This is a genomic window from Streptomyces sp. NPDC090994 (genome assembly GCF_044768905.1).
Classification (GTDB): Bacteria; Actinomycetota; Actinomycetes; order Streptomycetales; family Streptomycetaceae; genus Streptomyces.
The window spans coordinates 282,020-339,158 of record NZ_JBIVWS010000004.1 but is presented as its reverse complement, the minus strand read 5'-3'; the positions used below and the strand labels follow the sequence as shown (position 1 = coordinate 339,158).

Sequence of the window (57,139 nt, the reverse complement as noted above, 5' to 3'; positions counted from 1 at the left end):
GGTCGATGCGCAGCTCGCCGCCGAGCAGCCGGGCCTCGTAGGCCACCTCCAGGCGGGTGCGGAAGCCGCTGTTCAGCATGACCAGCCGGCCCGCCTCCACATCGAGGCCGGTCTCCTCCTTGACCTCGCGGACCACGGTCCGCCGGAAGTCCTCGCCCTTGTGCGCGAAACCGCTCGGCAGGCCCCACTGCCGGCCGGGCGGCCACATCCGGTGCCGGAGCAGCAGCACCCGCCCTTCGCCGTCCCGCACGACGCCGGTCACACCGACCACGAACTTAGGGTTCAGCAACCACATCAGGCGGCTCTGCACAGGGCGCAGCGCGCGCCAGAGTCGGGCGAGGAGTCGGCTCACGGGGCCTCCGGTACGGACGGGAACGGAAGAGGGTCGGACAGGCCGGGACCGCCGCCCTCGCGGACGCTACCCGGCGCGGGCGGGCGGTCCGCGCGCCGGGCGCGCGTTGACAGCCGCGTACCCGGCCCAGGACAGTTGCATGGCAGGGCTATGCGGCTGACCGGGTCCAGCGCCCTGCACTGCGCAGTACAGTGAGATGGACGCGAGTCTGTCCGTCGCCTTCACCGGTCGCCGTCACCACGTCACCCGCCATTACTCACCACCCGCCACCACCCGCCCCATCACCCGCCATCCCCGCCACCACCGTCCCCGGAGCCCCCGTGAACACCCCCAGCGCCGAGCCCGGCATACCGACCCAGGCCGCCCCCGCGACAAGCGGCGCGGCCTCGACCGGGGGAGCCCCCGGGGCGGGCCGCCGGGGCGCCCTCGGGCCGGTCGGCCTGGTCCTCGCCGGCGGGCTGTCGGTGCAGTTCGGCGGCGCGCTGGCGGTGACCCTGATGCCGAGGGCCGGCGCGCTCGGCATCGTCACGCTGCGGCTGGCCGTCGCCGCCGTGGTGCTGCTCCTGGTCTGCCGGCCCCGGCTGCGCGGACACTCCCGCGCCGACTGGGGCACGGTGATCGTCTTCGGGGCCACGATGGCCGGCATGAACGGCCTCTTCTACCAGGCGGTCGCCCGTATCCCGCTCGGCCCGGCCGTCACCCTGGAGGTCCTCGGCCCGCTCGCCCTCTCCGTGCTGGCCTCGCGCCGGGCGGTCAACCTGCTCTGGGCCGGGCTGGCCCTCGCCGGGGTGTTCCTGCTCGGCGGCGGGGGCTTCGACGGCCTCGACCCGGCGGGGGCGGCGTTCGCGCTGGGAGCGGGCGTCATGTGGGCGGCGTACATCGTGTTCAGCGCCCGTACCGGCCGCCGCTTCCCGCAGGCCGACGGGCTGGCGCTGGCGATGGCGGTGGGCGCGCTGCTCTTCCTGCCGATGGGCATCGCCGAGTCGGGCGCGAAACTGGTCGACCCGGTGACGCTGAGCCTGGGCGCGGCGGTCGCGCTGCTCTCTTCCGTCCTCCCCTACACCCTGGAACTGCTCGCCCTGCGCCGCCTGCCCGCCTCCACCTTCGCGATCCTCATGAGCCTGGAGCCCGCCCTCGCGGCCGGGGCCGGTTTCCTCGTCCTCGGCCAGGCCCTGTCCGCGATGGAGGCGGCCGCGATCGCCCTCGTCATCGCCGCGAGCCTGGGAGCGGTACGGACCCAGGTGAGCCGGGGCGGCAAACCCCCGGTCCCGGAGGCCTGAGGCCGCCCGGCACCTCGAGGCCGGGGCCCGACCGGTTCCTGGCGGCGGGCCGGCCCACCTCGGGGTGAACCGGTTCCGTGGAACGCTCGTTTCAGCGCGTATACCGGCCGTTCCACCGCCGCGGCTCACGCGGGGGTGGTGGCGACCCACGAAATTGCCGACCTCGAAGGTTGCGATGCGCGTCCCCGAGACCACCACCCGCCGCGACGGCGCCGGCCCGTCCGCCGCCCGCATGCCCGTCAGGACGCCGGCTCCCGGCGTCGCGACGCCCGCACGGGCCCTGCTGGCCCAGCAGGGCACCGCGGGCAACGCGGCGGTCGTCCAGATGCTCCGGCGGACGGGGCACTCCTGGGCCCAGCACCAGCACCAGCAGCCCCAGCACCGACACCAGCCACAGCCCCAGCCCCGGCGCGGCGCCGGTACGCCGTCGGTACAGCGCATGCTGCGCTACGACCCGGTCAAGATGAACGCCGGGTACGACGCCGACCTGTCCGACCTGTCCGACCAGTCCGGTTCCGAGCGGGGCCGCAGCCGCCCGCCGGGCCCGCGGGCCGCCCGGCCGGCATCGACGCCCCGGCCCGCCTCGCCGCCCCGGCAGGCGTCGCCGCCCGCGCCGTCACCCGCCCAGACGGCCCACGCGGCCGCGTGGCACATCGCCCTCCGTATCTGCGGGCCGCAACCGGGGGCGACGGCCCAGGAAGTGGCCGCCGTCACGGAGTTCGTGCATTCCGCGGCGGCCTGGGCCGCTCACGAGGCGAGCACCGTCGAGGTCGCGCCGCGGTCGAGGGAAGCGGCGGAGTTCGAGCACACGTTCCGCTCCACGTACGCGAGGGTGTTCGAGGAGCAGTTCGCCACCAAGGGCTGGGAGACCGAGACGGTCACGGAGTCCGCGCGCGAGGCGGCCCGGGACGCGCGTGCCGCCGTGGGGCTCGAAAGGCGGATCTCCGGCGGCCGCGGCGTGCCCGGCGTCCCCGACCTGCCCATGAACGAACTGATCGCCCCGCTGCGCACCTTCCTCAGGAAGAGCGTGGCTGACGGCGAGGCGGACGCGTACAAGGTGACGGTCAAGGCCGACCGCGGCCAGCCCTGGACCAGTCCGGGGTTCTACCGCGAGTTCGAGGTGGGGCACGTCTGGATCCAGGTGGAGACCGGCAGCGGGAGGCGCACGTCGTTCGGGTTCTACCCGGAGGCCGGCGCCGGGCCGGTGCAGAGCGTGCCCGGCATGATCCGCTGCCCCGAACCGCACGTCAGGTACACCGACAAGATCTCGGAACGCGTTCCGCTGGAGGACGTCGTCCGCGGCTACCTGGTCGCCCACCGGCGGTCCAGGGAGCCGTACAACTTCCTGCGCTACAACTGCACCAGCTTCGCGGCCGAGGTGTGGCACGCCGTGACCGGGCAGGGGCTGCCCCGGGGGATGGTGGTCTCCAACCCCGCCTCCGCGGGCAGCGGCATCTACGACGCCCACCAGCGGGCGGGCCGGCGCAGGGCGGGAGGCGCCGCCGCCGGGCCGTTCCCGTACAGCGACTCCGAGGCGAACCGCGACTGACCCCGCCCGCCCGGGGGCGTGGGTCCGTCGGCAGGTCCGCCCGGGGTGTGGGTCCGTCGGCGGGACCGCCCGGGTGGCGCGGGCCCGTCGGCAGGTCCGCCCGGCTGGCGCGGGCCCGTCGGCAGCTCCGCCCGGGGGCGCGGGTCCGCCGGAAATCAAAGCAAGCATGCTTGCTTGTTTGTGGTGCCGCTGCCATGCTCCTCTGCCATGGCCGACCCGACGCCCGTCCTCGACGACCTACGCGCCGAAAGTGCCGAACTCGACTGCCTGGTAGCCGAGTCGACCTCCGCGCAGTGGGCCCGCGCCACCCCCGCCCCCGGCTGGACCGTCGCCCACCAGATCGCCCACCTCGCCTGGACGGACCACTCCGCCCACCTCGCGGTGACCGACCCGGAGGCGTTCCGGCCCCTGGTCGAGAAGGCGCTCGCCGCACCCGGCTCCTTCGTGGACGACGGCGCGGCGGACGGCGCCCGCCTCCCGCCCGCCGAACTGCTCACCCGCTGGCGCGCGGGACGTACCGCCCTCGACCGCGCCCTGCGCGCGGCCCCGCCCGGCGCCCGGTTCCCCTGGTACGGGCCGCCCATGTCGGCCGCCTCCCTGGCCACCGCCCGCCTGATGGAGACCTGGGCGCACGGCCTGGACGTCCGCGACGCGCTCGGCGTCCCGTACACCCCCACCGACCGGATCCGGCACATCGCCTTCCTCGGGGTCCGCACCCGCGACTTCGCCCACGGCGTCCACGGGCTCCCCGCCCCCGCCGAAGCGTTCCGCGTCGAGCTGCGGGCCCCCTCCGGCGAGTGGTGGACCTACGGCCCCGAGGACGCCGCCCAGCGCGTCACCGGCCCCGCCCTCGACTTCTGCCTGCTGGTCACCCAGCGCGCCCACCGTGCCGACCTCGCCCTGCGCGCCGAGGGCCCGGACGCCGACCGCTGGCTGGACCTCGCCCAGGCGTTCGCCGGACCGCCGGGAGCGGGACGCCCCTCGAAGGGGGACGCCCGGTGACCGTCCTGCGGATCGGCAACGCCTCCGGCTTCTACGGCGACCGCTTCGACGCGATGCGGGAGATGCTCACCGACGGCCCGCTGGACGTCCTCACCGGCGACTACCTCGCCGAGCTGACCATGCTCATCCTGGCCCGGGACCGGCTGAAGGACCCCGGCGCCGGATACGCCCGCACCTTCCCGCGGCAGCTGGAGGAGTGCCTCGGCCTCGCCCACGAACGGGGCGTCAAGATCGTCACCAACGCCGGCGGGCTCGACCCGGCCGGACTCGCCGGTGCCGTACGGGAGCTGGCCGGCCGGCTCGGCATCCCGGTCCGGGTCGCGCACGTCGAGGGCGACGACCTCACCGCCGGCCACCCCGGCGCGCTGGCCGCCCACGCCTACCTGGGCGGCTTCGGCATCGCCGCCTGCCTGCGGGCGGGCGCCGACGTGGTCGTCACCGGCCGGGTCACCGACGCCGCCCTGGTCACCGGGCCCGCCGCCGCGCACTTCGGCTGGGGACCGGCCGAGTACGACCGGCTCGCGGGGGCGGTCGTCGCCGGGCACGTACTGGAGTGCGGGGCGCAGGCGACCGGCGGCAACTACGCCTTCTTCCGGGACGGCGACGTCCGCCGCCCCGGCTTCCCGCTCGCCGAACTCCACGCCGACGGCTCCTCCGTCATCACCAAGCACCCCGGCACCGGCGGCTTCGTCGACACCGGCACGGTCACCGCCCAGCTCCTGTACGAGACGGGCGGCGCCCGGTACGCCGGGCCGGACGTCACCGCCCGCCTGGACACCGTGACCCTCACGCCGGACGGCCCCGACCGGGTCCGGATCACGGGCGTACGCGGCGAGCCCCCGCCGCCCACCCTCAAGGTCGGCGTCAACCGCCTCGGCGGCTTCCGAAGCGAGGTCGTCTTCGTCCTCACCGGCCTCGACATCGAGGCCAAGGCGGCCCTCGTCCGGGAACAGCTGGAACCCGCCCTCGGCAAGGTCGCCGACGCCCGCTGGGAACTGGTGCGCACCGACCGGCCCGACGCCCCGACCGAGGAGACGGCCAGCGCCCTGCTGCGGCTCGTCGCCCGCGACGCCGACCAGCGCGCCGTCGGACGGGCGCTCAGCGGGGCGGCGGTGGAGCTGGCCCTCGCCGGCTACCCCGGCTTCCACCTCCTGGCACCCCCCGGGAAGGGCGACCCGTACGGCGTCTTCGAGGAGGCGTACGTCCCCCAGGGCGCCGTCGGCCACGTCGCCGTCCTCCCCGACGGACGCCGCGTCCCCGTACCGCCGCCCCCGCACACCGCCGCCCTCACCGGCGTACCGGAGCCGCCGCGGCCCGACCTCCCGCTGCCCGGCCATCCGCTGCCCGGCCCTCCGCTGCCCGACCTCCCGCTGCCCGGCCCGCCGCTGCCCGAACCCCTGCCGCCCGGCCCGGTCAGGAACGCGCCGCTCGGCAAGGTCGCCGGCGCCCGCAGCGGCGACAAGGGCGGTGACGCCAACGTCGGCGTCTGGGTCCGCTCCGACGACGCCTGGCGGTGGCTCGCGCACGAGCTGACCGCCGACCGGTTCCGCGAGCTGATCCCCGAGGCCCGCGACCTGCCGGTCACCCGGCACGTACTGCCCCGCCTGCGCGCCCTGAACTTCGTCGTCGAGGGCATCCTCGGCGAGGGCGCCGCCGCGCGGGCCCGCTTCGACCCGCAGGCCAAGGCGCTCGGCGAATGGCTGCGCGCCCGCCACCTGGACATCCCGGAGGTCCTGCTGTGACCGTCCTCGCCTCCGCCCTCGACCCCACCGCCCCCGACCACCGCGCCAACCGCGAGACCATGCTCGCCAAGCTCGCCGAACTGGACGCCGAGCACGCCAAGGCCCTCGCGGGCGGCGGCGAGAAGTACGTCGCACGGCACCGCGCACGCGGCAGACTCCTCGCCCGCGAACGCGTCGAACTCCTCCTCGACCCCGACACCCCCTTCCTGGAACTGTCCCCGCTGGCCGCCTGGGGCAGTGAGTACACGGTCGGCGCCTCCCTCGTCACCGGCATCGGCACGGTCGAGGGCGTCGAGTGCCTGATCACCGCCAACGACCCGACCGTGCGCGGCGGCGCCTCCAACCCCTGGTCGCTGAAGAAGGCCCTGCGCGCCCACGACATCGCCCTCGCCAACCGGCTGCCCTGCGTCAGCCTGGTCGAGTCGGGCGGCGCCGACCTCCCCGCCCAGAAGGAGATCTTCATCCCCGGCGGCGCGGTCTTCCGCGACCTCACCCGGCTGTCGGCGGCCGGCATCCCCACCGTCGCCGTCGTGTTCGGCAACTCCACGGCCGGGGGCGCGTACATCCCCGGCATGTCCGACCACGTGATCATGGTCAAGGAGCGGGCCAAGGTCTTCCTCGGCGGCCCGCCCCTGGTCAAGATGGCGACCGGCGAGGAGAGCGACGACGAGTCCCTGGGCGGCGCCGAGATGCACGCCCGCGTCTCCGGTCTCGCCGACCACTTCGCCGTCGACGAACCCGACGCCCTGCGCCAGGCCCGCCGGGTCGTCGCCCGCCTCAACCACCGCAAGGCCCACCCCGACCCGGGACCGGCCGAGCCGCCGAAGTACGACCCGGAGGACCTCCTCGGCATCGTCCCCGCCGACCTGCGCACCCCCTTCGACCCGCGCGAGGTCATCGCCCGGATCGTCGACGCCTCCGACTTCGACGAGTTCAAACCCCTGTACGGCACCAGCCTGACCACCGGCTGGGCCACCCTGCACGGCTACCCGATCGGTATCCTCGCCAACGCCCGAGGCGTCCTCTTCTCCGCCGAGTCTCAGAAGGCCGCCCAGTTCATCCAGCTCGCCGACCAGCGCGACATCCCGCTCCTCTTCCTCCACAACACCACCGGCTACATGGTCGGCAAGGAGTACGAGCAGGGCGGCATCATCAAGCACGGCGCCATGATGATCAACGCGGTCGCCAACTCCCGCGTCCCGCACCTCTCCGTCCTCCTCGGCGCCTCCTACGGCGCCGGCCACTACGGCATGTGCGGCCGCGCCTACGACCCCCGCTTCCTGTTCGCCTGGCCCAGCGCCAAGTCCGCCGTCATGGGCCCGCAGCAGCTCGCCGGCGTGCTCTCCCTCGTCGCCCGCCAGTCGGCCGCCGCGAAGGGCCGGCCGTACGACGACGAGGGCGATGCGGCGCTGCGCGCCCTGGTGGAGCAGCAGATCGAGTCCGAGTCGCTGCCGACGTTCCTGTCCGGGCGGCTCTACGACGACGGGGTCATCGACCCGCGCGACACCCGCACCGTCCTCGGCCTGTGCCTGTCCGCGATCCACACCGCCCCCTACGAGGGCGCGCGCGGCGGCTTCGGCGTCTTCCGGATGTGAGGAGCCCCATGATCACCTCAGTACTGGTCGCCAACCGCGGCGAGATCGCCTGCCGGATCTTCCGCACCTGCCGCGAGGCCGGCATCCGCACGGTCGCCGTCCACTCCGACGCCGACGAGCGGGCCCTGCACACCCGGCTGGCCGACGCGGCGGTACGGCTGCCGGGGACGGCGTCGGCCGACACCTATCTGCGCGGCGACCTGATCGTGAAGGCCGCGCTCGCCGCCGGCGCCGACGCCGTCCACCCCGGCTACGGCTTCCTCTCCGAGAACGCCGCCTTCGCCCGCGCCGTCACCGACGCCGGCCTGACCTGGATCGGCCCGCCCCCCGACGCCGTCGAGGCGATGGCGTCCAAGACCCGCGCCAAGCGACTGATGGGCGTCGAGCCCCTCGGCGAGGTCACCGAGGCCGACCTGCCGGTCCTGGTGAAGGCGGCGGCCGGCGGCGGCGGACGCGGCATGCGGGTCGTCCGGCGCCTGGCCGACCTCGACGCCGCGCTGACCGCCGCCCGCGCCGAGGCGGCGAGCGCCTTCGGGGACGGCGAGGTCTTCGTCGAGCCGTACGTCGAGCAGGGCCGCCACGTCGAGGTGCAGCTCCTCGCCGACACCCACGGCACGGTGTGGACGCTCGGCACCCGTGACTGCTCCCTCCAGCGCCGCCACCAGAAGGTGATCGAGGAGGCCCCGGCGCCGGGCCTCCCCGACGCCCTGACGCGCGAGCTGTACGAGCGGTCGGTGCGCGCCGCCCGCGCCGTCGGCTACGTGGGCGCCGGAACCGTCGAGTTCCTCGTCGCCCCCGACGGCCGGGCGCACTTCCTGGAGATGAACACCCGCCTCCAGGTCGAACACCCCGTCACCGAGGCCGTCTTCGGCCTCGACCTGGTCGCCCTCCAGCTCCGCGTCGCGGAGGGCCACGCCCTCGCCCCCGAACCCCCGCACCCGCGCGGCCACGCCGTCGAGGCCCGCCTGTACGCCGAGGACCCGGCCGCCGGCTGGACCCCGCGCACCGGCCGCCTGCACCGCCTCGCCGTCCCCGACGGCGTCCGCCTGGACACCGGTTACGCCGACGGCGACGACATCGGCGTCCACTACGACCCGCTGCTCGCCAAGGTGATCGCCCACGCCCCCACCCGCGCGGAGGCGGTCCGCCGCCTGGCCGGCGCCCTGGAACGCGCCACGATCCACGGCCCCCTCACCAACCGCGACCTGCTCGCCCGCTCCCTGCGCCACGACGACTTCACCTCCGCCCGCATGACCACGGCCTTCTACGACCGTCACCTCCCCGCCCTCACCACCCCCGCCCCCGACCCCCTGGCCCCCCTCGCCGCCGCCCTCGCCGACGCCGCCGCCCGCTCCCGCTTCGGCGGCGCCTGGCGCAACCTGCCCTCCCAGCCGCAGGTCAAGCGGTACGCCGTCGAGGGCGAGGAACACGAGGTCCGCTACCGCCACACCCGTACCGGCCCGGAAGCCGACGGCGTCCGGATCGTCCACACCGACCCCCGCCTCGTCGTCCTCGAAACGGACGGCGTACGGCGCCGCTTCGAGGTGACGTCCTACGGCGACGAGGTCCACGTCGACACCACCCGCCTCACCGCCCTCCCCCGCTTCCCCGCCCCGGAGCCCGAACACGCCCCCGGCTCCCTCCTGGCCCCCATGCCCGGCACGGTGGTCCGCGTCGCGGACGGCCTGGCCGAAGGCTCCCCGGTCGAGGCGGGCCAGCCCCTCCTCTGGCTGGAGGCCATGAAGATGGAACACCGGATCACCGCCCCGGCCACCGGCACCCTGACCTCGCTGCACGCCGTGACGGGACAACAGGTGACGGTGGGTTCTCTGCTGGCGGTAGTGGAGGCGCCCTGAAGGGGCGCGGGGCTGTATGGAACCTGCGGCTCCGCCGCGTGAGCGCGAGCAACCACCACGAAACCCGCACCCGAAGGAGCACAGATGCCCCCCGTCCTCCTCGAATCCGACGAACACAAGGCCCTCCGCCAAGCCGTGGCAACCCTCGGCGAACGCCACGGCCGCGACCACGACCGCGCGACCCTCTGGCAAGAGGCCGGCAAACTCGGCTACCTCGGCGTCAACCTCCCCGAAACCTACGGAGGAGGCGGCGGCGGCATCACGGAACTGTCGATCGTCCTGGAAGAACTCGGCGCAGCAGGCTGCCCGTTGCTCATGCTGGTCGTCTCCCCGGCCATCTGCGGCACAGTCATCACCCGCTTCGGCACGGACGCCCAGAAACAGCAGTGGCTCCCCGGCCTCGCCGACGGCACCCGCACCATGGCCTTCGGCATCACCGAACCCGACGCCGGTTCCAACAGCCACCGCATCACCACCACGGCCCGCCGCGACCCCGGCACCGGCGACTGGCTCCTCACCGGCCGCAAGGTCTTCGTCTCCGGCGTCGACATCGCCGACGCCACCCTCGTGGTCGGCCGCACCGAGGACGCCCGCACCGGCAAGCTCAAGCCCTGCCTCTTCATCGTCCCCCGGGACACCCCCGGCTTCGAGCGCCGCCGGATAGACATGGAACTGCACGCCGCCGAGAAGCAGTTCGAGCTGACCTTCGACGACGTACGCCTCCCCGCCGACGCGCTCGTCGGCGACGAGGACGCCGGTCTCCTCCAGCTCTTCGCCGGCCTCAACCCCGAACGCGTCATGACCGCCGCGTTCGCCATCGGCATGGGCCGCTACGCCCTGGCCCGCGCCGTCGAGTACGCCCGTCAACGCACCGTCTGGAACGCCCCCATCGGCGCCCACCAGGCCATCGCCCACCCCCTCGCCCAGGCCCACATCGACCTCGAACTGGCCCGCCTGATGATGGGGAAGGCGGCCCACCTCTACGACGCCGGCGACGACACGGGCGCGGGCGAGGCCGCCAACATGGCCAAGTACGCCGCCGGGGAGGCCTGTGCGAGGGCCGTCGACCAGGCCGTGCACACCCTCGGCGGCAACGGCCTCACCCGCGAGTACGGCCTCGCCTCCCTGGTCACCGCCGCCCGCGTCGCCCGGATCGCCCCGGTCAGCCGGGAAATGATCCTCAACTACGTCTCCCACCAGACCCTGGGCCTGCCCAAGTCGTACTGATGCCGGTCGTTCGGACCATGTCGCGGACACGTCGTCCGCTGCCCGGACGCGCCGCACCCGACCGAGAGCGAGGTCCTGATGTACGTCGCCGAACGCGTCGCCCCCTGCACACGCGCCCGCCGCGTCACCTTCCTCGACGGCGTCCCGCGCTCCGCCGGCGGCAGGATCCCGCGCCGAGAGCCGAGGGACCGCCCGTGACCCTGACCGTCCACCCTCGCGCCCGGGGCGTGCGGACCCTCGCCCTGGACTCCCCGGGGACCCGCAACGCCCTGTCCGCCGCCCTGGTCGGCGACCTCACCGCCGCGCTCGCGGAGACGGGTGAGGACGTCGGCGTACGGGCCGTCGTCCTCACCCACACCGGCACCACCTTCAGCGCCGGCGCCGACCTGCGCGACCCGCCCGCCCCCGAGGCGCTGGTCGCGCTGCTCCGGCGGCTCGTGGAGCTGCCCAAACCCGTCGTCGCCCGGGTCACCGGCCACGTCCGCGCGGGCGGCCTCGGGCTGCTCGCCGCCTGCGACATCGCCGCCGGGTCCACCGCGTCGACGTACGCCTTCACCGAGGTACGCGTCGGGGTGGCGCCCGCCGTCATTTCGCTGCCGCTGCTGCCCCGCGCCGACCCGCGCGCCCTGGCCCGCTACTGCCTGACCGGCGAACGCTTCGACGCCGCCGAGGCCGTCCGGACCGGCCTGCTCACGGCGGCGGGCGACGACGTGGACGCCGTACTCGCGCCGGTCCTGGACGGCCTGCGGCGGGCCTCCCCACAGGCCCTGGCCGAGACCAAACGGCTGCTCACGGCTAGGGTGCTGGAGACCTTCGACCGGGACGCGGCCGCGCTGACCGCGCTGACGGCACGGCTGTTCGCCGCCGCCGACGCCCGCGAGGGGATGACCGCCTTCCTCGAACGACGGGATCCCGCATGGGTGCTGTGACCACGACCGGCGCCGACCCCGCCCCCGGACAGAACCGCGCCCCCGCGGCGGACCGCGCCCCCAAGCAGGACCGCAGCCGGGCCACCCGGCAGCGGCTGCTCGCCGCCGCCGTGGCCTGCCTCGCCGAACACGGCTGGGCGGGCTCCACGGTCTCGGTCGTCGCACTGCGCGCCGGGGTCTCCCGCGGCGCCGCCCAGCACCACTTCCCCACCCGCGAGGACCTGTTCACCGCCGCCGTCGAGTACGTCGCCGAGGAACGCTCCCTCGCCCTGCGCGCCCTCTTCCCCGAGGGCGCCGGAGACCGCCGCGCCGTGGTCGCCGCCCTCGTCGGCCTCTACACCGGCCCCCTCTTCCGCGCCGCCCTCCACCTGTGGGTCGCCGCCTCCAACGAGGAGCAACTGCGCGGCCGGGTCACCGAACTGGAGGCGCGCGTCGGCCGCGAGGCCCACCGCATCGCCGTCGGCCTGCTGGCCGCCGACGAGACCCGCCCCGGCGTCCGGGAAACCGTCCAGGGCCTGCTCGACATGGCCCGCGGCCTGGGCCTCGCCAACCTCCTCACCGACGACACGGCCCGCCGGGAGCGGGTGGTCGCGCAGTGGGCGGCCCTGCTGGACGCCGCCCTGGACCCGGAACCCCGCGTCACGGACTGAAGCCCGCGTCACGGACCCAGCCGCTCCACCCGCCAGCCCCCGCCGTCCCCGGCGGCGACGTACCGCAGCCGGTCGTGCAGCCGGTTCTCCCGCCCCTGCCAGAACTCCACCGTCCGCGGCACCACCCGGAACCCGCCCCAGTGCGGCGGCACCGGCACCTGCTCGCCCTCCGGGTACCGGGCGGCCAGCTCGGCGTAGGCGGCGTCGAGCTCGGCCCGGGAGCCGACCACCGCCGACTGCGTACTGGCCCACGCCCCGAGCTGCGAGCCGTGCGGCCGGGTCCGGAAGTACGCGGCCGTCTCGTCCCGCCCGGTCCGCGCCGCCGTACCCGTGACGATCACCTGCCGGGCCATCGGGTGCCAGGGGAAGAGCAGCGAGACGTGCGGGTTGGCCGCCAGGTCACGGGCCTTGCGCGAGCCGTAGTTGGTGTAGAAGACGAAGCCCCGCTCGTCGAAGTGCTTCAGCAGTACCGTGCGCGAGCTGGGCCGCCCCTCCGCGTCGGCGGTCGAGACGACCATGGCGTTCGGCTCGAAGAGGCCGCCGTCCGTCGCCGCCTGCCGGAACCAGCGGGCGAACTGTTCCACGGGCGTGGCGGCCAGCCCGGTCTCCCCGAGCCCCTCGGCCCGGTACTGCTGGCGCATCGAGGCGAGATCCAGCGCGGCGGCGTGTGCGTCGGTCACGTTGTCATCTTGCCGTATCGGTACGGCCGCACGGTGTCCTTCGTCACGCCGTGGCACCCAGTGCCGCAAGCCCTCCCCGAAGGTGGCACTCAGGGATATCGTGCCGCGTACGGGGCATCACAGGGGTGGCCGCCGGGGACCGCGAGCCGGGGACGACGACCGCGGACCGGATCAGATCCACGCGGCGGCGAACGCCCCTCACCCCACCAGGACCACGATCACGAGGAGCCGCCTGATGTCCGACTTCGTACCCGGGCTGGAGGGAATCGTCGCGTTCGAGACGGAGATCGCCGAGCCCGACAAGGAGGGCGGCGCCCTGCGCTACCGCGGCGTCGACATCGAGGACCTGGTCGGGCACGTCTCCTTCGGCAACGTCTGGGGCCTGCTCGTCGACGGCGCCTTCAACCCCGGCCTGCCGCCCGCCGAGCCCTTCCCCATCCCGGTCCACTCCGGCGACATCAGGGTCGACGTCCAGTCCGCCCTCGCCATGCTGGCGCCGGTCTGGGGCCTCAAACCCCTCCTCGACATCGACGCCGAGCAGGCCCGCGCCGACCTCGCCCGCGCCGCCGTGATGGCCCTGTCCTACGTCGCCCAGTCGGCGCGCGGCCAGGGCCTGCCGATGGTCCCGCAGCGCGAGATCGACAAGGCGCGGTCGGTCGTCGAACGCTTCATGATCCGCTGGCGCGGCGAACCCGACCCCAAGCACGTCGCCGCCGTCGACGCCTACTGGACCTCCGCCGCCGAGCACGGCATGAACGCCTCCACCTTCACCGCCCGCGTCATCGCCTCCACCGGCGCCGACGTGGCCGCCGCCCTCTCCGGAGCCGTCGGCGCCATGTCCGGGCCGCTGCACGGCGGCGCCCCCTCCCGGGTCCTCGGCATGATCGAGGAGATCGAGCGCACCGGCGACGCCGAGGCGTACGTCAAGCGCGCCCTGGACCAGGGCGAACGCCTGATGGGCTTCGGCCACCGCGTCTACCGCGCCGAGGACCCCCGCGCCCGCGTCCTGCGCCGCACCGCCCGCGAACTGGGCGCCCCGCGCTTCGAGGTCGCCGAGGCCCTGGAGAAGGCGGCCCTCGCCGAACTCCATGCCCGCCGCCCGGACCGGGTGCTGGCCACCAACGTCGAGTTCTGGGCGGCCATCGTCCTGGACTTCGCCGAGGTCCCGGCGCACATGTTCACGTCCATGTTCACCTGCGCCCGCACGGCCGGCTGGTCGGCCCACATCCTGGAGCAGAAGCGCACCGGCCGCCTGGTCCGCCCCTCCGCCCGCTACACCGGCCCCGGCCCCCGCGATCCCCGCGAGATCGAGGGCTACGAGTCGCTGTAGCACCGGGCGCGGGCCCCGTACACGCAGACGACCCGCGAGTCGGGTTCCTCCGCGGAGGCGGAGGAGCCGGCCGGACGTACCGGCGACTCGCGGGTCGGGTGACTGCTGGAGATCGGGCCGGCCGCGCGCTTCTCTCACGCGCTGGTCCGGCACCGCACTGGGTGTGGTGACGGGCCGCTAGCCCGCAGCCACCTCACGCGTCCGGTTTCCGTACATCTGCCGAACCACCTCCTCTCTCGTGTGCACCACACAGTAGGAAGTGCCCGGCGGGCGCTCAACCCATTTTCCTGTGACCCGGGAGACAGGGCGGGACGGATTTCCGGCGCGCAACGATTCCTGCATTATTGCGAGAACCAGGTGTGCCCTGGGTCACGTTCGAGTTGAATGAAGGCCAGTACCGACTTGAATGAAGGCCAGTACCGACGCAGCCTGCAGGGGGGTTCGGGTGAGTGCTTCCCGGCACAGTGGGGCCACCGACGCGCTGGGGCCGGACGGGCCCCAGCCGCCCGAGCGGGAGGGCGCCGACCTGCTGGCCGCCCTGCTGGACGGGATGGACGCGGCGCTGTGCGCGTTCGACGCGGACGGGGTCGTCACCCACTGGAACCGTGAGGCCGAGCGCATCCTCGGCTGGACGGCGGCCGAGGCGGTGGGCCGCAAGGGCTTCGCCGGCTGGGCCGTGCGCAGCGCGGACGCCGAGGAGACCGAGGGCCGGCTGCTGGCGGCGATGCGCGCCCCGGGCCGCCAGGTGCACGAGTTCGCGCTGCTGACCAAGGACGGCGGACGGGTGCTGGTGCGCACCCAGTCCGCCGCCGTACGCGGCCCGGACGGCGAGCGCGCCGGGCTGTACTGCGCCTTCAGCGAGGTGCACGCCCAGATCGACCTGGAGCGGTCGATCGCGCTGAGCGAGGCCCTGTTCGAGGACGCGAGCTGGGGTGTGGTGCTGGTCGACGCGGACCTGCGGCCGGCCGTCGTCAACGCGCACGCCGCGCGGGCCTTCGGCACGGGGCGTACGTCCGTACTGGGCCGGCCGCTGGGCGATCTGATCGCGCAGGGCGTCGAGGAACTGGAGAGCGCCCTGACCCACGTCCTGGCCCAGGGCGCGCCGCCCGCGCCCGCCGAGCTGTGGGTGAGCGTGCGCACCCCGGACGGGGAGCGGCGGCGGTGCTGGAGCAGCGGGTTCCTGCGGCTGGCGTCGCCGCTGGCGGAGGAGCCGGTTCCGCTCGGCGTGGGCTGGCTGTTCCAGGACGTCACCGAGTCCCGGCAGGCCGAGCAGGAGGCGTCGCTGCTCCGGTTCCGCACCAGCCAGCTGCACCGGGCGGCGCGGGCGGCGGCCGAGTGCGAGGACCCGGCCGAGGCGGCCACCGTCCACCTGGACTTCGCGCTGGCCGGGTTCGCCGACCACGCGCTCGTCGACCGGGTGGCGGGCGCCCCGCTCACCGGCACGGAGCCGGCGGAGCCGGTCCGGCTGGTCCGGTTCGCGGCCACCCCCGCCGGCACGCCGGGACCGAGCGTGCGCGGCGGGGCGGCGGGGCTGCCGGTCCGCTACGACCAGGGGCATCCGGCGGTGCAGTGCGTGGAGCGGGCCGGCACGGTGCGGGCGAGCGCCGGCACGATGTCCGGCGACCGGGCGCGCGCGTGGGCGCGGGCCCGCCAGTGGCCGGAGGGCACGGTGCACGCCCTGTGCGCGGTGCTGCGCAGCCGCGGGCGCACGCTCGGCGTCGTGACGTTCCTGCGGAGCACCGGCCGCGGCCCCTTCGAGCGGTCCGACGTGGCCCACGCGGAGGACGTGTCCCTGCGCATCGCCGCGACGCTGGACCTGGCCGGGGCGGTGGGGGAGCGGGACCGGTAGCCGTAGGCATCGGGGGCCGGGCCCGCCGGTTCAGTGGTGGTAGAAGATGCGGTCCCCGTACTGCTCCAGGACCCGCTTGTTCCAGTCGTGGCCGCCGTCCACGTTGCCCGAGCGCAGCAGCGGCGGTTCGACGCCCCGGTCGGCGAGGACGGCGGCCGTCGTGGCCAGTACGGCCTGCATGAGCGCGGCCGTGACCACCGTGGACGCGGGGGCGAACGGCGCCGGGACGGTGTCCAGGGTCAGCTCCGCGTCCCCGACGGCGATCTTGGAGTCGAGCACGACGTCGCAGTGGTCCTTCAGGAAGGTGCCGGAGCCGTGCCGGGACCGGGTGGCGGTGGCGTACGCGACCGAGGTCACGCCGATGACGCGGATGCCCCGCGCGCGGGCGTGCAGGGCCATCTCCACGGGCAGCGCGTTGCGCCCCGACAGGGAGACGATCACCAGGGCGTCGCCCTCCCGCAGCGGCGAGGAGTCCAGCACGGCCCCGGCGAGGCCGTCCACGCGCTCCAGGGCGGAGCCCAGCGTGGCGGGCCGCACGTCTACACCGACGACCCCCGGCACCGTCAGCAGGTTCATCAGGGCCAGACCGCCGGCCCGGTAGACGACGTCCTGCGCGGCCAGCGACGAGTGCCCCGCGCCGAAGGCGAACAGCCGGCCGCCCCGCTCCACGGTGTCCGCGAGCAGCGTGCCCGCCGCCTCCACCGCCGCTCCCTCCTCGTCCCGGACCCGGTGCAGCAGATCGACCGCCGCGTCGAGGAACTGGCCGGCCGGCTTGCGGTCGCTCATGCGGAGCCCCTTCGGTGTGGCCTTCGGTGTGGCAGTGGCGCGATATGGCAGTGGCGCGACACGGCAGTGGCGCGATGTGGCGCGCGGTGACGTACGGTGCAGCGCCTCACGGTGCGGTCCGGACCAGCGCGGTGTCAACACGGCGGACACGGAGGCAAGGGCCCGGGCGGTACGCTCGATACCCCGTTCGGCCCTTCTCCTCGGCGCGGCACGGTTGTCAGCGGTATGCGTCAGAATTGATGGCAGGGCCAGCGCACGCGCCGGAGAGCCGTCGAGCCTCCGGAAGATCTCATCAAGGGGCACGTATGTCCGGACTGATCGACACCACGGAGATGTATCTCCGCACCATCCTCGAGCTGGAGGAGGAAGGTGTGGTCCCCATGCGCGCCCGGATCGCCGAGCGGCTCGACCAGAGCGGTCCGACGGTCAGCCAGACGGTGGCGCGGATGGAGCGCGACGGCCTGGTCTCCGTCGCCAGCGACCGGCACCTGGAGCTGACCGACGAGGGCCGCAAGCTCGCCACCCGCGTGATGCGCAAGCACCGGCTCGCGGAGTGCCTGCTCGTCGACGTGATCGGTCTGGAGTGGGAGCAGGTGCACGCCGAGGCGTGCCGCTGGGAGCACGTGATGAGCGAGGCCGTGGAGCGCCGCGTCCTCGAACTGCTGCGCCACCCCACCGAGTCGCCCTACGGCAACCCGATCCCGGGCCTGGAGGAGCTGGGCGAGACGGACACCGCCGACCCGTTCCTGGACGCCGGCCTGGTCGCGCTCTCCGAGCTGGACCCGGGCGCCGAGGGCAAGTCGGTGATCGTGCGCCGCATCGGCGAGCCGATCCAGACGGACGCCCAGCTGATGTACACGCTGCGCCGGGCGGGCGTGCAGCCCGGTTCGGTGGTGAGCGTGACGGAGTCCGCGGGCGGCGTGCTGGTGGGCAGCGGCGGCGAGGCGGCCGAGCTGGAGTCGGAGGTCGCCTCCCACGTCTTCGTCGCCAAGCGCTGAACCGGTACCACGTGCTGAACCGGTGCCGGGCGCCGGTCCGGGCACTGCCGTGACCGGCGCCGATGTTGCGCCGGCGTTTCCATCCCGTCGAATGCCGAATTCGGTCCGCCCGAACAGCAGCGTCCGCGCGGTTCGCGTGCGAGGCTGTCGCTGAGGCATATGACGAAGGCTCGGGGCCGCGAGGGGCAGTCGCGGTCCGGAGAGGGGGAGGACGTGCCGCGCAGACGACAGAGGGCCCCGGCGCCGTGCGGCGCCGGGGCCTGCCCTCCCCTGTGCTGACCCGGAGCCCCGAGCTCTCAGGGTCATCCCCTCGGACCGTTTTCCCCGAGCGGTCCGCCTCCCGCTGAAGATCTCCCCTCGACAGCGGCGGCCAATCCCCGGAGGGTGTCACTCGAACGAGGGGTATTGCCCGGCAGGACGGTTTTTTCGAATAACCATTCGATACTCTGCGGTGGCAGGACGAGTACGACCAGCACGGCAGGCAGATCAGGTCCGAGCGGATCTTGGGGGTGCCAGGACCATGGCGCGGCGTATCGACGTGACCGGGGCGGGCGGCGTACGCCTCGCGGCCTGGGAGTTCGGCGACCCACCCAAGACCGACCAGGCGGCCGGCCCGACGACCGCTTCGACGACCGCCTCGACGGCCGGCGAGGCGACCGGCCAGGCGACCGGCGGGGCGGCCGGCGGGGCGACCGCCCCGGGGGTCCTGCTGCTGCACGGCCTGATGGGCCGCGCCTCGCACTGGGCGGCCACCGCCCGCTGGCTCTCCGGGCGCCACCGCGCCGTCGCCCTCGACCAGCGCGGCCACGGCCGCAGCGAGAAGCCCCCGCGGGCGTCCTTCACCCGCGAGGCGTACGTCGAGGACGTCGGCGCCGCGCTCGACCAGCTCGGCCTCGCCCCGGCCGTCCTGATCGGCCACGCCATGGGCGCGCTGACCGCCTGGCAGTTCGCCGCCAGACACCCCGACCTGGTCCGCGGCCTGGTCATCTGCGACATGCGGGCGTCCGCGCTGGGCGCCGCCTCGCAGCAGGAGTGGACCCAGTGGTTCCGGTCCTGGCCGGTCCCCTTCGCCACGCTCGCCGACGTACGCAAGTGGTTCGGCGAGGACGACCCCTGGACGGACCGGCCGAACCCGGCCCGCGGCGCCTTCTACGCCGAGGTGATGGCGGAGTCGGCGGACGGCTGGCGCCCGGTCTTCGAGCCGGAGCAGATGCTCAGTTCCCGCGAGACCTGGATCCACGACGCCCACTGGGACGAGCTGGCCCAGGTCGGCTGCCCCACCCTGGTCGTCCGCGGCCTCGACGGCGAGCTGGGCCGCGCCGAGGCGCAGGAGATGGTCCGGGTGCTGCCGCAAGGCCGGTACGCGGAGGTCGCCGACGCCGGCCACCTGGTCCACTACGACCAGCCGGAGGCCTGGCGCGCGGTCGTCGAACCGTTCCTCGACAGCCTCCGGGACTGAGCGGGCCGGTCGCGCGGCCTCACCCCTTGCTGACGGCCGTCAGGATCTCCGGCAGCCGCCCGGCCGTCAGCGGCGCCGCGAACCTCAGCCCCAGCACGACCAGCACGGCCCCGTACACCGCCCCCACCGGCAGCACCACCCACGTCCACGCGTCCCCGCCCGCGCTGACGCTCAGCCACACCGTCAGCGCGATGACGGGCGCGCACAGCAGGGCGGCGGCCACCATCCCGCCGAAGATCGAGACCCAGGCGAGCCCGGCCTGACCGGGGACCACGTTCTTGTAGCCCTCCTGGGGAATGGAGTACGGGAAGCGCGCCGAGGCCCAGGCGCCGGCCGCCAGCATCGCGCCGAGCAGCGCCAGGGACAGGCCCAGGGCCTGCGGCAGCCGCGCCCAGTCGTCGAGCAGCGCCGTGGTCAGGACGGTGACGAGAGTGGCGTACGGCAGGCTGATCAGCAGCAGGGCGAAGGTCCGCGCGCGCAGCTCGACGTAGGCGTCCCGGGGCGAGGAGATGGTCATCGCGACCATCCAGAAGGCGGAGGTGTCCTGCCCGAACTGGTTGAACATCTGGAGGCCGAGCATCCCGGCGGCGAAGCAGGCGAAGTAGAGCGAGCCGGTGCCCTGCAAGGCGTTGAAGACCGGCACGATCAGGCCGATCGCCAGGGAGGTCACCCAGGCCGCCTTGGTCTTCGGGTCGCGCCACACGTACCGCAGGCTGCGCTCCATGACGGTGCCCGTGCGCCCCGCGGGCAGCAGCCGCGCCGACCCGGCGGACCCCCGTTCGCGCGCCGTACCGCCGGACGGGAGGGTCGACCCGTCGGGCGTGGTCATCAGCCGGGTCAGGTGCCGCGCCCACACCGCCAGCAGCAGCGCCAGCAGCGCCGCGCACAGCGCGAGCCGCGCCAGCGCCGTCCCGTACGCGCCCTCGCTCGCCGCCTGCACCGCCCCGATCGCCGAGGCGGGCGGCACCCAGCTCAGCACGTCGGAGACGGGCGCGAGTTCCGCGAGACCGGACGAACCGAGCCGCTGCGCGCCGAAGTTGACGAACTGCGCCCCGACCGCGACGACCAGCCCGCTGAGCACCGCGAGGTCCCGCCCCTTGCGGCTGGTCAGCAGCCGTACGTTGGCGGCGGCGACGGCGCGCGCGAGCGCCACGCACACCAGCAGCGCGAGCACCGCGCCGACGGCCCCGACGGCGTACGCCGCACCGCCGTGCGCCAGCGCGATCACCGAACCGGCCGTCAGGCACAGCGTGAACAGCGGCCCGATGCCCACCAGCGAGGCCGCCAGCAGGGCCCGTACCAGCGGCCGGGGCCGCAGCGGCAGCATCACCAGCCGGGTCGGGTCCAGCGTCTCGTCGCCGCCCGGCCAGAACAGCGGCATCACCGCCCAGCCCACCGCCAGCACCGCCGTCAGCAGGACGACCAGCGCGTCCGCGTGGGCGTGCCCGCGCAGCGCGATCAGGCCGATGAGCTGGAGCACGGCGAAGAGCAGCACGACGACGGCCGAGGCGACGTAGGCGGCCCGCCGGCCGGCGGACTGCCGCAGCCCGTTGCGCAGCAGCGACAGCTTCAGCCGCACGAAGACCGACGTCACGGACGTGACGGAGGCGTCGGCGGAGGCGGTGGCCGACGCGGGCGCGGCGCTCATCGGGAACCGCCGCCCAGCCAGTCCAGGTCACTCCCCGCGTCCCGGCCGCCCGCGCCGACCAGCTCCAGGAACGCCTGCTGCAACGAGGGCGCGTCCCCGCGCACCTCGGCCAGCGGCCCGGTGGCCCGGATGCGCCCGGCGGCCAGCACGGCCACCCAGTCGCACAGCGACTCGACCAGCTCCATGACGTGGGAGGAGAAGACGACGGTGGCGCCGGAGGCGGTGTACCGCTCCAGGACGCCCCGGATGGTCTGCGCCGACACCGGGTCGACGCCCTCGAACGGCTCGTCCAGGAACAGCACTTCGGGGTTGTGCAGCAGCGCGGCTGCCAGGCCGATCTTCTTGCGCATGCCGGTCGAGTAGTCGACCACCAGCTTGTGCTGGGCACCGGCCAGGTCGAGGACGTCGAGGAGCTGCGTGGCCCGCTTGTCCACTTCCTCGCCGGGCAGCCCCCGCAACCGCCCGGTGTAGCCGAGCAGTTCCCGCCCCGACAGCCGCTCGAACAGCCGCAGCCCCTCCGGCAGTACGCCGATCCGGGCCTTCACCTCCACCGGATCGCGCCAGACGTCGTGCCCGACCACCTCGACCGTCCCCTGGTCCGGCCTGAGCAGCCCGGTCACCATCGACAAGGTGGTGGTCTTCCCGGCCCCGTTGGGCCCGACCAGTCCGATGAACTTCCCGGCGGGCAGATCGAGATCGATCCCCCCGACAGCCACCTGCTGCCCGAATCGCTTCCAAAGCCCTTGTACGCGTACGGCTGAGGTCATACCCGAACCCTACGGCGGGTCAAGCGGCCCGGAAGAGGCACCGCGACGGGCCCGCACGCGCCGAACGCCCGCACCCGGCGGACGGGATGGCGCTACCGGTCCCGCCCGCACGCGTAGGCGAGCGGCGGCAGCAGCTCCTCCACGTCCGGCAGCCACCGGTTGGTCCGGGTCGGCGGGCACGCCCACTGCACGGCCCCCCGCGTCCCGTACCGGGTGGGCGGCGCCGCCACCCACTCCCCTTCGCCCAGCGCCGTCAGATCCAGCGTCACCGGCGACCAGCCCAGGCCCCTGACCAGCTCCGGCACCTTCGCCGCGGCCCCCGGCAGGACGAAGAACCGCATCCGCCGGTCCGGGCTCAACGTCACCGGCCCCAGCGTCAGCCGCATCCGCTCCATGCGGGCCAGCGCGAGGAACCCGGCCGTCTCCGGCACGTCGATCGCGTCGAACGCGCGCCCGGTCGGCAGCAGGATCGACGCCGTCGGCTGCTTCTGCCACATCCGGCGGGCCACGGTCGCGCTGCCGGTCGCCTGGCCCGCCCAGTCCGCGCGCGCCGGGTGCGCGCCGGGGGCGGCGCACGCCGGGGCCGCACAGGAGCAGCGTTGCTCCCCGTCGACGGCTTCCAGCCAGGTGCCGGGGAACACGTCCCAGTGACGCTCCTCGGCGTAGCGAACGGCGGCCTCCAGCAGCGATGCGCCGCGCTGCTGGGGAATCTGTGCGGTCTCGGTGCCCGGGATCGTCTCTTCCACGTGGATCTCAACTCCCGTGCCCACCGCGGGTTACGGCCCGTGCGCGCGCGGGGGGAGAGCACCGGCTCCGCGGTCGGGGCGCATGGTTGCACCTCCGGGGGCGCGCGGGAGGATCCGCGGCGGGAGTTGGGTAGCCAGGGCAGGGGGACACGGCGACGGCCGTTTACCCGGCAAACCTCGCAAGCCTCGCATTTTCCGCATGTCAGCGGGGCACTGATCTCCACGGCCGGTTCCTTTCGGTTGGCCCGCCTCGCCGGACCGCCCGGACTCCGCCGGCCGCGGAAGTCACGTCAACTCGGTGCACGGGCAGGCACCCGAGCCATGAAGCAGGGGGTACGCCATGGCCGCAAGGCCTCTCGTCGCGCGGCAGCCGAACGAACGGCTGCAGGCGCTCATCCAGGAAGCGGGCTGCTCCAACGCGGGGCTCGCCCGCCGGGTCAACATGTGCGGCGCCGAGCACGGTCTCGACCTGCGGTACGACAAGACGTCGGTGGCCCGCTGGCTGCGCGGACAGCAGCCGCGGGGCCGGGCACCGGCGATCATCGCGGAAGCGCTGGGACGCAAACTCGGCCGTACGGTCACGATCGACGAGATCGGCATGGCCAACGGCAAGAACCTCGCGTCCGGCGTCGGCCTCCAGTTCTCGCCGACGGTACTGGGCGCCATCGAGCAGGTCTGCGAGCTGTGGCGCAGCGACGTGGGACGCCGGGACTTCCTGTCCGGGTCCTCCGTCGCGGCGTCCGCGCTGGTCGAGCCCAGCCGGGACTGGCTGATCTCCGCGCCTGACGCGCAGGTGGCGCGCGCGGCCGGGCCCCGGGTGGGCCAGTCCGACGTGGCGGCGGTGCGGGCGATGACCCAGGCGCTGGTCGACCTGGACCACCAGTACGGCAGCGGGCACGTGCGCCCGGTCGTCGTGCACTACCTCAACAGCGTCGTCTCCGGGCTGCTCGCCGGCTCCTACCGGGAGGCGGTCGGCCGGGACCTGTTCGCGGCGGTGGCCCGGCTGACCGAACTGGCCGGGTACATGGCCGTCGACACCGGCCAGCCCGGCCTCGCCCAGCGCTACTACATCCAGGCGCTGCGGCTCGCCCAGGCGGCCGGCGACCGCGGCTACGGCGGCTATGTGCTCGCCGCGTCGATGAGCCACCTCGCCGCGCAGCTCGGGAACCCCCGGGAGATCGCGCAGTTGGCGCGCGCGGCGCAGGAGGGGGCGCGGGGGCGCGTCACGCCGCGCGCGGAGTCGATGTTCCACGCCGCCGAGGCCCGCGGGCACGCCCTGCTCGGCGACGCGCGGGCGGCCCAGGACGCGGCGGGCCGGGCGGAGGCCGCGCTGGAGGCCGCCGACCAGGACTCCGGGGACGACCCGGCCTGGATCGCCCACTTCGACGAGGCCTACCTCGCCGACGAGTTGGCGCACTGCCACCGGGACCTGGGGCAGGCCGACGCGGCGGCGCGGTACGCCGAGGAGTCCCTGGCCCGCCACCCGCGCAGCCGGGCGCGCCGGCGGGCCATCGGGTACGTCCTGCTGGCCAGCGCCCAGGTGCAGCGGCGGGAGATCGAGGAGGCGTGCGGTACGGGCACGAAGGCGGTCGAACTCCTCGCCACCCTGCGCTCCAACCGGGGCGCCGAGTATCTGGAGGACCTCCAGCAGCGGCTGGAGCCGTACCGGGAGGAGGCGGTGGTACGGGAGTTCGGGGCCCGGGTCGATCTCCAGGCGGCCGCGTGAACTCCGGCCCGGGCGGCGGGTGAACGGGCGGCGGGTGAACGGGGGGCGCACGAGGGGGCGGCCGGGAGCGGGGGACGCCGACGGAGCACGGGGGGCCGGCAGGGGGCCGGTGCTGTAATCGCGGTCACAGGGAAGGAGGTCAGGCCCCGTGCGGCGTGGCAGCGGGTTCGGGGGACCGGTAGCGTGAGCCGACGATTCCGAAGGTCCCCCATTCGTAGGAGTCCCGGTGACACAGAGTGGACAGGGCGAGGAGCCCTCGCGGCGCCCGGCGCGCGAAGGCATCGTGCTGCCCTCCGACGGCGGCGAGCCCTTGTTGCCGGGCATGACGGGCGCAGCCGCCGGTCCGCCGTCCGGCCCGCCCGCCCCGCCCCCCGCCTCCGCCCCCGACGGCGGACAGGCGTGGAACCAGGCGTGGGGCCCGGGCGGACACCAGGGCCCGCCCGCAGGCCACGAGGCGCCCGGCGGCCCCAACCCCTGGGGCGCTCCCGGCGCCCCCGGGCAGCAGGCGCCGGACGCCTGGTCCGACCGGACCCCGCCCGGCCCACCGCCGCAGCCGGGCCCGGGCCCGCTCCCCCCGGAGGGCGCCCAGGCCCCGGCCTACGGCACCCCGCAGGGGTACGGCAACCAGCCCCCGGCGTACGGCAACCAGCCCCCGGCGTACGGCAACCAGCCCCCGGCGTACGGCAACCAGCAGCCGGGGTACGGGAGTCAGCCGCCGGCCTACGGCGCCCAGCCCCCCGCCTACGGCGCCCAGCAGCCCCCGTACGCCCCCCAGGGCGGTCAGGGCGGTCAGGGGGGCCAGGGCGGACACGGCGGTCAGGGCGGCCAAGGCGGACACGGCGGGCCGGGCGGCAGCCCCGCCGTGCCGCTGCCGCCCGCGCACGCCCAGGAGCAGGCCACCCAGTACCTGCCGCCCGTACCGGCGCAGGCCCTGCCCGCCGCCGACGAGGGCGCCACCCAGTACATACCGCACCTACCGCCCGCTCCCGCGTCCGCCGAGGAGGGGGCCACCCAGTACCTGCCGCCCGTCGCGCCCGGCGCGCTGCCGCCGGAGCAGCCGGCTCAGCACCACGCCGCGCCGGGGCCCGGCCCGCTGCCGCCGCCCGCCACCGGTTCCGACGCGGAGGCCACGCAGTACATCCCGCCCGTGCCCGGCCAACCCGCGGGGGCGCCGTTCGGCGGCGTGCCCGGGGGGACCGGTGTGCCCGGCGGGGACGCGGGGCGGCAGCCGCCCGCCGAGTTCGACAACCTCTTCCGCGGTGCCCCGGCCGCCGACGGCCCGTCCGGCTCCACCCAGCAGATGCCCGTCGTCGGCGGCCCGCAGCCGCCCCGGCCCGGTGCCGCTCCGCACGGTTACGCCCCGCAGGACACCGGCGGCGGCCGGCGCGGCGGCGGCCGGGGCGGGCGGACCGGCTCCCGGGTGCCGCTGATCGCGGCCGTCGGCGTCGCGATCGCCGTCGTCGGGATCGGCACCGGCGCGCTGCTGGCCGGCGGCGGCGGTGACGACGACGCCGGCAAGAACCAGACCGTGTCCGCCACGGCCCCCGCCACCGAGGGCTCCGCGTCGGCGTCCGCCGACCCGGCCCGGGAGCAGGCCGTCGCGCTGGACGCGCTGCTCGCCGACAGCGGTGACAGCCGGCAGACGGTGATCGACGCCGTGGCGGACGTGAAGTCCTGCGACAACCTGTCCCAGGCGGCGCAGAGCCTGCGCGACGCGGCGCAGCAGCGCACCGAACTGGTCACCCGGCTCTCGCAGTTGTCCGTGGACCAGCTGCCGGGCAACGCGGAGCTGACCGCGGCCCTGACCAAGGCGTGGCAGGCGTCGGCGTCGGCCGACGACCACTACGCGGCCTGGGCGGACCAGGCGGCCGGCAAGAAGGGCTGCAAGAAGGGCCAGGCCCGCACCACCGGGCAGACCGCGGCCGGCAACAAGGAGAGCGGCGTCGCCAGCACCGAGAAGGCGAAGGCCGCCAAGCTGTGGAACGTGATCGCCAAGAAGTGGGGCCTGACCGAACGCACCCCGGTGCAGCTCTGAACGGCGGCACGGGCGGGCCCCGGGCGCATGCGCCCGGGGCCCGCCCGGTTCCGGTCCGCCCGGTCCCCGCCGCCTCAGGTCACGTCGGCGTTCCGCAGCGTCTCGACGGTGTCGAGGAAACCGTTGCGGGCCGACACCAGCCGTCCCTCCCGTACCACCTGGAGGGTGACGTCGGTGTTCACCAGCCGCGGGAAGCCCACGGAGGCCAGGTCGGCGGCGAACGTCCAGTGCAGCGTCGGGGTGAGCCCGCCGGTGTCGATCTTCAGACCGTCGTCCAGGGCGCCGGTGATGGCGTCGGCGGTCACCTCGCCGTCGCCGAGCGCGGCGACGACCTTCTTGAGCACGGTGTACGCGATCCAGGTGGTCTGCACCCCGGCGTCCGCGGCGTCGACGCGGTTGTCGCCGAATGCTTTCTCCTTGATCACTTTCTTCATCGGGTCCCAGAGCTCGTCGGTCTCCACCGGGTACCAGCCGGTGACGTACGACCCCTCGTACGGGCTCGACGCCCCGCCGGTGGCGTTGACCGTGGACTGGTCGACGCTGCCCAGCACGGTCGCGGTGCGCACCTCGGCGTAGGCGTCCCGGGCCCGCCGGAAGGAGTCCATGAAGGTGTCGGTGCGGTCGCCGAGCACCGGCACCACACAGCCCGGCTCCGCCGCCCCGCCCTCGGTGGAGCGCTGCAGCGCCCGGTCGGCCTGGCCGCCGTACTCGGTGGCGTCCTCCGCCGCCCGCTGGTCCTGGGCGCCGGCGTGCCCGCCCGCGGTGAGGCCGGAGTCCAGCAGCGGGGCCAGCTGGTCGCCGGCGATGGTGTCGGGCCGGACCAGGGTGACGGGCCCGCAGCCGTCGGCCAGCGCGGCGCCGAGGCCGGCCAGCAGCGCGGGCTGGCCGCCGTTGACGGGGTAGGAGAGCGGGCTGGTGAATTCCTCGCTGGTGATGCCGTAGCCGCCGATGTAGGGGATGCCGGCGCCCTCCAGCACGGGGAGGAAGGAGTCGGCGTACTGGCTGTAGGAGCCGACGACCGCGACGACGTCCTCCTGGACGGCACGCCGGGCGCACTTGGCCGCGGCCACGCTGTCGTTGTGGTCGTTGCAGGTCAGGACCTTGAGCGGGTGGCCGGAGAGCCCTCCGTGCTCGTTGACCCAGCGTGCGTAGGCCTGGGCGAGCGCGGGCATGCCGGGTTTGTTGGTGGCGTCGGTGCCCTGGGGGGCCCAGGTCATGACGGTGATGGTGTCGTCCCCGGAGCCCCCCGTGACCCCGGGGACGACCCCGCAGCCGACGGCGAGCGACGCGCACGCCGCGAGTGCGCCCAGGGACAGGGAGGTTCTGCTGATGCGTCGCCTGCCGGTCATGAAACCGTACGATTCCGTCACGGGACTAACCTGGGGGCGCCCTCCGGTCGACGGACGGTGTCCTCGCGGTGAATTGCGGGTGCCTGTGAGGCAAGCATGGAGAGGAACGTACGATCGATGACCGTGCAAGGTTCGGAGAACTCTTCCCGTCGCGGCCGTCGCTCCTCCACCATGGGCGGCATGCCTCTCAACGACATGCCGTGGTGGCGCTGGCGCAGCAACGTGCGGTCGGCGCTGCACATGCTCTCCGACCCCGCCTTCCAGCGGGACGTCTGGCTGGCCGGGACGGACGGGTACGGAGACGTCACCGACGCGGTGTACCGGCTGGTGGAGGACACCTGGCTGGACCACTGGTCCGCGGAGAAGTACGTCGGCACGATCTTCCGGGACTCCCAGGAGGCGGCGCTCGTCGACACCGCGGTGCTGCGGGTCCTGCGGATCATGCACCAGGTCGGGCCGGACGCGCCGGTGGCCGCGTACCTGGAGCACGCGGCCTGGCCGGACGCGGTGCGGGCGGCCCGGGACGCGCACGTCCGGCTGGCGACCAGCGACGGGGACGACCCGGACACGGTGCCGCGCAGCCTCGAGGTGCTGAACATCATGGTGCGGTCCGTGTGACGGGACGCTCTCCGGCCGGGGGTCCGGGTATGGGACCCTGTCCGGCATGAACGAGCAGTCCACCCGTCCCGCGGCCCCCGCCGACCAGTACGTCCTCACCCTCTCCTGCCCCGACAAGCAGGGCATCGTGCACGCCGTGTCGAGCTACCTCTTCATGACCGGCTGCAACATCGAGGACAGCCAGCAGTTCGGCGACCACGACACGGGTCTGTTCTTCATGCGGGTCCACTTCTCGGCGGAGGCGCCGGTGACCGTGGACAAGCTGCGGGCCAGTTTCGCGGCGATCGGCGACTCCTTCCAGATGGACTGGCAGATCCACCGGGCCGACGAGAAGATGCGCGTCGTGCTGATGGTCAGCAAGTTCGGGCACTGCCTGAACGACCTGCTGTTCCGCACCCGCATCGGGGCGCTCCCGGTCGACATCGCCGCGGTCGTCTCCAACCACACCGACTTCGCCGAGCTGGTGGCCTCCTACGACATTCCGTTCCACCACATCCCGGTGACGAAGGACACGAAGGCCCAGGCGGAGGCGCGGCTGCTGGAGATCGTGCGGGAGGCCGACGTCGAACTGGTCGTCCTCGCCCGGTACATGCAGGTGCTCTCCGACGACCTGTGCAAGCAGCTCAGCGGGCGGATCATCAACATCCACCACTCCTTCCTGCCGAGCTTCAAGGGCGCCAAGCCGTACCACCAGGCGCACGCCCGGGGCGTGAAGCTGATCGGGGCGACGGCGCACTACGTGACGGCGGACCTGGACGAGGGGCCGATCATCGAGCAGGAGGTCGAGCGGGTGGGGCACGACGTCACGCCGGACCAGCTGGTCGCGATCGGGCGGGACGTGGAGTGCCAGGCGCTGGCGCGGGCCGTGAAGTGGCACGCGGAGCGGCGGATTCTGCTGAACGGGCGGCGGACGGTGGTGTTCGCCTAGGGGGGGCGGGGGTTCTGATGCGCGGGCGGGTGCGGGTGCGTGGGGGCTGGTCGCGGAGTTCCCCGCGCCCCTGGAGGTACGTTGACTGCACGCGCCTTCAGGGGCGCGAGCGACCACGACGTGGCCGCAGCCGCCCCGCGACGGACCGGCCCCCTACATCCGGCTCAGGCTCGCGGCGGCGAAGAGTACGTCCCTGATCGCCTCGCGGTCGCCGGACTGTCCCGCCGCCGCTTCCTCCGGAGGGACCCGGCCCGCCGCCAGGCGGCAGAACTCCACGTCGTCCAGGGCGACGTACGCCACCTCGCGCTCGGCGGAGCCCACCGCCGCCGGCGAGTCCAGCGGGATGTACCACTCCCCGCCGCCCGATCCCTCGATGTCCAGCCGCAGACTGCGCCCCGGCGCCCCCGCCGTCACCAGGTGCCGGTGCGCACCCGGCGCGGCCTTCCCGCTCCGGCGGCGCTCCGCGAGCACGGTCGGCAGCATCCGGGCCGCGAGGTCGATCATGCGGTGCAGATGGCGGGCCGAGGGCGGCTCGTAGGGGTAGTTCACCGCCTCGGCGATGTCCTCGGCGTGCACCCAGCACTCGAAGGCCCGGTCCAGCATCGCGTCGCGCAACGGCAGTTCGCAGTCGCCGTACGCCACCGGCATCCGGCCCGCGCCCGAGTCGCGCCCCGACGCGCCGCCGCCGGTGAACGCCGTCGTCCGGATCAGGGCGTGGCTCTGCTCCCGCCAGGGCGCGCGGACCGCGCGGGTGGGCGGCAGGTGCGAGGCCCGCCAGTACGCCTCGGTACGGCCCGCCGGGGCCGGGGCCCGCGGCGTGATGTCGCCGAGCGGGTCGGCGAGGCCCAGGGCGACCGCGACCAGGCCGTCGACCGCGAGCAGGTGGGCGATGACGCCGGCGACGGTGGTGCGGCGGCTGGCCGTCCCGTCGTCGGAGAACCAGCGCAGCCGCACCGGGGCGTGCCATTCCGCGTCCCCGAAGTCCTGGAGCAGGGCGTCCAGGCGGGCGGTCTCGGCGTCGTAGGGCATGGCCCACTCGGGCACCGGGATGCGCGGTGGACGCCGTTCGAGGCAGAGGTCCAGGACGCGGGTGCGCAGGGCCGGGTCGGGGTCGAGGGTGTCCGGGGGCTGGAGCAGCCCGACCGCCTGGCGCAGTCGCCGGCCCTCCTCCGCGCAGGCCCCGCACTCGCCGAGGTGCCGGTCGACGGCGGCGGCCTCCTCCCGGGAACAGGCGGCCAGCGCCCAGGCGCCGAGGAGCGACTTCAGCACGGTGTGCTCCAGCGCGAGGGGCGCGGGGCCGGGGTGCGGCAGGGCGGGCAGCGGCAGCCCGCTGTCCTCGACCGAGACCCGCGGCAGCGGTATCCGGGGACGGCCGCCCCCGGCTCCCCGCGGGCCGGGCCCCGGCCCGCCGTCTCCGGGTCCGCCGGCTCCGGACCTACTGCCTCCGCCGGCGCCGCTGCCTGCGCCGGCGCCGCTGCCTGCGCCGGCGCCGCTGCCTGCGCCGGGGCCGTCGGCACGGCCTGGGCCGTCGGGTCGGTGGGCCCCGCCTTTCCGCGGCTTTTCCGGGCCCTCCGGTTCCTCCGGGCGGCCCTCCGGTTCCTCGGGTACTTCCCGCCCCTCCGGTCCGTCCCGCCCCTCCGGTCCCACCGTGTCGTCCGTCCGGTCAGGGCCGCCGGCTTCGCCGGGTTTCATCGTCCCGTGGGTCCCTTCGCCTGTGTCCGTCAGACGGCGTCCGTCGTACACCCGGTACCGTCCCGCCCCGGCGCTCATGCCGCTCATGCCGCACCTCCGTAGCCGGGCGGAGCCCCGGGCGTGCCGGGGGCCGTCGCGTCGTGGGCGGTGGAGAGGAGCTGGAGGCCCAGGCGGAGCCGGCGGCGTGCCTCGTCCTCGGTGATGCCGAGGTCGACGGCGGTCTGGCGGTAGTCGCGGCGCTGGAAGTAGGCCCGCTCCAGGGCGGACCGCAACGGCGCGGGCATGGACTGGACGATGTAGTCGGCGCGGGCGGCGACCGACGCGTGGCGCACCCTGCGCTCCAGGTCCTCGGCGGTGCCGGGGCCGCCGCGGGCGAGGGCGGCCGTCCCGGCGGCCCGCAGCCGCTGCACGGCCAGCCGGTGCGTCAGCCCGGCGATCCACGTGCGCATCGGTCCCTGCTTGGGGTCGTAGGTGTCCGGGTGCTCCCAGACGTGGGTGAACACCTCGCGGGTCACGGCGTCGGCGGCGCGCTGCTCGTCGAGCACCCGGTGGGCGAGGCCGTGCACGAGGGAGGAGTACCGGTCGTACAGCTCGCCGAGTGCGGCGGCCTCGCCGCGCGCGAGCCGCTGCTGCATCTTGCGGTCCCAGCCGAGCGGTGCGTCCTGCGTCGCCATGCGGCCCCTTCACCCCCTGCTCGTGTCCGACGGGCCGGCCGGTCCCGCCCAGGTCCCGCCCGGTGTCCAGCCTGCGGCCATCGCCTTCTCGAATGTAGTCGGCACGTATGACCGTGCACGCCCCTTTGCGCCAATGTGAGCCCCCGGAGCGCCCCGGATGGTAAGGACCCGCGACGGCCGGCGGACCGAATGAGATCGTAGGGATCGGAAACCGGCCGCTTCTGACCGTTTCTTGTTTTTCACGGTGCGTTTGCGGGAACGGCCGGTGGGCAGGCGCGCGCCGAAGAAACGTAGGCGTGGCTTCCGTTTCGCGCGAGGGAAGGAGGGCTTGGTGGTGGCGTTCCATGTGACCGGGGACGAGCGGGGCGGATGGACCGTGGTCCAGGTCTCGGGCGAGCTGGACCTGGTGTCGTCGCCGGCGCTGCGCCAGCGGGTGCACGACGCCGTGGCCGAAGGGCGCCACAGTCTGGTCCTCGACCTCTCCGACGTCCTGTTCTGCGACTCCAGCGGCGTGGGCGTGCTGATCGCCTCCCGGCGCCTCATACGTTCCTGCCAGGGCCGGCTGCGGCTGATACTGCCCGCCCAGGGGGCCGTCGACGGCTCCCACGTCAACCGGGTCCTCACCGCGCTGGGGGTGCGCAGGCTGTTCGACGTCCACCCCGACCTCGCGTCGGCGACCGGCGACGAACCGCGTCCGCTGTCCGCGTAGCGCCGCCGCACACGTCATCGTTTCGTCACGCCGTTGTACCGGTGTTCGCCCGGTCTTGGTGAGGACGTCACTTTTCGGTGCGGGGGTACCCGCCGCCGTCGTACGCTCCCAGCAAGGCATGCGCGGCATGCCCGGCGTACGTGACATGCACGATGTGCGTGACATACGTGACATACGAGACATCCCCACCCGACGTAAGGCGGCCAGAGAAGAGATGGTCAGCAGCGAGAACGAGCGCAGGATCGCCGACCGGTTCGCCACCTTCGACCAGAACGGCAACGGCTGCATCGACCGCGAGGACTTCAGCGAGGCGGCCAAGGCCCTGCTCGCGGAGTTCGCCGTCGCGGCCCGTTCCGACAAGGGCCAGGCGCTGTACGGCGGCGCCGAGGCGTTCTGGCAGGGCATGGCCGGTATCGCCGACCGCGACGGCGACCAGCGCATCACCCGCGAGGAGTTCGTCACCGGCGCGGTCAAGCGCCTGCGGGACACCCCGGACCGGTTCGCCGGGATCGCCCGTCCCTTCCTGCACGCGGCCCTCGCCGTGGCCGACACCGACGGCGACGGAGCCGTCACGGTCGAGGAGGCCGTACGGCTGCTCACCGCCCTCGGGGTCCCCGCGGAGACCGCCCGCCCGGTGGCCGAGGCGCTCGACGCGGACGGCGACGGGAAGGTCGTCGAGGAGGACGTCGTGCCGGCCTTCGCCCGCTACTTCACGGTGGGGGAGTGAGGCGTCCCGCATCCCCGGGCGCCCTCCCGGTCCATGACGTCGCCGATCGCGGCATCCGGTGATCACGGAGCGTCTTCACCGGGTCGTGCCCCGGGCGTGACCCGTCACAGCCCGCAGTCGGCGGCGGGCTCCGGTACCTTGTCCGGAACGCGCGTGGCGCCGGGCGCGAACCGTTTCGGCGCCACCCCCGCGGAGGCTCCGGAACCGGGGGCTTCCGCCGCCTGTTCGACTGCCCGCGGCGAGCGTCGCACAGTATGGCGCACGGGTACTCCTTCGCGCTGGAATATGCCTGAAGCGCTTGTTGACGTGACTTTACGTCAACCATGCTGTCCCACAACGGGGTCACGGTCCGTGATCCCGGTCCCGGCCGTAGTCCCGGCCAAGCAGAAGCTGGCCACGACCGTGGCCCTCGCGAGGCGCACGTCCAAGTGTCCGCCGGTTCGGATGGTGTGAGCGGTGCAGGTGCTTCAAGTGCAGCTGGAGATCCGGCCCGACCCCGCTGAGGTCGGGCGGGCCCGGAGATGGGCCCGTTCGAGACTGACGGGGGCGGGGATACGGGACGACGAGCCGCTTGCCGAGACCCTGGTCCTGCTCGTCTCCGAACTGGTCACCAACGCGGTCGTGCACACCGGCCGCCCGGCGGTGCTCCGGCTCTGCCTGCCCGAGAAGAAGCCGGAGGCGGCGGAGGACGCCACCGTCCGGCTGGAGGTGGCCGACGCCAGCGGGCGCGCCCCGGTGTTCCGCTGCGCGGACGGTGACGCGACCGGCGGCCGGGGGCTGGCCCTGGTCGACGGGCTCGCCGACCGCTGGGGCTGGAGCCGGGACGAGACCGGCAAGCGCATCTGGTGCGAGCTGGACCGCTGCGCCCAGAACGAGGAGTCCGGCGCGGACCGCGCCGCGGCGGCGGAGTTCGAAGGGCTGGCGGCGTACGAGGCGGTGATGTGAGGTCGGGGGAGCGTGACGCCCAGCCCTCCTGCCCCAGCCCCCCTGCCCCCGGCCCCTGCCCCCGGCCCCTGCCCCAGCCCCCAGCCCCCTGCCCCAGCCCCCTGCCCCGGCCCCCCTGCCCCGGCGCCCCGGCCCAGCCCCCGGCCCCCCAGCCCCGGCGCCCCGGCCCCGCCCCCCCGTCGGAGGTGCGCCCCGTTGCGCCCGGCCGTGCACCCGTGCGCTTGAGGAGCGAAACGGGATGTATCCACGCGAACGCCGCCCCGGAATGTTGACGGTATGTGACCGTGCGTTCACCCTGGAGGTCAGCGATTCGCCGCGAGGGGACGGCGAGGGCCCCTGACGGGAGTCCTCGGCGAGTGTGGGTCGTGACGCGACGGCGATCCCCTCGCGGCTCCGGGGCCGAGGCGGACCGTCGGGTCGGGCGGCGGTGCGCGGGCGCGGTCTCGGGGTGAGGGCGCCGCACCGCCGTCCGCTCGCGGACGGGTTCCCTGAAGTTGTCCACAGGCTGTGGAGAAAAAGTGGGGGCGCACGGACCGCGTTGTCCACAGGTCCGGAAATCGGCTGGGGCGTTGTCGGACCCCGGCCCTACCGTCCTCGCATGACCTACCGCGACGTAGCCACCCGGCCGGTGCTGATCTGGGCCTGCACCGCCCTCGGCGCCCGTATGCCGGTGGCCATGGCACCGCTGGCCCTGGTCTTCCTGGTCCGGGACCGACCGGGAGGGTACTCGCTGGGCGCGGTCCTGGCCTCGGTGTACGTCATCGGGGAGATCGTCGGGGCCCCGCTGCTCGGCCTGCGGCTGCGGCCCGACCGCGCCCGCCGGCACCTGGCGGCGGGCCTGTTCGCCGGCGCCGCCGGTTTCGCGGGGCTCGGGCTGCTGCCGCAGGCGCCCGCCGCGACGCTCGCCGCCTTCGCGTTCCTCGCCGGAGCCGCGCCCGCCGCGGCGGCCGGCGGGCTGCGCACCCTGCTCACCGAACTGGTCCCGGAGCGGGCCGTCGCCCAGGCGCTGTCCGTCGAGTCGATGCTGACGTCCGGCGTCTGGGCGGTCTCCCCGGCGGCCGTCACCGCCCTCGCCCTCGGCGTCGCCCCGCACCTGCCCCTGCTGCTCGCCGCCGGTTCGATGGCCGTCTCCGCCGCCGTACTGCGACTGCTGCCCGCCGGCTGGGGCGGCGAGGACACCGGTGCCGCCGGGGCCACGCGCGAGCCGGTCCTGCGCGTCCTGGCCGCCGCCTGGCCGGTGTACGTCACGGGCGCGGCCGGCCTCACCCTGCTCGGCCTCGCCGAGATCGTCCTGCCGGCCCTGCTGGAACAGCGCGGCGTCGGCGTCGGCTGGGCCGGCCCGCTGCTCATGGGCATGGCGGTCGGCTCGGGCGCCGGCGCCTTCCTCTACGGACTGCGCTCCTGGCCGGGGCGGCTGCGCGACCGCAGCGCGGTCCTGCTGTGCGGGACGTCGGCCTGTGTGGTGGGGATGGCGCTGATACCCGGCACGGCCGCGATCGCGACGGGGCTGGTCCTCGGCGGCACGCTCCAGTCCTGCGCGCTGCTCACCCGCAACCTCGCCCTGCGCGAGGCCCTGCCGCCGGGCGCCCTGGCCGCCGGGTACGCGGTGATGTACGCCGCCGCGGGCGCCGGGTACGCGGCGACGGGCGGCCTCGCCGGCATCCTGCTGGAGGTGGCCGCCCCGTCCACCGCGATCCTGGCCGGCGTCGGGCTGACCCTCGTCCTCACGTCCGTGGGCTGGTGGGGGGAGGTCCGGCGGGACGCCCGGTCAGCGGGCCGCGGCCCGCTCGCGCGGCCCGGACCCGCTGCGGAACGTCCGCCGGTACGCGGTCGGGGTGACCCCGAGCGTCGCCTGTAGGTGCTGCCGCATCGACTGGGCCGTGCCGAACCCGGCCTCCCGGGCCACCTGGTCCACCGACAGGCCGGTCGACTCCAGCAGGTGCCGGGCCCGGTCGACGCGCTGCCGGGTCAGCCACTGGCCGGGGCTGACCCCGACCTCCTCGCGGAACCTGCGGGTGAACGTCCGGACCGACATGGCCTCCCGCTCCGCCATGTCCCGCAGCTGGATCGGCTCGTGCAGCCGGTCCAGGGCCCAGGCGCGGGCGGCGGTGGTGGACGCCTGCTGCGGGTCGGGCACCGGCCGCTCGATGTACTGCGCCTGCCCGCCGTCGCGGTGCGGCGGCACCACGGTCCGCCGGGCGACATCGTTGGCGACGGCCGTGCCGTGGTCGCGGCGTACGAGGTGCACGCACAGGTCGATGCCGGCCGCGACCCCGGCCGAGGTCAGCACGTCGCCGTCGTCGACGAACAGCACGTCCGGGTCGACCCTGACCTGGGGGAACAGTCGCTGGAAGTGTTCGGCCGACGCCCAGTGGGTGGTCGCCGGGCGGCCGTCGAGGCGACCGGCGGCGGCGAGGACGTAGCCGCCCGTGCAGATGGCGACCAGCCGGGTGCCGGGGCGGATCAGGGCGAAGGCGGCGGCCAGTTCAGCGGTCAGTACGCCCTCCTCGTAGACCGGGCCCAGCTCGTAGGAGGCGGGCACGACGACCGTGTCGGCGGTGGCCAGGGCCTCCGGGCCGTGCGCCACGAGGATCTCGAAGTCGGCGTCGGTGAGGACCGGGCCGGGCGGCCGGACCGAGCAGGTGACGACCTCGTACAGCGCGCGGGGGCCGGTGTCCCGGCCCTCGGCACCGCCGCCGTCGACGGCCCGGGCGCGGCCGAAGATGCGCTGCGGGATGCCCAGTTCGAAGGGGAGCACGCCGTCCAGGGCGAGGACGACGACCCGGTGCGGGCGGCTCGGCGGCCGGTCGGACGTCATGGCCCGATCCTAGCGAACCATGTCCTCCGGGCCACTCGATCCGTCCCCGCCCGATGACGCACCCTGCATGACGTGACCCAGACAACCGACGCCGACGCCGCAGCAGCCGCCGTACCGGGGACCGAGGACGCCCCGCCCCGCCGCCGGGTGCACCGCGCCTGGTTCGTCGCCGCCGTCACCTTCGTGACGATCGTCGGCGCCGCCGCCTTCCGCTCCGTGCCCGGCATCCTCATCGACCCGCTGCACCAGGAGTTCGGCTGGTCCCGCGGCACCATCGGCGCCGCCGTCTCCGTCAACCTCGCGCTCTACGGGCTGACCGCCCCGTTCGCCGCGGCGCTCATGGACCGCTTCGGCATCCGGCGGGTGGTCGCCGTCGCCCTGACCGTGATCGCGCTCGGCTCCGGACTGACCGTCTGGATGCAGTCGGCGTGGCAACTCCTGCTCTGCTGGGGCCTGCTGGTCGGCCTCGGCTCCGGCTCGATGGCGCTGGCCTTCGCCGCCACCGTCACCAACCGCTGGTTCACCACCCGGCGCGGCCTGGTCAGCGGCGTCCTCACCGCCGCCTCCGCCTCCGGCCAGCTGATCTTCCTGCCGCTGCTGTCCTGGATCGTCGAGCACCACGACTGGCGCCCGGCCGCCGTCACCGTCGCCCTCGCCGCCCTCGCCGTCGTCCCCTTCGTCTGGCTGCTGCTCCACGACCACCCGGCCGACCTCGGCCAGAAGCCGTACGGCGCCGAGGAGTTCGTACCCAAGCCCGTCCCCGTCACCGGGGCCGCGCGCCGCACCCTCGCCGTCCTCTTCTCCGCCGCCCGCACCGGCCCGTTCTGGCTGCTGGCCGGCACCTTCGCGATCTGCGGCGCCTCCACCAACGGCCTGGTGCAGACCCACTTCGTGCCCGCCGCCCACGACCACGGCATGCCGGTCACCGCCGCCGCCTCGCTGCTCGCCGTCATCGGCGTCTTCGACGTGGTCGGCACCATCGCCTCCGGCTGGTTCACCGACCGCTTCGAGGCCCGCCGCCTGCTCGCCGTCTACTACGCCCTGCGCGGCGTCTCCCTCCTCTTCCTCCCGATGCTCCTCGCCCCCGCCGTCCACCCCCCGATGATCTTCTTCATCGTCTTCTACGGCCTCGACTGGGTCGCCACCGTCCCGCCCACCCTCGCCCTGTGCCGCGAGCGGTTCGGCGACGACAGCGCCATCGTCTTCGGCTGGGTCCTCGCCTCCCACCAGGTCGGCGCCGCCCTGGTCGCCTTCCTCGGCGGCGTCGCCCGCGACGCCTTCGGCTCCTACGACGTGGTCTGGTACGCCTCCGGGGCCCTGTGCGCGGCGGCGGCCCTGATGGCCCTGGTGATCCGCCGCCGCCCGGCCGACGCCGGCGGGCCCGCCCCCGTACTGCCGTAGGGGCGGGCCCGGTCACGCACTGCCGGTCGCCGGTCAGGCCGCCTGGTACCCGGCCGTCCTGGCGATCCACGCGATGAAGTCGCCCGCGTCCTCGTTGGCGCCGTGGCCCGCGTCCCAGTAGTAGAGGTGGCTGACCTCGTCGCCCAACTGGTGCGCGGCGGCGGCCAGGTTGGCGGAGACGGTGTGCGAGGTGTCGGAGTCGGCCGCGCCGAGGCGGATCCACCAGTGCTTGGTGCGGCCGGCGTTGACCTTGTCGACCAGGTGGTACATCGGGTTCATCAGCCGCAGCTTCTCGGGGATGTCGCTCGCCAGGCGGGCGCTGCTCCCCTTGTCCTCGCGCAGGCTGTAGAGGGTGAAGTGGCGGTACTGCTCGGTGCCCTTGCCGAACAGGTTGTTGATGTCGCCGGACATCGTGTCCGAGGTGTCGGTGGGGAAGGCGAACAGGTCGAAGGCGGGGGCGTCCTTCTTCCGGGCGCCGACGTGGGTGAGGTAGTCGGCCCAGGTGAAGGTGGCGTTCTTCCCGTCCCAGGTGAGGAAGGTGTTCTTGGCCAGGTACGTCGTGCGGTCCGCGTCCGAGAGGGCCGCGAGGTACTTGGTGGCCGACGGCTGCATGTACGTCTTGAGCAGGTACTCGTCGTAGTTGCGGGCGTTGAGCGTGCCGAAGTTCCCCAGGCCGCGCAGTTTCAGGCCGGCCTGGTACTCGGCGAACTGCGACTTCAGCTCCTTGGAGACGGTCTGGTCGACCTGCTCGCCGGTGCTGAGCTTGTTGGTGCCCCAGTTCCACTCGTAGGCGCCGTCGGCGTGCTCCAGGTCGGTGATCGGGCACCAGGCGCCGGTCGCGAAGATCGCGTCGGAGGCGTCGGCGGCGCCGATCTCCTTCAGGTGCTCCTCGTAGAGCGGGCTGTCGCCGGAGGCGCCGAGCAGCGCGGACAGGGCGCCGCCGGCGCTGGTGCCGGTGGAGAAGATCCGGTCCACGTTGCCGGGGACCCGGCCCTTGTTGGCGCGCAGGTAGCGGACGGCGGCCTTCAGGTCGACGATGGCGGCGGGGGCGGTGCCGTAGTACTCGCCCGCGGAGTTCTTCAGGGTGCGGCCACGGGCGCCCGGCTCCACGACCACGTACCCGGCCGCCAGGCCCAGCTGCGGCAGGCTGACCATTTTGCCGCCGCTGAGCTGGGCGGAGCTGCCGGACTCGGTGCCCGTGGAGGAGGAGGCGGAGGCCGAGGGGGCGGCCGAGCCGCTCGGGGCGGCCCCGCCGCCGCCCATGCCGCCGCCGCCCACGCCGGTGGCCTCGGCGACCGACGAGGGCATGTAGCCGCCGACGGAGTTCGCGAAGAGGATCGGGGCGCCGGTCGCGTCGACGGTCTTGCCGTCGATCTTCACGGGCACGCTGATGTTCAGGCTCTGGTACGCCTCGTCGACCGGCTTGGCGACGTAGGTGATCGCCTTCCAGAAGCGGTACGTCACCTCGTGCTCGTCGCCGGCGGCGTCCGTGACGGTCGTCGTCAGCGTGGTGTAGGCGTCCTCGTCGAAGACCAGGGTGCCGGACGCGGAGGAGCCGCCCTTTTTGCCCTCGGCCTGCGCGCTGAGGGCGATGCCGCCCACCGCGGCGACGCCGGCGGTCGCGCCGATCCCCATCACGACGCTCCTGCGCTTGACTGCCCTGTGCTTCACGTTGACGCCCTCCTGGGTCTGTACGGGCTTGCGTCCGTGAACGTAAGTCAATTGCCGACAAGATTGCCAACAATCTGCGGGCGAACCGGCCGATTCACGGGGGACGCACAGTTTCACGGGTGACTCACAGCGGAACACGGAGCCGACCGCGTGGCCCGTACAGGTATTGAATGGCCGCATGTCCCGAACCAGTGATCGACCCCCTCTCCCTCGCCCCCGCGGCCACGGCCTGTGCCTGCGCTCCTGGGACCCCGAGTCCGGCGCCGACGCGGAAGCCTGGCTGCGCGGGCTGCTGGACCCCGACTTCCGGCGCTGGAACACCCCGCTGAAGCTCGTCACCGACCTCGACGGCGTCCGCGAGGCGCTGCGGGGCCGGGCGAAGGAGGAGGCGGAGGGCCGGTCCGTGTCGTTCCGGATCACCGACGAGGAGACCGGGGCGACACTGGGCCACATCGGCGTCAACGAGATCAGCCGGCCCCTGCGGCTGGCCCGCGTCGGCTACTGGGTCCTCCCCGAGGCCCGCGGCAAGGGCGTCGCCACCCGGGCCCTGCTGCTGGCCGCGGAGTACGCCTTCACCGGGCTGGGGCTGCACCGGCTGGAGCTGGGCCACGGCATGGGCCACGGAGCTTCCTGCCGGGTCGCCGAACGGTGCGGCTTCCGAGCCGAGGGGGTGCTGCGCGGGGCGATGTTCGAGGCGGACCGGCACGACGCGTTCCGCGACGTGCACCTGCACGCGCGGCTGGCGACGGACGAGCCGCCGCGGCCGCCGAAGGCACCGGAATCGCCGCAGTCGCCGCAGTCGCCGAAGGCACCGGAATCGTCGAAGCCGCCGCAGCCGCCGCAGCCGCCGAAGGCGCCGCAGGCACCGGAATCGTCGAAGTCGCCGCAGTCGCCGCAGGCACCGAAGGCACCGAAGGCACCGAAGGCACCGGAGTCGCCGGCGCCGCCGGAGGGGACCTGAGGCGTCAGGGCCACAGCAAGCCCCTGCTCCAGCCCTCCCCCGACCGCCGGTAGGCCAGCCGTACGTGGCGGCGGTGCGGGTCGCCCTGGAAGAACTCCACCTCGTCGGGGGCGAGGCGGTACAGGGTCCAGGTCGGTGCCGGGGCGTCCGGGTCCCGGCGGGCCCGGTCCCAGGCCGTCGCCGACGCCTGGGCCAGGGCGTCGAGCGAGGCCAGCGGCTCGCTCTGCCGGCCGGTGAGGGCGGCGGCCAGCGCCCCCGTCGAGCGGGCGCGCAGATCGGCCTGGGCCTGTTCGGGCGGCGCGGCGGTGACCGGGCCGCGCACCCGCACCTGGCGGCCGAGGACCGGCCAGTAGAAGGCGAGGGCCGCGTGCGGGCGGGCGGCGAGGTGGCCGCCCTTGCGGCTGCCGGAGTGCGTGGCGAAGGACCAGCCGCCGGCGTCCGCGCCGTGCAGCATCACGATCCGCACGTCCGGCCGGCCCGCCGCGTCCGCTGTCGCCAGCGACACGGTGTGCGGCTCGCGCTCCCCGGCCCCCACCGCCTCGGCGAACCAACGCGTGAACAGCGGCAGCGGCTCGGCGGGCGCGGCGTCCGGGTCGAACGGCGGCAGCTCGGTCACCGCCGGGTCCCAGACCCGCAGCGACCTCAGCAGCGCGTGCAGGTCGGTCTCCACCCGGCGCTCACACCGAGCCGAGATCGGACGACACCCACCGCTCGGGCCGCATGCGGACGATCAGCTGCTCCCCGTGGTCCGCCCAGGCGAACTCGACGTAGCCGTCGACCTTCTCGGCCGGCAGGTAGCGGGCCGCGACCTCCCGGAGCGCTTCGCGGGTGGCGGGTTCCGTCCCGACGACCGGCCCCTCCACCGAGACGTACCGGATGGTGGGTTCCACCCGGTCGACCATCAGCGAGAACCGCCCGGCCGCCTTGATCAGCTCGTACTTGCGTGACGTGGCCCCGGTCATGATCCATACGTCGCCGCCGGGCGCGTACTGGTACCAGATGGGCACGGTCAGCGGGGCCCGCCCCGCGCCCGCGTCGACCGCCAGCGCGGCGATGTGCGGTTCGGCCAGGAACTGTTCACGCTCGGCACGGGTCAGGGCCATGTCGGTCTCCTTCGACGAGGCGGGAGATGCCGCGTCCAGTCTGCCGGAAACGGCGAACGGCGGCCCACCGGAGTGGACCGCCGCCCGTCGGACAGGAACAGGTACAAGTACAGGTACATGAACAGGCACAGGCACAGGAACAAGTGAAGAAAGGTTACTTCGCCGGCTTCTTGCCGGTGATGCCCAGATGGACCAGCAGCGCCAGGCTCGGCTTCAGCTCCGCCTGCTTCACGCCCCAGGAGGAGACGCCCTTCTGGTGCGAGGCCACGGCCGCCAGCATCGCGACCAGGGAACCAGCGATCGCGGCCGGGTTCACGTCCTTGTCGACCTTGCCCTTGGCCTGCAACTCGGCGACGGACTCCGCCAGTGAGCCGTTCACCGAGCTGAGGATCCTCGTGCGCAGCTTGTTGAAGCGCTTGTCGCCCTCGGCGGCACCGAGGTCGACGACCCGGAGGATGGCGTCGTTCTTCCGCCAGAACTCCAGGAATCCGTCGACGAGTTCCTGCGCGGCCTGCCAGCCGGCCCGGCCCGTCCACGAGCGGCCCTCGACCAGCGAGGTCAAAGCGGCGGCGTCGGCGGCCGTTTGCTCGGCGATCTCCAGGACGGCGCCCTCGACGTCCGGAAAGTACTGGTAGAAGGTCGCGGGCGACGTGCCCGCCCTGCGGGCGACATCGATGACTTTGACGTCGCGGTACGGGGAGGAGCTGAGCATCTCGCTGAGGCAGTCGAGCAGCTTCTGCCGGGTCGCCTGCCCTCGCCGGCCGGCCACCCGCCCGTCGACGGTACGCACTTGTCCTGTCATGCCCGTCAGCTTACCGAGGGGTGATCAGGGCGCTATTCGGCCGACTGCAAATGGGGTGCGGGGGTGCCGGGGGTCAGGTGTGCCTGGTCTGCGCGGTGCGCGCGACGCGGTTACTTTGACGACATGGCCGAAAACAGGGCATCCGGGCACACCGGCGATCACACCGGGGAGTACACCGAGGGCACCCCCTGCTGGGTGGACGCCCAGCTCCCCGACGTGGCGGCGGGCAAGCGGTTCTACGGCGGGCTCTTCGGGTGGGAGTTCGCGGACGAAGGGGCGGCGGGCCGCCCGGTGCGGGCCCGGCTGCGCGGCGCCCCCGTCGCCGCGCTCACGCCCAAGACCGACGGCCGCATGCCCACCGTGTGGACGGTCCACTTCGCCACCGCCGACGTCCGTGCCCTGGCCCGCCGGATCGAGGCGGACGGCGGACAGCTCGTCACCCCGCCCCGCCCGGACGGCGACCTCGGCACCACCGCCCTGGCCGCCGATCCGCAGGGCGCCGTCTTCGGCCTCTGGCAGCCGGGCCGGCACACCGGTTTCGGCAGGCGGCACGAGCCGGGCACCTTCACTTGGGCCGAGCTGTACACCCGCGACACCGAGGCCGCCGACGCCTTCTACGGCGACCTGTTCCACGACGCCCTCTTCGGGCCCGGCGCCGAACCCGACTTCGGCCGGGCACCGCTGACCGGGGTCTTCCATGCCGAGATGCCCTCGCATTTCCTCGTCCACTTCCTCGTCGGCGACCGCGAGGCGGCGCTCGGTACGGTGGTCCGGCTCGGCGGACGGGTCCAGGTTCCGCCATTCGAGACGTCCTACGGCGGTGTCGCGGTGGTCACCGACGACCAGGGAGCCTCGTTCGCGCTGCTGCAACGCTGACCCGGCGGTGGGCTTTGCCCGGGATTGCCGTGAGACATCCCGATTGACCGGCGGTTCGCCACCAAGGCTTCGGACAGGAAGAATCGGGGTGCGTGCCGCCGCGGCGGTGTGGTGGTGAGACGCTGCACTTCGGTCGCGTACATATGTGGGTGGCGCGGCTCGTACGGGGAGGTGGCAGGCAAGTGGTGGATCAGCTGACGCAGCACGATCCGCGGCGGATCGGGCCGTTCGAGGTGCTGGGGCGGCTCGGGGCCGGCGGCATGGGGCTGGTCTATCTCGCGCGCTCGGCTTCGGGGCGGCGCGTGGCGATCAAGACCGTGCGGACGGAACTGGCCGAGGACCAGCTGTTCCGGGTCCGCTTCACCCGCGAGGTCGAGGCGGCCCGCGCGGTGTCCGGGTTCTACACGGCGGCCGTGGTCGACGCGGACCCGCGGGCCGCGGTGCCGTGGCTGGCGACCGCGTACGTGCCCGCGCCCTCGCTGGAAGAGATAGTGAACGAGTGCGGGCCGCTGCCGGCCCAGGCGGTGCGCTGGCTGGCGGCGGGGGTGGCCGAGGCGCTCCAGTCGATCCACGGCGCCGGGCTCGTCCACCGCGACCTCAAGCCCTCCAACGTCCTCGTCGTCGAGGACGGCCCCCGGGTGATCGACTTCGGGATCGCCTCCGGTGTCTCCAACACCCGGCTGACCATGACCAACGTCGCCGTCGGCACCCCCGCCTACATGTCCCCGGAGCAGGCCAAGGACTCGCGCAGCGTCACCGGCGCCAGTGACGTCTTCTCCCTCGGCTCCACCCTGGTCTTCGCCGCCACCGGGCACGCCCCCTTCCACGGCGCCAACCCGGTCGAGACGGTCTTCATGCTGCTGCGCGAGGGCCCCGACCTGGACGGGCTGCCCGAGGAACTGCGCCCGCTGATCGAGTCCTGCATGCAGATGGAGGCACACGGCCGCCCCAGCCCCGCCGACCTCCAGTCCCAGCTCGCCCCGCACCTGTTCGGCTCCGGCTCCGACGACAGCGGTACGGCGTCGGCGTGGCTGCCCGAGCGGGCGGTGAGCCTGATCGAGTCCCGCCGCGGCGGCCGGCCCGCGATCCGCCCCGCGGCCACGGCGGCGCGGCCCGCCCCCGCCGCCCGGGTCCCGGCCCCCGTCCCCGTCCCGCCCCCGCCCGCCCACGCCCCCGCCGTCCCCGGCCGGCCCGCGCCCGTCCCGGCCGTCCCCGCCCCCGCGGGCGCCCCCGACACCGGCCCGGTGCGGCTGGCCGGCGCGGCCGTGCCCATCGGCCCCGGCCCCCGGGTCGCCGACACCCGCGCCGCCGTGGTCAAGGCGCCGCCCCCGGAGGCCGCCCTGTCCGGCCACTGGGCCAAGCCCCGCTCCGGCGCGGGCGGCGCCGACCCCGCCGTACCCGCCGTGCCGCCCGCCCCGGCCGCGCTCCCCGGCGCACCGGCCGGGGCGCCGGGGAGCGCACCGCCCACCGCACCGCCCACCGCACCGCCCACCGCACCGCCCGACCCGGCGGCGTCCGGCTGGCGGCCCTGGCGGTTCCGGATGTCCAACGACGTCTGGGGCACCCCGTCCGTCGCCGGCGACCTGGTCTACGTCACCTCCTTCGAGGTGCACGCCCTGGACGTGGCCACCGGCCGCCGCCGCTTCAAGACCCGGGACGTGGCCTGGTCGAAGGCGGTCGCCGACGGCCGTATCCACGCCTCCGACGGACCCACCCTGTACGCCCTGGACGCCCGGGAGGGCGCCGACCTGTGGCGGCTCCAGACGGATGCCTGGGTGTACTCGCTCCAGGCCGAGCGGGGCATCGTCGTCACCGGCACCCGGGGCGGCGGCGTCCAGGCATGGGAGGCCGCCACCGGACGGAAACTGTGGGAGTCCGGCGGCTGCCAGACCGACTTCGAGTCCCCCGAGGCGGGCCCGGCCCTGCACGAGGGCACGGTCTACGTCTGGCAGAACGCCCGGCTGCGCGCCCTGGACGCCCGCACCGGCGACGAGCGCTGGTCGTACCCGATCGGCGACGCCGCCTCCTGCGGCGGGGTGCCGGTACGGGTGGGCCGGGCGCCGGACGGCTGCGTGTACGTCTGCGCCGGTACGCGGGTCCTGGCCCTGGACGCGGCGACCGGCCACGTCCGCTGGCACTTCGAGGCCCCGGCGGTCTTCCTCTCCCCGCCGGCCTTCGTGCCCGGCCCGGCCGTCACCGGCGGCGGTGTCTACCTCGCCGACTACCTCGGCACGGTGTACGCCCTGGACGCCGCCGACGGCCGCGACCGCTGGCGGATCGCGACCGAGGCCCGCAGCGCCACCGAGCCGGTGCTGGTCGCCGCGGGCCACGTCCACGTCGGCAGCGGCAAGGGCCTCTACACCCTGGACGCCGTCACCGGCACGCCCAAGTGGCGGTTCCAGGCGGGCGGCGACATCGTGGGCGCCCCGGCGGTGGCCGAGGGCCGTATCCACTTCGGCTCCACCGACCACCTCCTCTACACCCTGAAGGCCGACGACGGCCGGCTGCGCTGGAAGCTGGCGACCGGCGGCGAGATCACGGGTACGCCGGTGGTGCGGGACGGGATCGTCTACGCCTGCAGCAAGGACCGGTGCGTGTACGCGCTGGACGCGGAGAAGGGGACGGGGACGGCGCGGAGCGCGTAGGTGTCCGAGCACCTGAGCGCGGGGCCGCCGGTCGCCGGCGGCTGGGCCGGTACGTGGGCGGTGGCCGGGCGGGCGCGGGCGCGGGCGCGTGGCGGGTGTGGCGGGCGGGCGCGGGCGCGTGGTGGGTGTGGCGGGTCGCAGGGGGTGACGGCCGTCGGGCGCGGCGCCCCGTCGGCCGTGCGCGGGTCCTGACGGTCCGGCAGTTGCCCGCGGCTTGCGGCTTGCGGCTTGCGGCTTGCGGCTTGTGGCGCGCGGCGGCAGTGGCGGTGGTGCCCCGTGCGAGGGCGTGGCGGGGGTCGCACCCGCGCGGGCGGGTGGCCGTGTCACGCGCGAGGGCGTGGCGCTCGTGCCGTCTGCTACGGCGCGGCGGGCCGGGACGCGCGGCGGCCGCGGCGGCTCCCCCTCCGTGCCGCCGCGGCCGTTCCCCTGCGTGGGCCTGTGTCAGGTCCCAAGCGGGTTCCCGTGCGGGACCGCGTCAGACCTGCTCACCGGTGGCGTGGTTGTCCAGCGGCGCCACGGTGCCGCCCGTCGCGTGGTTGTCCAGCGCGACGGCCTCCCCGCCGGTGGCGTGGTTGTCCTGCGTGGTGGCCTCGGTCTCGACACCCGTGGCGTGGTTGTCGAGCGGCTTGACCACGAGGTCCTTCTCGGCATCGGCCATGACCTGAACTCCTGTCCATCGATCGGCGAAGCCCGTCCGGCGGCTCCCCCGAGACCACCGGACGGGCATGTCAGGGTCGTTCACCCTAGCGGCGTCGATCACCGCTGATCCGTCTGCCCCCCGACGCGACGGACCGACAACCCGAGGGTGCCGCCGGGCGATAAACGAACGATGAACGCCGCCTCGCCGCTCAGGCGACGGCGGCCGGGCTGAGCAGCAGGCGCACGTCGGCGGCCTCCGGTGAGCCCAGCCGGTCGAAGGTGGTGAGGGCCTCCTGCCAGCAGGCCCGGGCCCGGCCGGTCTGGCCGAGGGCGCCGAGCGCGCGGCCCAGCACGGTCAGCACGTTGCCGCGCCGCCACTCGCCGCCGATCCCGCGCAGCACGGCCAGCGCCTGCTCCGCCAGGGCGGCGGCGCCCGCCGGCTCCCGGCCCGCCAGCCGTGCCTCCGCCAGCCGGAACAGGGTCATGCCCTCCCAGAGCCGCTGCCGGCTGTCGCGGAAGACCTCCAGCGCCTCGTTCAGCCGCTCGACGGCGTCGTCCAGGCGGCCCTGCCCGGTGAGCGCCAGCCCCAGCGCGTAGCGGCCGTTGGCGCCGCGCAGGGCGTGCCCGAGCCGGTCGTAGATGGCGATGCCCCGCCGGGCCAGCTCCACCGCGCTGGTCACCTGTCCCATGGCCAGGTGGATGCGGGAGAGGTTGCACAGCGCGCTGGCCTCCCCGGCGAGGTTCTCGTCCGCGCGGAAACTCTCGATGGCCTGCCGCAGATACCCCTCGCCCTCGGCGTTGCGCCCCTCGTACAGCGCGATGATGCCCCGGTCGTTGGCGGCCCAGCAGTGCGGTGCCGGGTCCCCGGCGGTCCGGGCCAGCTCCATGGCCAGCCGGGCCTGCTCGTCCGCCTCGCGGAACCGGCCGGCCACCAGGTGGACGTTGGTCAGCGTGGTCAGCGCCCGGCTCAGCACACCGGGGTCGCCCGCCCGCTGCGCCGCGGCCCGCAGCGCCAGCGCGACGACCTCGTACTGCTTGGCGTTGGCGCCGGACTCGGCCAGGTCCTTGGCCGCCCACAGCAGGTCGACGGCGCGCGCCAGGGCGGGCCCCCGCGCGCTCTGCTGCACGCAGGCCAGCAGGACGTGCGCCTCGGCGTACAGCCAGTCCTGGGCCGCGTGCCGGTCGGGGAAGGCCAGCCCCGGGTAGGCGGTCGGAGCCAGGTGGTCCACCAGCCGGTCGCCGGGCCGCTCGATCGCGTAGACGCCGGCCGCCGTCGCCAGGTAGAAGTCCAGCAGCCGGGAGAGGGCCGCCGCCCGCTCGCCCGGCGTCCGCTCGTCGCGCTCGGCGCATGCACGCGCGTAGAGCCGCACCAGGTCGTGGTACCGGTAGCGGCCCGGCGCCGCCGACTCCAGCAGCGAGGTGTCGACGAGCGACTCCAGCAGGTCCTCGGTCTCCTCGGCGGGCAGGTCCAGTACGGCCGCCGCCGCAGCCAGGGAGATGTCCGGCCCGTCCGCCAGTCCCAGCAGCCGGAACGCCCGCGCCTGGGCGGGCTCCAGCTGGCCGTACCCCAGCTCGAAGGTGGCCTTCACGGCGAGGTCGCCGGCCCGCAGCTCGTCCAGCCGGCTGCGCTCGTCGGCGAGTTTGGCCGCCAGTACCGCGACCGCCCAGGTGCGGCGGGCGGCCAGCCGGGACGCGGCGACCCGGATCGCCAGCGGCAGGAAACCGCACGCCGCCACCACGTCCAGCGCGGCCTCGCGCTCCGCGGCCACCCGCTCCTCGCCCACGATCCGGGTGAACAGCGCCAGCGCCTCCTCCGGCGCCATGACGTCCAGGTCGACCAGGTGCGCCCCGGCCAGCCCCGCCAGCCGCACCCGGGACGTCACCAGCGCCGCGCAGCCCGCCCCGCCCGGCAGCAGCGGACGTACCTGGGCGGCGTCCCGGGCGTTGTCCAGCAGCACCAGCACCCGGCGGCCGTCCAGCACCGAGCGGTACAGCGCCGCCCGCTCCTGGAGCGAGTCGGGAATGGCCGAGTCCGCGGTGCCCAGCGCCCGCAGGAAGGCGCCCAGCACCGTCTCCGGCTCGGCCGGCCGCGCCCCGGTGCCCTGGAGGTCGACGTACAACTGCCCGTCGGGGAAGGCGGACCGGGCCTGGTGCGCCACGTGCACCGCCAGCGTGGTCTTGCCGACGCCGCCGATCCCGGCGACGGCCGACAGCGCCATCACCCGGCTCCCGTCCCCGGACGCCGCGCCCAGCACCTCGCTCAGTTCCCGTACGAAGGCGGCCCGGCCGGTGAAGTCCGGCACCGTCGCCGGGAGCTGGGCCGGGCGGACGGGGGCCGGCGCGGGCCGCTCGACCGGTCCGGGCACCTCCGCCAGGTCCGGGTCGGCCCGCAGGACCCGCCGCTGGAGTTCCTGGAGCTCCGGGCACGGGTCGACGCCCAGCTCCTCCGCCAGCAGGCGGCGGGTGTCGGCGTAGACCGCGAGCGCCTCGGCCTGCCGCCCGCTGCGGTACAGCGCCAGCATCAGCAGCTCGCGCAGCCGCTCGCGCAGCGGGTGGGCGGCGGTCAGCGCGGTCAGCTCCGAGACGGCCTCCGCGTGACAGCCCTGCTCCAGGTCCATGTCCAGCCGCGTCTCCAGGAGTTGCAGCCGCCACTCCTCCAGCCGGACCCGCTGCGCCCGCGCGTGCGGGCCCGGTACGCCGGCCAGCGCCTCGCCGTCCCACAGCGCCAGCGCGCGCCGGAGCGCCTCCCGGGCGTGGCCCAGGTCGCCGGCGCCGCGCGCCTTCTCCGCCTCGGTCGCCAGGTCCCGCGCCGCGGAGAGGTCCAGCGCCCCGTCGTCCGGGCCGCGTACGGCGTACCCGCCCGACTCGCTGACCAGCACTCCGGCGCCGAGGACCTTGCGCAGCCGGGACGCGTACGTGCGCAGCGCCGCCAGCGCCCGGGGCGGCGGCTGCTCGCCCCACAGGGCGTCGATCAGCTCCGCCGCCGTCGCCGTACGGCCCTCGCGCAGCAGCAGGGCGGCGAGCAGGGCGCGTTGCTGGGGCGAACCGGTGGCCAGCGGTTCGTCACCACGCCAGGCGCGCACCGGACCGAGCACACCGAACCGCAGGGCGGCCGTCTCCGCCGGGGCGGCCGTCTCCGCCGGGTCAGCCGTCTCCGCCGGGGCGGCCGTCTCCGCCGGGGAAACCGACCGCCGCTGCCCCGGCACTCGCGGCACACCGTCCATCCAGTCCCCCTAGGTATCCCGAGCGATCCCGTCAGTCTGCCCTGTCCGTACCGTCCCCGTCAGCCGGGGGACGCGCGGATCACCGACGGCGCCCCACCACGGCACCGAGCCCTCACACGGTCTCCCCAATCGGCCCATGGGACAACGCTGACTGACGGGGCGTCCGTTCCCGGTGCGTCGCCCGGTCGTCATGTTCGCCGGACAGCCTCAGCGGGAAAGCGAGGATGTGCGAGAGACGGGTGATGCGGTCGTGCGGGTCGTGACCTGGAATCTGTGGTGGCGGTTCGGGCCCTGGGCGGAACGGCAGAAGGCGGTCCTCGCCGTGCTGCGGGAGCTGCGCCCCGACGCGGTGGGCCTCCAGGAGGTGTGGGCGGCGGACGACGGCGGCAACCTCGCCGAGTGGCTCGCCGGGGAACTCGGCCTGCACTGGGCCTGGGCGGCCTACGGCGCGCCCGAGCGCTGGCAGCGGCGGATCGGCGACGACCGGGTCGTCATCGGCGCCGCGGTGCTCAGCCGCTGGCCCGTGCTGGAGCAGGCGGCGCTGCGGCTGCCGGCGCCCGCCGCGCTCGACGACGGGCGGATCGCGCTGCGCACCACCCTGGACGCCCCCGGCCACCCGGTCCCGTTCTGCACCGTCCACCTGACCTCGGCGCCGCACGCCTCGGCCGTACGCCGGAGTCAGGTCACCGCCCTCATGGACTTCGTCGACCGGACCGTCGACCGGACCGTCGACCGGACCGTTGGCCGGAACGCCGACCGGCCCCGGCGCGGCAGCGCCTACCCGCCCGTCCTCACCGGGGACTTCAACGCGGGCCCCGGCACCGACGAGGTCCGCCTCCTGACCGCCCGCGGATTCACGGACGCCTGGGACCTGGCCGACCCGGCCGCCCCGTCCGCCACCCTGGACCCCGCCAACCCGCACATCACCGGCGACGGCCCGCCCCAGCGCGTCGACTACGTCCGCCCCGGCCCGCCCGGCCCCGGCGGACTGGGCCGGGTCCGGGCGGTACGGCGCGCGGGCGACGCCCCGGTGGACGGCGTGTGGCCCTCGGACCACTTCGCGGTCGTGGCGGACCTGGAGGGGCCCTGAAGGGCTAACCCCGCCCGAGGAAAATCGGGTTGGTGAAGGCGGCCAGCGCCCCCGGCAACGCCCCCGCCGCCACCTCGTGCCGCACCTCGGCCCGCACGTACGCCGCGTACGAGGCGGTCGTCCGCCACTCCACGACCCCCTCGCCCGACACCGGCAGCGGACCGCTGGTGTGCAGCACCCCCTGGTCGGTGACGAACCGGACGGTGCAGCGCGGGGCGCCGCTCACCTCCAGACGGACGGTGACCGGGGTGTCGTCGGCCACCGACAGCCGCTCCCCGATCCCGGCGTGCTCCCCGCGCCCGCCGGACGCGGTGAACGCCAGCGTGACCTTCGCGGACTCGGCGACGTAGGACCGCCCCGCGCGGAGGCCCTCCTGGATCGCGCGCCGGGTGAGGTCGTCGGCGAGGACGACGGTCTGCGGCGTACCGACCGGGTCCGGGTCGCGGTGCGCGTCACTGCTGCCCATCGCCGGGATCCAGCCCCGCCCGTCCCGCACGGACGCGACCAGCATGCCGTCCCAGTCGGCCAGCGCCACCTCGTCCTCGGGCGAGTACGACCCGTTCCACACCTCGACCGCGTCCGCCTCGTCGAAGCCGAACTTCCAGTTGCAGCCGATGCAGGTGGCGTGCGGATGGGCCGGCACCACCAGGCCCCCGGCCCGCCGGATCTGCCGGGCGAACCGCCCGAACCGGTTGTCGCGGGCCCGGTACCGCCAGTCCACGAACGTCCCCGGGTCGGTGCCGACCGCGACCACGTGCCCGTTCCGCGTCGTCACCTCTTCCCCCACCATCACCAGCAGGTCGTCGCCGGCCACGTCCGCCCAGTGGGCGTGCGCGGAGTGCGTGTTGTGCTCGGAGGAGTTGATGAAGTCGAGGCCCGCCGCCCGCGCCAGCGCCGCGATCTCCGCCGGGGTGCGGCGCCCGTCGGAGTACCAGGAGTGCAGATGGCAGTCCCCCCGGTACCAGGCCCGCCCCCGCCCCTTCGCCCGCTCCGGCGGATACACCGGCCGCACGGCCTCGCCGGGCTCCCCGTGCGTCAGCGTCACCGTGATCTCGTACGACAGCCCCTGCGGGGCCACCGTGTACGGGCCGAGCGCGATGTGCCACGTCCCCGCCCGCACCGGCCCCGGGATGTATCCCGGGGTCGCCTCGTCCGCCCGGACGAAGAACTCCGTGCGCGCCCCGCCCGACCAGCCCCGGAAACCCCGGCCGCCCAGCCCGGTGCCGCGCTCGTCGAAGAGGCCGATGTCGAGCGCGTTGCCCGCGGTGCCGGACGGCACGGCGGGCTTGTCGTAGGAGTAGGAGACCCGGAACTCCCGCACTCCCGCCGGAACTTCGACGGGTACGTACACGAAGTCCGGTGACCCGGTGGGCAGGGTGCCGCGGATCGTCCGGCTCTGCCGGCCGTCGGCCGCCGACGCGAAGCTCACGGTCGTGAGCGTAAGGGCGGCGGCGGCGCCCGTCACGAACACGGCGCGTCTGCCGATGCCGTCCTTGATGTCCTCGCACATGCTGCTGCTCCCAGGGTGGTCCGACCGTCAGGGGTGGTGCGGGAAGTGACGCCTGCCACGCTCGTATCAACCCATGAACTGCGGGACACGGGAAGGCGGTCGGCAGCTGAATCAACGGAACAGTGCCGACCGGTCGGTATGGACAGGTGGCCCGGCCCCCGGTACAGATGGTCCATGCGCATCGCCGTGACGATCTTCCTCACCGACGAGACCATCACCCCCGTCCGGCTCGCCCGGGAGCTGGAACAGCGCGGGTTCGCCGGCCTCTACCTCCCCGAGCACACCCACATCCCCGTCGAGCGGGCCACGCCCTACCCGGCCGGCGGCGACCTGCCCCGCGAGTACGGCCGTACCCTCGACCCCTTCGTCGCGCTCGGCCAGGCCGCCGCCGTCACCGACCGCCTCGGCCTGGGCACCGGCATCACCCTCGTCGCCCAGCACGATCCGATCGGCCTGGCCAAGCAGGCCGCGACCCTCGACCACCTCAGCGGCGGCCGGTTCACCCTGGGCGTGGGCTTCGGCTGGAACGTGGAGGAGGCGGCCGACCACGGTGTCCCGTGGGCCGCCCGCCGGGCCCTGGTCCGGGACCGGATGGCGGTGATGCGGGCGCTGTGGAACGAGGAACCCACGGCGTACGAGGGCGAGTTCGCGAGCGTGCGGGCCAGCCACGCCCACCCCAAGCCCGTACAGAAGCCGGGGCCCCGCACCCTCGTCGGCGGCGCGGCGGGCCCTCGCCTCTTCACCGACATCTGCGCGTACGCCGACGGCTGGCTCCCCATCGGCGGGCGCGGCCTGACGGAGTCCCTGCCGGCCCTGCGCGCCGAGTGGGCGAAGGCGGGCCGCGACCCCGAGGCCCTGACGGTCGTCCCGTACGCGGTCCGCCCGACCCCGGGCAAGCTGTCCCACTACGCGGACCTGGGCATCGAGGAGGCCGTCCTCCAGCTCCCGCCGGCGGGGGAGGCGGACGTCCTGCGGACACTGGACGCATACGCGCAGTACGTCTAGGGCCTGTCGAAGGCGCACGTACCCTCGAAGGATGCCTACCGAGAACTCCCTGCGCCGAGCCCTCAAGCGCGCCCGGGACGGCGTCGCCCTGGACGTCTCCGAGGCCGCCGTCCTCCTCCAGGCCCGCGGCGAGCACCTCGCCGACCTCACCGCCTCCGCCGCCCGGGTCCGCGACGCGGGCCTGGCCGCGGCCGGACGCCCCGGCGTCATCACGTACTCGAAGAGCGTCTTCATCCCCCTCACCCGCCTGTGCCGGGACAAGTGCCACTACTGCACCTTCGTCACCGTCCCCGGCAAGCTCCGCCGCGACGGCCACGGCATGTTCATGTCCCCGGACGAGGTGCTGGACATCGCCCGCAAGGGCGCCGCCCTCGGCTGCAAGGAAGCCCTCATCACCCTCGGCGACAAGCCCGAGGACCGCTGGCCCGAGGCCCGCGAGTGGCTCGACGCGCACGGCTACGACGACACGATCGCCTACGTCCGCGCCATCTCGATCCGTGTCCTGGAGGAGACGGGCCTCCTCCCGCACCTCAACCCGGGCGTCATGACCTGGACCGACTTCCAGCGCCTCAAGCCCGTCGCTCCCTCGATGGGCATGATGCTGGAGACCACCGCGACCCGCCTCTGGTCGGAGCCGGGCGGCCCCCACCACGGCTCCCCGGACAAGGAACCGGCCGTCCGGCTGCGCGTCCTGGAGGACGCCGGCCGCTCCTCCGTCCCCTTCACCTCCGGCCTGCTCATCGGCATCGGCGAGACCTACGAGGAGCGCGCCGAGTCCCTCTTCGCCCTCCGCAAGGTCGCGCGCGCCTACCACGGCATCCAGGAACTGATCATCCAGAACTTCCGCGCCAAGCCGGACACCGCGATGCGCGGCATGCCCGACGCGGAACTCGACGAACTGGTCGCCACCGTGGCCGTCGCCCGGCACATCATGGGCCCGAGCGCCTGCCTCCAGGCACCCCCCAACCTCGTCGACGCCGAGTACGAACGGCTCATCGGCGCCGGCATCGACGACTGGGGCGGCGTCTCCCCGCTCACCATCGACCACGTCAATCCCGAACGCCCCTGGCCGCGGATCGAGGAGTTGGCGGAGAAGTCCCGCACCGCCGGTTTCGAGCTGAGGGAACGTCTCTGCGTCTACCCGGAGTTCGTCCGGCGCGGCGAACCCTGGCTCGACCCGCGCCTGCTCCCGCACGTCCGCGCCCTGGCCGACCCGGAGACCGGACTCGCCCGCCCGGACGCCACCGTCGAGGGCCGGCCCTGGCAGGAACCGGACGAGGTCTTCCAGCCCTCCGGCCGCACCGACCTGCACCGCACCATCGACACCGAGGGCCGCACCGCCGACCGCCGCGACGACTTCGACGAGGTCTACGGCGACTGGTCCGCCCTGCGCGAGGCCGCCGCCCCCGGCATGGCCCCCGAACGCATCGACACCGACGTCCGCGCCGCCCTCGCCACCGCCGCCGACGACCCCACCAGGCTCACCGACGACGAGGCCCTCGCCCTCCTCCACGCCGACGGCCCGGCCCTGGACGCCCTCGCCCGCATCGCGGACGACGTGCGCAGGTCGGCGGTCGGCGACGACGTGACCTACATCGTCACCCGCAACATCAACTTCACCAACGTCTGCTACACCGGCTGCCGTTTCTGCGCCTTCGCGCAGCGCCGCACCGACGCCGACGCGTACACCCTCTCCCTGGACCAGGTCGCCGACCGCGCCCAGCAGGCGTGGGAGGTCGGCGCGGTCGAGGTCTGCATGCAGGGCGGCATCCACCCCGACCTGCCCGGCACCGCGTACTTCGACATCGCGCGGGCGGTGAAGGAACGCGTCCCCGGCATGCACGTGCACGCCTTCTCCCCGATGGAGGTCGTCAACGGCGCCACCCGCACCGGCCTGTCCCTCCGCGAGTGGCTCACCGCGGCCAAGGAAGCCGGCCTGGACTCCATCCCCGGCACCGCCGCCGAGATCCTCGACGACGAGGTCCGCTGGATCCTCACCAAGGGCAAACTCCCCGCGGCCACCTGGATCGAGGTCATCGAAACCGCCCACGACCTGGGCATCCGCTCGTCCTCGACGATGATGTACGGCCACGTCGACCAGCCCCGCCACTGGCTCGGCCACCTGCGCACCCTGGCCGGCATCCAGCAGCGCACCGGCGGCTTCACGGAGTTCGTCACCCTCCCCTTCATCCACACCAACGCGCCCGTCTACCTGGCCGGCATCTCCCGCCCCGGCCCGTCCCTGCGCGACAACCGCGCGGTCACCGCGATGGCCCGCCTGCTCCTGCACCCGCACATCCCGAACATCCAGACCAGCTGGGTCAAACTGGGCACGGAAGGCGCGGCGGAGATGCTCCGCTCCGGCGCGAACGACCTCGGCGGCACCCTCATGGAGGAGACCATCTCCCGCATGGCGGGCTCCTCCTACGGTTCGTACAAGTCGGTCAAGGACCTGATCGCGGTCGCCGACGCGGCGGGCCGCCCGGCCAGGCCCCGCACCACGCTCTACGGCGAGGTCCCGGAGGAGCGGCGTCGGGCGGCGGCGGCGTCGGACGGACACCTGCCGGAGCTGTTGCCGCTGCTGGACTGAGACCGGCAGGGGACCGGGGCGGTGCCGCGCCCACCGTTCACCCGTTCACAGTACGATGATCCGACCCTGATGTATGGGGGATCTAGGACCTGATCCTGTAGCTGAGGAGATGCCTGCCCGTGCCTGCCCGACTGCCTTCGTGGGCGTGGGTCACCGGTCTGACCGCGGGCGCGGTCGTGGCGGTGGCCGCCCTGGCCGTACAGGCGGACAGCGGGCCGCACCCGACCGCCACCACGGCGGCCGCCCGGCCCACCGCCTCGGCCTCGGCGTCCGCCGAGCCCTCCCCCGAGGAGTCGGCGCCGCCCGCCGTGCCGGACGGCTCCGGCACCGGGCGGCGCATCGTCTACGCACTCGGCGACAAGCGGGTCTGGCTGGTCGACGCCAGCGACGCCACCCGGCGCACCTTCACCGTCTGGCCCGGCACGGTCAGCCCCGATCCGGGCAGCTACACCATCGGCAGCCGGACCGAGGCGACGACCGGTTCCGACGGGGTCGAGGTCGAGAACATCGTCTACTTCGCCCTCGCGGACGGCATATCCGTCGGCTTCTCCAACGCCGTCGACGGCTCCTCGCCCCCGCCGGCCGCCTCCGGTGCCAAGACCGGAGGCGTACGGCTGCACAAGGCGGACGGCGACGCGCTGTGGAAGTTCGGCACGAAGGGGACGACGGTCACCGTGGTGAAGTGACCCCGTTCTCGTTCCCCGCGAAGTGGTCGACGAGCAGCACGATCCCGCTGAGCAGGAAGACCCGGGTCGCCGCGTCCAGCCCGTTCCAGTCCCCGGACTGCCACATGGCGAACCACTCGCCGCCGATGCCGATGAACCCGGCCCCGAAGAGCAGCATCACCATCAGCAGCCCGTGGACGGAGAATCTCCGCGCCCGTACGTGATCGCGCCGCGCCCACAGCCAGGTCCCGTAGACCAGTACGAGGGCGGCGGCCGTCTCCCAGACGATGA

46 protein-coding genes and 2 pseudogenes (2 of these 48 cut by a window edge) are annotated in these 57,139 nt (G+C 74.6%); 30 read left to right on the top strand and 18 right to left on the bottom strand.

Annotation, left to right across the window (positions count from 1 at the left end):
• Window positions 1–352, bottom strand: the 5' portion of a protein-coding gene (locus ACIQR3_RS11700; protein WP_403537434.1) for an NUDIX hydrolase. The gene continues 101 nt to the left of window position 1, outside the view; only the first 352 of its 453 coding nucleotides appear in the window; its start codon is at window positions 350–352; its stop codon lies off the left edge, out of view.
• A gap of 320 nt (window positions 353–672) precedes the next feature.
• Here ACIQR3_RS11700 and ACIQR3_RS11695 point away from each other — a divergent pair, with 320 nt between their 5' ends.
• The 10 genes and pseudogenes from ACIQR3_RS11695 to ACIQR3_RS11650 all read left to right on the top strand — a co-directional run bounded on the left by ACIQR3_RS11695 (window position 673) and on the right by ACIQR3_RS11650 (window position 12,182).
• Window positions 673–1,632, top strand: a complete 960-nt coding sequence (locus ACIQR3_RS11695) for an EamA family transporter (protein WP_403537432.1) — start codon at window positions 673–675, stop codon at window positions 1,630–1,632.
• A gap of 175 nt (window positions 1,633–1,807) precedes the next feature.
• Window positions 1,808–3,181 carry a hypothetical protein gene (locus ACIQR3_RS11690; protein WP_403537431.1) on the top strand — a complete coding sequence of 458 codons (1,374 nt, stop codon included), beginning with the start codon at window positions 1,808–1,810 and terminating at the stop codon, window positions 3,179–3,181.
• Window positions 3,182–3,388: 207 nt separating this feature from the next.
• The gene (locus ACIQR3_RS11685; protein WP_403537429.1) at window positions 3,389–4,183 is read left to right on the top strand and encodes a TIGR03084 family metal-binding protein; all 795 of its coding nucleotides are present in this window, start codon (window positions 3,389–3,391) and stop codon (window positions 4,181–4,183) included.
• Window positions 4,180–5,925 carry an acyclic terpene utilization AtuA family protein gene (locus tag ACIQR3_RS11680; RefSeq protein WP_403537428.1) on the top strand — a complete coding sequence of 582 codons (1,746 nt, stop codon included), beginning with the start codon at window positions 4,180–4,182 and terminating at the stop codon, window positions 5,923–5,925. The genes ACIQR3_RS11685 and ACIQR3_RS11680 overlap by 4 nt, the downstream gene beginning before the upstream one ends.
• Window positions 5,922–7,520, top strand: a complete 1,599-nt coding sequence (locus ACIQR3_RS11675) for an acyl-CoA carboxylase subunit beta (protein WP_403537426.1) — start codon at window positions 5,922–5,924, stop codon at window positions 7,518–7,520. The genes ACIQR3_RS11680 and ACIQR3_RS11675 overlap by 4 nt, the downstream gene beginning before the upstream one ends.
• 8 nt (window positions 7,521–7,528) lie before the next feature.
• Complete coding sequence (locus ACIQR3_RS11670; RefSeq protein WP_403537424.1) at window positions 7,529–9,376, top strand: biotin carboxylase N-terminal domain-containing protein; 1,848 nt, start codon at window positions 7,529–7,531, stop codon at window positions 9,374–9,376.
• 84 nt (window positions 9,377–9,460) lie between these two features.
• Entirely contained in the window at window positions 9,461–10,603 is a 1,143-nt protein-coding gene (locus tag ACIQR3_RS11665) for an acyl-CoA dehydrogenase family protein (RefSeq protein WP_403537422.1), read from the top strand.
• Window positions 10,604–10,630: 27 nt separating this feature from the next.
• Window positions 10,631–10,801, top strand: a pseudogene (locus ACIQR3_RS11660) (4-coumarate--CoA ligase family protein); the annotation flags it as partial.
• The gene (locus ACIQR3_RS11655) at window positions 10,798–11,532 is read left to right on the top strand and encodes an enoyl-CoA hydratase family protein (protein ID WP_403537420.1); all 735 of its coding nucleotides are present in this window, start codon (window positions 10,798–10,800) and stop codon (window positions 11,530–11,532) included. The pseudogene ACIQR3_RS11660 and the gene ACIQR3_RS11655, both read left to right, overlap by 4 nt.
• Complete coding sequence (locus tag ACIQR3_RS11650; protein WP_403537418.1) at window positions 11,520–12,182, top strand: TetR/AcrR family transcriptional regulator; 663 nt, start codon at window positions 11,520–11,522, stop codon at window positions 12,180–12,182. Before ACIQR3_RS11655 ends, ACIQR3_RS11650 begins: the two co-directional genes overlap by 13 nt.
• An 8-nt stretch (window positions 12,183–12,190) precedes the next feature.
• Here ACIQR3_RS11650 and pdxH read toward each other — a convergent pair whose 3' ends face one another.
• Window positions 12,191–12,823 (bottom strand): pyridoxamine 5'-phosphate oxidase, encoded by a 633-nt coding sequence (gene pdxH / locus ACIQR3_RS11645; protein WP_403537800.1) that lies wholly within the window; start codon window positions 12,821–12,823, stop codon window positions 12,191–12,193.
• 274 nt (window positions 12,824–13,097) lie between these two features.
• Between pdxH and ACIQR3_RS11640 the strand changes: the two genes are divergently transcribed.
• Both ACIQR3_RS11640 and ACIQR3_RS11635 read left to right on the top strand, forming a co-directional pair.
• Entirely contained in the window at window positions 13,098–14,192 is a 1,095-nt protein-coding gene (locus ACIQR3_RS11640; RefSeq protein WP_403537416.1) for a citrate synthase 2, read from the top strand.
• A 445-nt stretch (window positions 14,193–14,637) separates the two neighbouring features.
• The gene (locus tag ACIQR3_RS11635; protein ID WP_403537415.1) at window positions 14,638–16,041 is read left to right on the top strand and encodes a PAS domain-containing protein; all 1,404 of its coding nucleotides are present in this window, start codon (window positions 14,638–14,640) and stop codon (window positions 16,039–16,041) included.
• Between the two features lie 30 nt (window positions 16,042–16,071).
• On the opposite strand, the gene ACIQR3_RS11630 is transcribed toward ACIQR3_RS11635, so the two are convergent.
• Complete coding sequence (locus tag ACIQR3_RS11630; RefSeq protein WP_403537414.1) at window positions 16,072–16,827, bottom strand: SIS domain-containing protein; 756 nt, start codon at window positions 16,825–16,827, stop codon at window positions 16,072–16,074.
• A gap of 305 nt (window positions 16,828–17,132) precedes the next feature.
• Between ACIQR3_RS11630 and ACIQR3_RS11625 the strand changes: the two genes are divergently transcribed.
• Window positions 17,133–17,825: a metal-dependent transcriptional regulator gene (locus ACIQR3_RS11625; RefSeq protein WP_215170533.1), complete on the top strand. Its 693-nt coding sequence runs from the start codon at window positions 17,133–17,135 to the stop codon at window positions 17,823–17,825.
• Window positions 17,826–18,345: 520 nt separating this feature from the next.
• Entirely contained in the window at window positions 18,346–19,284 is a 939-nt protein-coding gene (locus ACIQR3_RS11620) for an alpha/beta fold hydrolase (RefSeq protein WP_403537412.1), read from the top strand.
• Between the two features lie 19 nt (window positions 19,285–19,303).
• On the opposite strand, the gene ACIQR3_RS11615 is transcribed toward ACIQR3_RS11620, so the two are convergent.
• The 3 genes from ACIQR3_RS11615 to ACIQR3_RS11605 form a co-directional block, all read right to left on the bottom strand.
• Window positions 19,304–20,932, bottom strand: a complete 1,629-nt coding sequence (locus ACIQR3_RS11615) for a transporter (protein WP_403537410.1) — start codon at window positions 20,930–20,932, stop codon at window positions 19,304–19,306.
• The gene (locus ACIQR3_RS11610; protein ID WP_403537408.1) at window positions 20,929–21,699 is read right to left on the bottom strand and encodes an ABC transporter ATP-binding protein; all 771 of its coding nucleotides are present in this window, start codon (window positions 21,697–21,699) and stop codon (window positions 20,929–20,931) included. Before ACIQR3_RS11610 ends, ACIQR3_RS11615 begins: the two co-directional genes overlap by 4 nt.
• A 92-nt stretch (window positions 21,700–21,791) precedes the next feature.
• A complete protein-coding gene (locus tag ACIQR3_RS11605; RefSeq protein ID WP_403537406.1) occupies window positions 21,792–22,445 on the bottom strand; it encodes a bifunctional DNA primase/polymerase in 654 nt (217 codons plus the stop codon).
• A gap of 340 nt (window positions 22,446–22,785) precedes the next feature.
• On the opposite strand from ACIQR3_RS11605, the gene ACIQR3_RS11600 reads away from it, so the two are divergent.
• Both ACIQR3_RS11600 and ACIQR3_RS11595 read left to right on the top strand, forming a co-directional pair.
• On the top strand, window positions 22,786–24,171 hold the full coding sequence (locus ACIQR3_RS11600) for a transcriptional regulator (RefSeq protein WP_403537404.1): 1,386 nt from the start codon (window positions 22,786–22,788) through the stop codon (window positions 24,169–24,171).
• 226 nt (window positions 24,172–24,397) lie between these two features.
• Window positions 24,398–26,206 carry a hypothetical protein gene (locus ACIQR3_RS11595; RefSeq protein ID WP_403537403.1) on the top strand — a complete coding sequence of 603 codons (1,809 nt, stop codon included), beginning with the start codon at window positions 24,398–24,400 and terminating at the stop codon, window positions 26,204–26,206.
• A gap of 74 nt (window positions 26,207–26,280) precedes the next feature.
• On the opposite strand, the gene ACIQR3_RS11590 is transcribed toward ACIQR3_RS11595, so the two are convergent.
• The gene (locus ACIQR3_RS11590) at window positions 26,281–27,555 is read right to left on the bottom strand and encodes an ABC transporter substrate-binding protein (RefSeq protein WP_403537402.1); all 1,275 of its coding nucleotides are present in this window, start codon (window positions 27,553–27,555) and stop codon (window positions 26,281–26,283) included.
• A 117-nt stretch (window positions 27,556–27,672) separates the two neighbouring features.
• Here ACIQR3_RS11590 and ACIQR3_RS11585 point away from each other — a divergent pair, with 117 nt between their 5' ends.
• Together ACIQR3_RS11585 and purU are read left to right on the top strand one after the other, a co-directional pair.
• On the top strand, window positions 27,673–28,173 hold the full coding sequence (locus ACIQR3_RS11585) for a hypothetical protein (protein ID WP_403537401.1): 501 nt from the start codon (window positions 27,673–27,675) through the stop codon (window positions 28,171–28,173).
• Between the two features lie 46 nt (window positions 28,174–28,219).
• A complete protein-coding gene (gene purU, locus ACIQR3_RS11580) occupies window positions 28,220–29,101 on the top strand; it encodes a formyltetrahydrofolate deformylase (RefSeq protein ID WP_403537399.1) in 882 nt (293 codons plus the stop codon).
• Between the two features lie 153 nt (window positions 29,102–29,254).
• Here the strand turns inward: purU and ACIQR3_RS11575 are convergent, their stop codons facing one another.
• On the bottom strand, window positions 29,255–30,793 hold the full coding sequence (locus tag ACIQR3_RS11575; protein ID WP_403537397.1) for a zf-HC2 domain-containing protein: 1,539 nt from the start codon (window positions 30,791–30,793) through the stop codon (window positions 29,255–29,257).
• 83 nt (window positions 30,794–30,876) lie between these two features.
• Window positions 30,877–31,467, bottom strand: coding sequence for a sigma-70 family RNA polymerase sigma factor (locus ACIQR3_RS11570; RefSeq protein WP_403537396.1), 591 nt, complete (start codon window positions 31,465–31,467; stop codon window positions 30,877–30,879).
• A 328-nt stretch (window positions 31,468–31,795) separates the two neighbouring features.
• On the opposite strand from ACIQR3_RS11570, the gene ACIQR3_RS11565 reads away from it, so the two are divergent.
• The 4 genes from ACIQR3_RS11565 to ACIQR3_RS11550 all read left to right on the top strand — a co-directional run bounded on the left by ACIQR3_RS11565 (window position 31,796) and on the right by ACIQR3_RS11550 (window position 35,706).
• A complete protein-coding gene (locus ACIQR3_RS11565) occupies window positions 31,796–32,176 on the top strand; it encodes an STAS domain-containing protein (protein ID WP_403537394.1) in 381 nt (126 codons plus the stop codon).
• A 214-nt stretch (window positions 32,177–32,390) separates the two neighbouring features.
• Window positions 32,391–32,903: an EF-hand domain-containing protein gene (locus ACIQR3_RS11560; RefSeq protein WP_403537393.1), complete on the top strand. Its 513-nt coding sequence runs from the start codon at window positions 32,391–32,393 to the stop codon at window positions 32,901–32,903.
• 471 nt (window positions 32,904–33,374) lie between these two features.
• Entirely contained in the window at window positions 33,375–33,848 is a 474-nt protein-coding gene (locus tag ACIQR3_RS11555) for an ATP-binding protein (RefSeq protein WP_403537798.1), read from the top strand.
• A 598-nt stretch (window positions 33,849–34,446) separates the two neighbouring features.
• A complete protein-coding gene (locus tag ACIQR3_RS11550) occupies window positions 34,447–35,706 on the top strand; it encodes an MFS transporter (protein WP_403537392.1) in 1,260 nt (419 codons plus the stop codon).
• Here the strand turns inward: ACIQR3_RS11550 and ACIQR3_RS11545 are convergent.
• Window positions 35,617–36,666 carry a GlxA family transcriptional regulator gene (locus tag ACIQR3_RS11545; RefSeq protein WP_403537390.1) on the bottom strand — a complete coding sequence of 350 codons (1,050 nt, stop codon included), beginning with the start codon at window positions 36,664–36,666 and terminating at the stop codon, window positions 35,617–35,619. The genes ACIQR3_RS11550 and ACIQR3_RS11545 overlap by 90 nt on opposite strands.
• Window positions 36,667–36,738: 72 nt before the next feature.
• Between ACIQR3_RS11545 and ACIQR3_RS11540 the strand changes: the two genes are divergently transcribed.
• Entirely contained in the window at window positions 36,739–38,067 is a 1,329-nt protein-coding gene (locus ACIQR3_RS11540) for an MFS transporter (RefSeq protein ID WP_403537389.1), read from the top strand.
• Window positions 38,068–38,100: 33 nt separating this feature from the next.
• On the opposite strand, the gene ACIQR3_RS11535 is transcribed toward ACIQR3_RS11540, so the two are convergent.
• Window positions 38,101–39,702 (bottom strand): subtype B tannase, encoded by a 1,602-nt coding sequence (locus ACIQR3_RS11535; protein ID WP_403537796.1) that lies wholly within the window; start codon window positions 39,700–39,702, stop codon window positions 38,101–38,103.
• A 214-nt stretch (window positions 39,703–39,916) separates the two neighbouring features.
• Between ACIQR3_RS11535 and ACIQR3_RS11530 the strand changes: the two are divergent.
• A pseudogene (locus tag ACIQR3_RS11530) lies at window positions 39,917–40,513 on the top strand (GNAT family N-acetyltransferase); the annotation flags it as partial.
• Window positions 40,514–40,703: 190 nt separating this feature from the next.
• Here ACIQR3_RS11530 and ACIQR3_RS11525 read toward each other — a convergent pair.
• The 3 genes from ACIQR3_RS11525 to ACIQR3_RS11515 form a co-directional block, all read right to left on the bottom strand.
• Window positions 40,704–41,369 carry a pyridoxal 5'-phosphate synthase gene (locus tag ACIQR3_RS11525; protein ID WP_403537387.1) on the bottom strand — a complete coding sequence of 222 codons (666 nt, stop codon included), beginning with the start codon at window positions 41,367–41,369 and terminating at the stop codon, window positions 40,704–40,706.
• Between the two features lie 7 nt (window positions 41,370–41,376).
• Complete coding sequence (locus ACIQR3_RS11520) at window positions 41,377–41,802, bottom strand: pyridoxamine 5'-phosphate oxidase family protein (RefSeq protein ID WP_403537385.1); 426 nt, start codon at window positions 41,800–41,802, stop codon at window positions 41,377–41,379.
• Window positions 41,803–41,956: 154 nt separating this feature from the next.
• On the bottom strand, window positions 41,957–42,592 hold the full coding sequence (locus ACIQR3_RS11515; RefSeq protein ID WP_403537795.1) for a TetR family transcriptional regulator: 636 nt from the start codon (window positions 42,590–42,592) through the stop codon (window positions 41,957–41,959).
• 135 nt (window positions 42,593–42,727) lie between these two features.
• Between ACIQR3_RS11515 and ACIQR3_RS11510 the strand changes: the two genes are divergently transcribed.
• Both ACIQR3_RS11510 and ACIQR3_RS11505 read left to right on the top strand, forming a co-directional pair.
• A complete protein-coding gene (locus tag ACIQR3_RS11510) occupies window positions 42,728–43,480 on the top strand; it encodes a VOC family protein (RefSeq protein ID WP_403537384.1) in 753 nt (250 codons plus the stop codon).
• A gap of 182 nt (window positions 43,481–43,662) precedes the next feature.
• Entirely contained in the window at window positions 43,663–46,125 is a 2,463-nt protein-coding gene (locus ACIQR3_RS11505; RefSeq protein WP_403537382.1) for a PQQ-binding-like beta-propeller repeat protein, read from the top strand.
• Between the two features lie 475 nt (window positions 46,126–46,600).
• On the opposite strand, the gene ACIQR3_RS11500 is transcribed toward ACIQR3_RS11505, so the two are convergent.
• Together ACIQR3_RS11500 and ACIQR3_RS11495 are read right to left on the bottom strand one after the other, a co-directional pair.
• The gene (locus tag ACIQR3_RS11500; protein ID WP_403537380.1) at window positions 46,601–46,783 is read right to left on the bottom strand and encodes a hypothetical protein; all 183 of its coding nucleotides are present in this window, start codon (window positions 46,781–46,783) and stop codon (window positions 46,601–46,603) included.
• A 190-nt stretch (window positions 46,784–46,973) separates the two neighbouring features.
• A complete protein-coding gene (locus ACIQR3_RS11495) occupies window positions 46,974–49,988 on the bottom strand; it encodes an AfsR/SARP family transcriptional regulator (RefSeq protein WP_403537379.1) in 3,015 nt (1,004 codons plus the stop codon).
• 250 nt (window positions 49,989–50,238) lie between these two features.
• On the opposite strand from ACIQR3_RS11495, the gene ACIQR3_RS11490 reads away from it, so the two are divergent.
• On the top strand, window positions 50,239–51,078 hold the full coding sequence (locus ACIQR3_RS11490) for an endonuclease/exonuclease/phosphatase family protein (RefSeq protein ID WP_403537378.1): 840 nt from the start codon (window positions 50,239–50,241) through the stop codon (window positions 51,076–51,078).
• Between the two features lie 4 nt (window positions 51,079–51,082).
• Here ACIQR3_RS11490 and ACIQR3_RS11485 read toward each other — a convergent pair whose 3' ends face one another.
• Window positions 51,083–52,588, bottom strand: coding sequence for a CehA/McbA family metallohydrolase (locus ACIQR3_RS11485; protein WP_403537377.1), 1,506 nt, complete (start codon window positions 52,586–52,588; stop codon window positions 51,083–51,085).
• A 174-nt stretch (window positions 52,589–52,762) separates the two neighbouring features.
• Between ACIQR3_RS11485 and ACIQR3_RS11480 the strand changes: the two genes are divergently transcribed.
• The 3 genes from ACIQR3_RS11480 (at window position 52,763) to ACIQR3_RS11470 (ending at window position 56,869) form a co-directional block, all read left to right on the top strand.
• Window positions 52,763–53,593, top strand: a complete 831-nt coding sequence (locus ACIQR3_RS11480; protein ID WP_403537375.1) for an LLM class F420-dependent oxidoreductase — start codon at window positions 52,763–52,765, stop codon at window positions 53,591–53,593.
• A gap of 31 nt (window positions 53,594–53,624) precedes the next feature.
• The gene (locus tag ACIQR3_RS11475) at window positions 53,625–56,183 is read left to right on the top strand and encodes a bifunctional FO biosynthesis protein CofGH (RefSeq protein ID WP_403537373.1); all 2,559 of its coding nucleotides are present in this window, start codon (window positions 53,625–53,627) and stop codon (window positions 56,181–56,183) included.
• A 119-nt stretch (window positions 56,184–56,302) separates the two neighbouring features.
• The gene (locus tag ACIQR3_RS11470; RefSeq protein ID WP_403537371.1) at window positions 56,303–56,869 is read left to right on the top strand and encodes a hypothetical protein; all 567 of its coding nucleotides are present in this window, start codon (window positions 56,303–56,305) and stop codon (window positions 56,867–56,869) included.
• On the opposite strand, the gene ACIQR3_RS11465 is transcribed toward ACIQR3_RS11470, so the two are convergent.
• A protein-coding gene (locus tag ACIQR3_RS11465) for a DUF2165 domain-containing protein (RefSeq protein WP_403537369.1) crosses the window boundary here: on the bottom strand, window positions 56,853–57,139 show its 3' portion. It continues 223 nt past the right edge of the window; the window shows 287 of its 510 coding nt (coding positions 224–510); the start codon falls outside the window, past its right edge; its stop codon occupies window positions 56,853–56,855. The genes ACIQR3_RS11470 and ACIQR3_RS11465 overlap by 17 nt on opposite strands.

Coding starts and splice junctions, on each gene's coding strand:
- ACIQR3_RS11625 (WP_215170533.1), top strand. CDS start 17,133: ATGTCCGGACTGATCGACACCACGGAGATGTATCTCCGCACCATCCTC.
- ACIQR3_RS11670 (WP_403537424.1), top strand. CDS start 7,529: ATGATCACCTCAGTACTGGTCGCCAACCGCGGCGAGATCGCCTGCCGG.
- ACIQR3_RS11560 (WP_403537393.1), top strand. CDS start 32,391: ATGGTCAGCAGCGAGAACGAGCGCAGGATCGCCGACCGGTTCGCCACC.
- ACIQR3_RS11640 (WP_403537416.1), top strand. CDS start 13,098: ATGTCCGACTTCGTACCCGGGCTGGAGGGAATCGTCGCGTTCGAGACG.
- ACIQR3_RS11620 (WP_403537412.1), top strand. CDS start 18,346: ATGGCGCGGCGTATCGACGTGACCGGGGCGGGCGGCGTACGCCTCGCG.
- ACIQR3_RS11685 (WP_403537429.1), top strand. CDS start 3,389: ATGGCCGACCCGACGCCCGTCCTCGACGACCTACGCGCCGAAAGTGCC.
- ACIQR3_RS11570 (WP_403537396.1), bottom strand. CDS start 31,467: ATGGCGACGCAGGACGCACCGCTCGGCTGGGACCGCAAGATGCAGCAG.
- ACIQR3_RS11510 (WP_403537384.1), top strand. CDS start 42,728: ATGGCCGAAAACAGGGCATCCGGGCACACCGGCGATCACACCGGGGAG.
- ACIQR3_RS11535 (WP_403537796.1), bottom strand. CDS start 39,702: ATGGGGATCGGCGCGACCGCCGGCGTCGCCGCGGTGGGCGGCATCGCC.
- ACIQR3_RS11485 (WP_403537377.1), bottom strand. CDS start 52,588: ATGTGCGAGGACATCAAGGACGGCATCGGCAGACGCGCCGTGTTCGTG.
- ACIQR3_RS11575 (WP_403537397.1), bottom strand. CDS start 30,793: ATGAAACCCGGCGAAGCCGGCGGCCCTGACCGGACGGACGACACGGTG.
- ACIQR3_RS11495 (WP_403537379.1), bottom strand. CDS start 49,988: ATGGACGGTGTGCCGCGAGTGCCGGGGCAGCGGCGGTCGGTTTCCCCG.
- ACIQR3_RS11665 (WP_403537422.1), top strand. CDS start 9,461: ATGCCCCCCGTCCTCCTCGAATCCGACGAACACAAGGCCCTCCGCCAA.
- ACIQR3_RS11585 (WP_403537401.1), top strand. CDS start 27,673: ATGACCGTGCAAGGTTCGGAGAACTCTTCCCGTCGCGGCCGTCGCTCC.
- ACIQR3_RS11550 (WP_403537392.1), top strand. CDS start 34,447: ATGACCTACCGCGACGTAGCCACCCGGCCGGTGCTGATCTGGGCCTGC.
- ACIQR3_RS11690 (WP_403537431.1), top strand. CDS start 1,808: ATGCGCGTCCCCGAGACCACCACCCGCCGCGACGGCGCCGGCCCGTCC.
- ACIQR3_RS11610 (WP_403537408.1), bottom strand. CDS start 21,699: ATGACCTCAGCCGTACGCGTACAAGGGCTTTGGAAGCGATTCGGGCAG.
- ACIQR3_RS11650 (WP_403537418.1), top strand. CDS start 11,520: ATGGGTGCTGTGACCACGACCGGCGCCGACCCCGCCCCCGGACAGAAC.
- ACIQR3_RS11475 (WP_403537373.1), top strand. CDS start 53,625: ATGCCTACCGAGAACTCCCTGCGCCGAGCCCTCAAGCGCGCCCGGGAC.
- pdxH (WP_403537800.1), bottom strand. CDS start 12,823: ATGCGCCAGCAGTACCGGGCCGAGGGGCTCGGGGAGACCGGGCTGGCC.
- purU (WP_403537399.1), top strand. CDS start 28,220: ATGAACGAGCAGTCCACCCGTCCCGCGGCCCCCGCCGACCAGTACGTC.
- ACIQR3_RS11545 (WP_403537390.1), bottom strand. CDS start 36,666: ATGACGTCCGACCGGCCGCCGAGCCGCCCGCACCGGGTCGTCGTCCTC.
- ACIQR3_RS11600 (WP_403537404.1), top strand. CDS start 22,786: ATGGCCGCAAGGCCTCTCGTCGCGCGGCAGCCGAACGAACGGCTGCAG.
- ACIQR3_RS11520 (WP_403537385.1), bottom strand. CDS start 41,802: ATGGCCCTGACCCGTGCCGAGCGTGAACAGTTCCTGGCCGAACCGCAC.
- ACIQR3_RS11615 (WP_403537410.1), bottom strand. CDS start 20,932: ATGAGCGCCGCGCCCGCGTCGGCCACCGCCTCCGCCGACGCCTCCGTC.
- ACIQR3_RS11480 (WP_403537375.1), top strand. CDS start 52,763: ATGCGCATCGCCGTGACGATCTTCCTCACCGACGAGACCATCACCCCC.
- ACIQR3_RS11630 (WP_403537414.1), bottom strand. CDS start 16,827: ATGAGCGACCGCAAGCCGGCCGGCCAGTTCCTCGACGCGGCGGTCGAT.
- ACIQR3_RS11590 (WP_403537402.1), bottom strand. CDS start 27,555: ATGACCGGCAGGCGACGCATCAGCAGAACCTCCCTGTCCCTGGGCGCA.
- ACIQR3_RS11500 (WP_403537380.1), bottom strand. CDS start 46,783: ATGGCCGATGCCGAGAAGGACCTCGTGGTCAAGCCGCTCGACAACCAC.